Annotated in this window: 57 protein-coding genes, 2 tRNA genes and 1 pseudogene (1 of these 60 only partly in view); 36 read left to right on the top strand and 24 right to left on the bottom strand. The window is 59.3% G+C overall.

Going from position 1 to position 57,090, the window contains the following annotated elements; all coding sequences use genetic code 11:
• On the bottom strand, positions 1-198 hold the start of the coding sequence (gene hemH, locus HX823_RS08980) for a ferrochelatase (RefSeq protein ID WP_177074690.1). The gene continues 825 nt to the left of window position 1, outside the view; 198 of the gene's 1,023 nt are visible here — the first part of the coding sequence; its start codon is at positions 196-198; its stop codon lies beyond the left edge, outside the window.
• Between the two features lie 14 nt (positions 199-212).
• Positions 213-1,112, bottom strand: coding sequence for a TIGR01777 family oxidoreductase (locus HX823_RS08975; protein ID WP_133074802.1), 900 nt, complete (start codon positions 1,110-1,112; stop codon positions 213-215).
• A 197-nt stretch (positions 1,113-1,309) separates the two neighbouring features.
• Between HX823_RS08975 and HX823_RS08970 the strand changes: the two genes are divergently transcribed.
• From HX823_RS08970 to HX823_RS08915, 12 genes are all read left to right on the top strand, one after another.
• Positions 1,310-2,296 carry an NAD(P)/FAD-dependent oxidoreductase gene (locus HX823_RS08970; RefSeq protein WP_177074689.1) on the top strand — a complete coding sequence of 329 codons (987 nt, stop codon included), beginning with the start codon at positions 1,310-1,312 and terminating at the stop codon, positions 2,294-2,296.
• Positions 2,293-2,508 carry a TIGR02450 family Trp-rich protein gene (locus tag HX823_RS08965; protein ID WP_177074688.1) on the top strand — a complete coding sequence of 72 codons (216 nt, stop codon included), beginning with the start codon at positions 2,293-2,295 and terminating at the stop codon, positions 2,506-2,508. Before HX823_RS08970 ends, HX823_RS08965 begins: the two co-directional genes overlap by 4 nt.
• A 112-nt stretch (positions 2,509-2,620) precedes the next feature.
• The gene (locus HX823_RS08960) at positions 2,621-3,580 is read left to right on the top strand and encodes a DUF523 and DUF1722 domain-containing protein (protein WP_038845745.1); all 960 of its coding nucleotides are present in this window, start codon (positions 2,621-2,623) and stop codon (positions 3,578-3,580) included.
• A gap of 3 nt (positions 3,581-3,583) precedes the next feature.
• Positions 3,584-4,513 carry a MerR family transcriptional regulator gene (locus HX823_RS08955; RefSeq protein ID WP_038845747.1) on the top strand — a complete coding sequence of 310 codons (930 nt, stop codon included), beginning with the start codon at positions 3,584-3,586 and terminating at the stop codon, positions 4,511-4,513.
• Entirely contained in the window at positions 4,514-5,959 is a 1,446-nt protein-coding gene (gene phrB, locus HX823_RS08950; protein ID WP_177074687.1) for a deoxyribodipyrimidine photo-lyase, read from the top strand. It begins immediately after the preceding gene.
• Positions 5,952-6,374, top strand: a complete 423-nt coding sequence (locus HX823_RS08945; RefSeq protein WP_038845752.1) for a nuclear transport factor 2 family protein — start codon at positions 5,952-5,954, stop codon at positions 6,372-6,374. The genes phrB and HX823_RS08945 overlap by 8 nt, the downstream gene beginning before the upstream one ends.
• Positions 6,371-7,153 (top strand): SDR family oxidoreductase, encoded by a 783-nt coding sequence (locus HX823_RS08940; protein ID WP_177002325.1) that lies wholly within the window; start codon positions 6,371-6,373, stop codon positions 7,151-7,153. Before HX823_RS08945 ends, HX823_RS08940 begins: the two co-directional genes overlap by 4 nt.
• Positions 7,150-8,397, top strand: coding sequence for an FAD-dependent oxidoreductase (locus HX823_RS08935; RefSeq protein WP_177074686.1), 1,248 nt, complete (start codon positions 7,150-7,152; stop codon positions 8,395-8,397). Before HX823_RS08940 ends, HX823_RS08935 begins: the two co-directional genes overlap by 4 nt.
• Positions 8,394-9,203, top strand: coding sequence for a DUF1365 domain-containing protein (locus HX823_RS08930; RefSeq protein ID WP_177074685.1), 810 nt, complete (start codon positions 8,394-8,396; stop codon positions 9,201-9,203). Before HX823_RS08935 ends, HX823_RS08930 begins: the two co-directional genes overlap by 4 nt.
• Positions 9,190-10,461: a cyclopropane-fatty-acyl-phospholipid synthase family protein gene (locus HX823_RS08925; protein ID WP_038845762.1), complete on the top strand. Its 1,272-nt coding sequence runs from the start codon at positions 9,190-9,192 to the stop codon at positions 10,459-10,461. Before HX823_RS08930 ends, HX823_RS08925 begins: the two co-directional genes overlap by 14 nt.
• A complete protein-coding gene (locus HX823_RS08920; RefSeq protein ID WP_177074684.1) occupies positions 10,454-10,939 on the top strand; it encodes a DUF2878 domain-containing protein in 486 nt (161 codons plus the stop codon). The genes HX823_RS08925 and HX823_RS08920 overlap by 8 nt, the downstream gene beginning before the upstream one ends.
• A gap of 52 nt (positions 10,940-10,991) precedes the next feature.
• Positions 10,992-11,297, top strand: a complete 306-nt coding sequence (locus HX823_RS08915; protein WP_177074683.1) for a YkgJ family cysteine cluster protein — start codon at positions 10,992-10,994, stop codon at positions 11,295-11,297.
• 72 nt (positions 11,298-11,369) lie between these two features.
• Here HX823_RS08915 and HX823_RS08910 read toward each other — a convergent pair whose 3' ends face one another.
• From HX823_RS08910 to hemA, 6 genes are all read right to left on the bottom strand, one after another.
• Positions 11,370-11,888, bottom strand: a complete 519-nt coding sequence (locus HX823_RS08910) for an acyloxyacyl hydrolase (RefSeq protein WP_038842863.1) — start codon at positions 11,886-11,888, stop codon at positions 11,370-11,372.
• A gap of 111 nt (positions 11,889-11,999) precedes the next feature.
• A complete protein-coding gene (gene murI, locus HX823_RS08905; RefSeq protein ID WP_177074682.1) occupies positions 12,000-12,794 on the bottom strand; it encodes a glutamate racemase in 795 nt (264 codons plus the stop codon).
• Positions 12,787-13,542, bottom strand: a complete 756-nt coding sequence (locus HX823_RS08900; protein ID WP_038842856.1) for a molybdopterin-synthase adenylyltransferase MoeB — start codon at positions 13,540-13,542, stop codon at positions 12,787-12,789. The genes murI and HX823_RS08900 overlap by 8 nt, the downstream gene beginning before the upstream one ends.
• On the bottom strand, positions 13,536-14,366 hold the full coding sequence (gene prmC / locus HX823_RS08895; RefSeq protein WP_177074681.1) for a peptide chain release factor N(5)-glutamine methyltransferase: 831 nt from the start codon (positions 14,364-14,366) through the stop codon (positions 13,536-13,538). The genes HX823_RS08900 and prmC overlap by 7 nt, the downstream gene beginning before the upstream one ends.
• Positions 14,367-15,449 (bottom strand): peptide chain release factor 1, encoded by a 1,083-nt coding sequence (gene prfA, locus HX823_RS08890; RefSeq protein ID WP_033896958.1) that lies wholly within the window; start codon positions 15,447-15,449, stop codon positions 14,367-14,369. It abuts the gene before it with no gap.
• Complete coding sequence (gene hemA, locus HX823_RS08885; protein ID WP_033896957.1) at positions 15,446-16,735, bottom strand: glutamyl-tRNA reductase; 1,290 nt, start codon at positions 16,733-16,735, stop codon at positions 15,446-15,448. The genes prfA and hemA overlap by 4 nt, the downstream gene beginning before the upstream one ends.
• Positions 16,736-16,917: 182 nt before the next feature.
• Between hemA and HX823_RS08880 the strand changes: the two genes are divergently transcribed.
• The 16 genes from HX823_RS08880 (at position 16,918) to HX823_RS08805 (ending at position 31,359) form a co-directional block, all read left to right on the top strand.
• Positions 16,918-18,642, top strand: coding sequence for a tetratricopeptide repeat protein (locus HX823_RS08880; RefSeq protein ID WP_177074680.1), 1,725 nt, complete (start codon positions 16,918-16,920; stop codon positions 18,640-18,642).
• A gap of 4 nt (positions 18,643-18,646) precedes the next feature.
• On the top strand, positions 18,647-19,264 hold the full coding sequence (gene lolB / locus HX823_RS08875) for a lipoprotein insertase outer membrane protein LolB (protein WP_177074679.1): 618 nt from the start codon (positions 18,647-18,649) through the stop codon (positions 19,262-19,264).
• A 49-nt stretch (positions 19,265-19,313) separates the two neighbouring features.
• Positions 19,314-20,117, top strand: a complete 804-nt coding sequence (gene ispE, locus HX823_RS08870) for a 4-(cytidine 5'-diphospho)-2-C-methyl-D-erythritol kinase (protein ID WP_218169695.1) — start codon at positions 19,314-19,316, stop codon at positions 20,115-20,117.
• Positions 20,118-20,153: 36 nt separating this feature from the next.
• Positions 20,154-20,228, top strand: a tRNA-Gln gene (locus HX823_RS08865).
• A gap of 45 nt (positions 20,229-20,273) precedes the next feature.
• Complete coding sequence (locus HX823_RS08860; protein WP_003171603.1) at positions 20,274-21,215, top strand: ribose-phosphate pyrophosphokinase; 942 nt, start codon at positions 20,274-20,276, stop codon at positions 21,213-21,215.
• Between the two features lie 137 nt (positions 21,216-21,352).
• Entirely contained in the window at positions 21,353-21,949 is a 597-nt protein-coding gene (locus tag HX823_RS08855) for a 50S ribosomal protein L25/general stress protein Ctc (RefSeq protein ID WP_038842836.1), read from the top strand.
• Positions 21,950-22,117: 168 nt separating this feature from the next.
• Positions 22,118-22,702 (top strand): aminoacyl-tRNA hydrolase, encoded by a 585-nt coding sequence (pth, locus tag HX823_RS08850; RefSeq protein WP_010213318.1) that lies wholly within the window; start codon positions 22,118-22,120, stop codon positions 22,700-22,702.
• Positions 22,703-22,723: 21 nt separating this feature from the next.
• Positions 22,724-23,824: a redox-regulated ATPase YchF gene (gene ychF / locus HX823_RS08845; protein ID WP_033896952.1), complete on the top strand. Its 1,101-nt coding sequence runs from the start codon at positions 22,724-22,726 to the stop codon at positions 23,822-23,824.
• Positions 23,825-24,104: 280 nt separating this feature from the next.
• Positions 24,105-25,028, top strand: a complete 924-nt coding sequence (locus HX823_RS08840; protein WP_177074677.1) for a sigma 54-interacting transcriptional regulator — start codon at positions 24,105-24,107, stop codon at positions 25,026-25,028.
• A gap of 954 nt (positions 25,029-25,982) precedes the next feature.
• Positions 25,983-26,765 (top strand): type III secretion system inner membrane ring lipoprotein SctJ, encoded by a 783-nt coding sequence (gene sctJ, locus HX823_RS08835; protein WP_177074676.1) that lies wholly within the window; start codon positions 25,983-25,985, stop codon positions 26,763-26,765.
• 140 nt (positions 26,766-26,905) lie between these two features.
• The gene (locus tag HX823_RS08830) at positions 26,906-27,346 is read left to right on the top strand and encodes a type III secretion protein (protein ID WP_256350056.1); all 441 of its coding nucleotides are present in this window, start codon (positions 26,906-26,908) and stop codon (positions 27,344-27,346) included.
• A complete protein-coding gene (sctL, locus tag HX823_RS08825) occupies positions 27,346-27,915 on the top strand; it encodes a type III secretion system stator protein SctL (RefSeq protein WP_177074674.1) in 570 nt (189 codons plus the stop codon). The genes HX823_RS08830 and sctL overlap by 1 nt, the downstream gene beginning before the upstream one ends.
• Positions 27,912-28,259 carry a hypothetical protein gene (locus tag HX823_RS08820; protein WP_177074673.1) on the top strand — a complete coding sequence of 116 codons (348 nt, stop codon included), beginning with the start codon at positions 27,912-27,914 and terminating at the stop codon, positions 28,257-28,259. The genes sctL and HX823_RS08820 overlap by 4 nt, the downstream gene beginning before the upstream one ends.
• Before the next feature lie 408 nt (positions 28,260-28,667).
• The gene (sctC, locus tag HX823_RS08815; RefSeq protein WP_177074672.1) at positions 28,668-30,809 is read left to right on the top strand and encodes a type III secretion system outer membrane ring subunit SctC; all 2,142 of its coding nucleotides are present in this window, start codon (positions 28,668-28,670) and stop codon (positions 30,807-30,809) included.
• Positions 30,806-31,009, top strand: coding sequence for an HrpT family type III secretion system protein (hrpT, locus tag HX823_RS08810; protein WP_177074671.1), 204 nt, complete (start codon positions 30,806-30,808; stop codon positions 31,007-31,009). Before sctC ends, hrpT begins: the two co-directional genes overlap by 4 nt.
• Positions 31,006-31,359, top strand: coding sequence for a transcriptional regulator (locus HX823_RS08805; protein ID WP_256350055.1), 354 nt, complete (start codon positions 31,006-31,008; stop codon positions 31,357-31,359). Before hrpT ends, HX823_RS08805 begins: the two co-directional genes overlap by 4 nt.
• Here the strand turns inward: HX823_RS08805 and sctU are convergent, their stop codons facing one another.
• The 11 genes and pseudogenes from sctU to sctW form a co-directional block, all read right to left on the bottom strand.
• Entirely contained in the window at positions 31,360-32,457 is a 1,098-nt protein-coding gene (gene sctU, locus HX823_RS08800) for a type III secretion system export apparatus subunit SctU (RefSeq protein WP_177074670.1), read from the bottom strand.
• Positions 32,454-33,242 (bottom strand): type III secretion system export apparatus subunit SctT, encoded by a 789-nt coding sequence (gene sctT, locus HX823_RS08795; RefSeq protein WP_177074669.1) that lies wholly within the window; start codon positions 33,240-33,242, stop codon positions 32,454-32,456. Before sctT ends, sctU begins: the two co-directional genes overlap by 4 nt.
• 10 nt (positions 33,243-33,252) lie before the next feature.
• Complete coding sequence (sctS, locus tag HX823_RS08790) at positions 33,253-33,516, bottom strand: type III secretion system export apparatus subunit SctS (RefSeq protein ID WP_033896937.1); 264 nt, start codon at positions 33,514-33,516, stop codon at positions 33,253-33,255.
• Positions 33,517-33,523: 7 nt separating this feature from the next.
• Complete coding sequence (sctR, locus tag HX823_RS08785; RefSeq protein WP_038842806.1) at positions 33,524-34,177, bottom strand: type III secretion system export apparatus subunit SctR; 654 nt, start codon at positions 34,175-34,177, stop codon at positions 33,524-33,526.
• Positions 34,174-35,187: pseudogene (locus HX823_RS08780) on the bottom strand (FliM/FliN family flagellar motor switch protein). The gene sctR and the pseudogene HX823_RS08780 overlap by 4 nt, the downstream one beginning before the upstream one ends.
• Positions 35,184-35,642 (bottom strand): type III secretion system HrpP C-terminal domain-containing protein, encoded by a 459-nt coding sequence (locus HX823_RS08775; RefSeq protein WP_177074668.1) that lies wholly within the window; start codon positions 35,640-35,642, stop codon positions 35,184-35,186. The pseudogene HX823_RS08780 and the gene HX823_RS08775 overlap by 4 nt, the downstream one beginning before the upstream one ends.
• Entirely contained in the window at positions 35,639-36,067 is a 429-nt protein-coding gene (locus HX823_RS08770) for a YscO family type III secretion system apparatus protein (RefSeq protein ID WP_038842797.1), read from the bottom strand. Before HX823_RS08770 ends, HX823_RS08775 begins: the two co-directional genes overlap by 4 nt.
• The gene (locus HX823_RS08765; RefSeq protein ID WP_038842794.1) at positions 36,054-37,412 is read right to left on the bottom strand and encodes a FliI/YscN family ATPase; all 1,359 of its coding nucleotides are present in this window, start codon (positions 37,410-37,412) and stop codon (positions 36,054-36,056) included. The genes HX823_RS08770 and HX823_RS08765 overlap by 14 nt, the downstream gene beginning before the upstream one ends.
• A complete protein-coding gene (locus HX823_RS08760; RefSeq protein ID WP_177074667.1) occupies positions 37,409-38,308 on the bottom strand; it encodes an FHA domain-containing protein in 900 nt (299 codons plus the stop codon). The genes HX823_RS08765 and HX823_RS08760 overlap by 4 nt, the downstream gene beginning before the upstream one ends.
• A gap of 34 nt (positions 38,309-38,342) precedes the next feature.
• The gene (sctV, locus tag HX823_RS08755) at positions 38,343-40,436 is read right to left on the bottom strand and encodes a type III secretion system export apparatus subunit SctV (RefSeq protein WP_177074666.1); all 2,094 of its coding nucleotides are present in this window, start codon (positions 40,434-40,436) and stop codon (positions 38,343-38,345) included.
• Positions 40,433-41,497 (bottom strand): type III secretion system gatekeeper subunit SctW, encoded by a 1,065-nt coding sequence (sctW, locus tag HX823_RS08750; protein WP_177074665.1) that lies wholly within the window; start codon positions 41,495-41,497, stop codon positions 40,433-40,435. Before sctW ends, sctV begins: the two co-directional genes overlap by 4 nt.
• Before the next feature lie 262 nt (positions 41,498-41,759).
• Between sctW and HX823_RS08745 the strand changes: the two genes are divergently transcribed.
• The 5 genes from HX823_RS08745 to idi all read left to right on the top strand — a co-directional run bounded on the left by HX823_RS08745 (position 41,760) and on the right by idi (position 46,452).
• Entirely contained in the window at positions 41,760-42,311 is a 552-nt protein-coding gene (locus HX823_RS08745) for an RNA polymerase sigma factor (protein ID WP_038842785.1), read from the top strand.
• A 191-nt stretch (positions 42,312-42,502) separates the two neighbouring features.
• Positions 42,503-42,579 (top strand) — tRNA-Met (locus tag HX823_RS08740).
• A 300-nt stretch (positions 42,580-42,879) separates the two neighbouring features.
• Positions 42,880-45,075 (top strand): cytochrome P450, encoded by a 2,196-nt coding sequence (locus tag HX823_RS08735; protein ID WP_256350054.1) that lies wholly within the window; start codon positions 42,880-42,882, stop codon positions 45,073-45,075.
• Entirely contained in the window at positions 45,072-45,878 is an 807-nt protein-coding gene (locus HX823_RS08730) for a class I SAM-dependent methyltransferase (RefSeq protein ID WP_177074664.1), read from the top strand. Before HX823_RS08735 ends, HX823_RS08730 begins: the two co-directional genes overlap by 4 nt.
• A 31-nt stretch (positions 45,879-45,909) precedes the next feature.
• Positions 45,910-46,452 (top strand): isopentenyl-diphosphate Delta-isomerase, encoded by a 543-nt coding sequence (idi, locus tag HX823_RS08725; protein WP_177074663.1) that lies wholly within the window; start codon positions 45,910-45,912, stop codon positions 46,450-46,452.
• A 2-nt stretch (positions 46,453-46,454) separates the two neighbouring features.
• On the opposite strand, the gene HX823_RS08720 is transcribed toward idi, so the two are convergent.
• Complete coding sequence (locus tag HX823_RS08720; RefSeq protein ID WP_177074662.1) at positions 46,455-50,747, bottom strand: AvrE-family type 3 secretion system effector; 4,293 nt, start codon at positions 50,745-50,747, stop codon at positions 46,455-46,457.
• 179 nt (positions 50,748-50,926) lie between these two features.
• Here HX823_RS08720 and HX823_RS08715 point away from each other — a divergent pair, with 179 nt between their 5' ends.
• From HX823_RS08715 to pgeF, 3 genes are read left to right on the top strand one after another with little or no spacing between them, the layout of a single operon-like run.
• The gene (locus HX823_RS08715) at positions 50,927-51,706 is read left to right on the top strand and encodes a PhzF family phenazine biosynthesis protein (RefSeq protein WP_177074661.1); all 780 of its coding nucleotides are present in this window, start codon (positions 50,927-50,929) and stop codon (positions 51,704-51,706) included.
• 36 nt (positions 51,707-51,742) lie between these two features.
• Positions 51,743-53,572, top strand: a complete 1,830-nt coding sequence (ggt, locus tag HX823_RS08710; RefSeq protein WP_177074660.1) for a gamma-glutamyltransferase — start codon at positions 51,743-51,745, stop codon at positions 53,570-53,572.
• Between the two features lie 26 nt (positions 53,573-53,598).
• Positions 53,599-54,324, top strand: a complete 726-nt coding sequence (gene pgeF / locus HX823_RS08705) for a peptidoglycan editing factor PgeF (protein ID WP_177074659.1) — start codon at positions 53,599-53,601, stop codon at positions 54,322-54,324.
• Here the strand turns inward: pgeF and ddlA are convergent.
• Genes ddlA through HX823_RS08685 form a run of 4 tightly spaced genes read right to left on the bottom strand, consistent with a single transcriptional unit; the run spans position 54,314 to position 56,917 of the window.
• A complete protein-coding gene (gene ddlA / locus HX823_RS08700) occupies positions 54,314-55,408 on the bottom strand; it encodes a D-alanine--D-alanine ligase (RefSeq protein ID WP_177074658.1) in 1,095 nt (364 codons plus the stop codon). The two genes, pgeF and ddlA, sit on opposite strands and share 11 nt — an antisense overlap.
• A gap of 44 nt (positions 55,409-55,452) precedes the next feature.
• Complete coding sequence (locus tag HX823_RS08695) at positions 55,453-56,091, bottom strand: LysE family transporter (protein WP_177074657.1); 639 nt, start codon at positions 56,089-56,091, stop codon at positions 55,453-55,455.
• Between the two features lie 33 nt (positions 56,092-56,124).
• On the bottom strand, positions 56,125-56,346 hold the full coding sequence (locus HX823_RS08690) for a helix-turn-helix transcriptional regulator (RefSeq protein WP_133074846.1): 222 nt from the start codon (positions 56,344-56,346) through the stop codon (positions 56,125-56,127).
• A 7-nt stretch (positions 56,347-56,353) separates the two neighbouring features.
• The gene (locus HX823_RS08685; protein WP_033898428.1) at positions 56,354-56,917 is read right to left on the bottom strand and encodes a DUF2975 domain-containing protein; all 564 of its coding nucleotides are present in this window, start codon (positions 56,915-56,917) and stop codon (positions 56,354-56,356) included.
• Between the last annotated feature and the right edge of the window lie 173 nt (positions 56,918-57,090).

Raw genomic sequence — 57,090 nt, 5'->3', positions numbered from 1 at the left:
CCAGATGGACGCGTAGGCGTGAGCCGACTGCTCAGGGCGCTTGATCAGGATCAGCGACACCAGCAAGCGTCGCACCGGCCACGGCAGGTCGATCACATAAGGGTCCATCAGGAACTGATTGAGGTAACTGCGCACATCGGCCACCGAAGTGGACTTTGGCGAGCCCAGGTTGACCAGTAACAACGTGTGATCCGTCATGCAACATCCTATCTCTAGAGGCGGCTGGACAAGTCATCCAAGGCCGCACGCAACTCAGTGAACTGGAAAGTGAAACCAGCGGCCAGCAAGCGCTCGGGCACCGCCTTCTGCCCACCCAGCAACAGGCCGGACAACTCGCCCAGGCCCACCTTCAATGCAAAGGCCGGCATCGGCATGAACGCCGGACGGTGCAATACCTGGCCCAGGGTTTTCGCAAACTCGCGATTGCGCACCGGGTGTGGCGCGCAGGCATTATAAGGACCACGGGCATCCGGCTTGTGCAGAAGAAAATCAATCAGGGCGATTTGATCTTGGATATGCACCCACGGCATCCACTGCCGACCATTGCCAATCGGCCCGCCCAGCGCCAGTTTGAAGGGCAGTAACAGCCGCGACAAAAAGCCGCCCTCGGCTGCCAGCACCAGGCCGGTCCGCACCAACACCACGCGAATGCCCAAGGCTTCGGCGCGCTGAGCGGTTTCTTCCCAGGCAATGCACAGCTGACTGGGGAAATCGTCCTGCACCGGGCCGCTGGCTTCGGTCAATTCCCGCTCACCGCCGTCGCCGTACCAGCCGACCGCTGAACCGGAAATCAACACCGCTGGTTTTTGCTCCAGACTTTCAAGCCATGCCAGCAAGGTTTCAGTCAGGCTGATGCGACTGCTCCACAACAACGCCTTGCGCTTGTGGGTCCAGGGGCGATCAGCAATGGGCGCGCCGGCCAGGTTAATGACCGCATCCACCGGGCCGATCACCTGTTGCAGGTGTTCGACGCCTGCGACTTGAGCGCCGCATCGCTTGGCGACCTGTTCCGGCTGACGACTCCACACGGTCAGCCGATGCCCCTGCGCAAGCCAGTGTTGGCAGAGTTGGCGGCCGATCAGGCCAGTACCGCCGGTCAGCAAAATGTGCATGGGATCTTCCTCATGTAACGTTCGCCGCCCCTCACTGGTCTATTTTATAAGCAGCGAGCGTAACGTTGGATTAAGCCTCTGCTTTAACAATAGGTCACGCCGTAAGAACAGGTAAGCCAAAACTTATACCAAAAAACAATATTGTACAGCTATTGGTGTCGGCGTAGTCTGTACCCAACGGTAAAACGAGGCCTCCCATGACTGTTCCCATCGCGATCATCGGCACCGGCATCGCCGGTCTCTCCGCCGCCCGTGCGTTACGAGACGCGGGGCACGTTGTACAACTCTTCGATAAGAGCCGCGGCAGTGGTGGCCGCATGTCCAGCAAGCGCAGCGATGCCGGTTCCCTGGACATGGGCGCACAATACTTCACCGCACGCGACCGGCGCTTCGTCAACGAAGTGCAACGCTGGCAAAGCAATGGCTGGGCCGAGCAATGGAAACCCCAGCTGTACAACTTCAAGTCTGGCAAGCTGACGCCCTCCCCCGATGAACAGATCCGCTGGGTCGGCACGCCGCGCATGAGCGCGATCACCCGCGCCCTGCTCGACGACCTGCCGGTGGCGTTCGGTTGCCGCATCACCGAGGTGTTCCAGGGCAAGCAACACTGGAACCTGCTGGATGCCGACGGCGAAAACCACGGCCCATTCAGCCACGTGATCATCGCCACCCCAGCGCCCCAGGCCACCGCCCTGCTGGCCGCCGCGCCCAAGCTGGCCAGTGCTGCCGCCGGCGTGAAAATGGACCCGACCTGGGCCATCGCCCTGGCGTTCGACAAGCCCCTGGATACGCCGATGGAGGGCTGTTTCGTGCAAGACAGTCCCCTTGATTGGCTCGCGCGCAACCGCAGCAAACCGGGACGCGACACCCACCTCGACACCTGGGTATTGCACGCCACCAGCACGTGGAGCAAGGCCCACCTGGACCTGCCCAAGGAGGCGGTGATCGAGCACCTGCACGGCGCCTTCGCCGAATTGCTGCACAGCGCCATGCCCGCGCCGTCGTTCAGCCTGGCGCACCGCTGGCTCTATGCGCGACCGTCCAGCAGCCACGAATTCGGCGTGCTCGCCGATGCCGACCTGGGCTTGTACGTGTGTGGCGACTGGTGCCTATCGGGCCGGGTCGAAGGGGCATGGCTCAGTGGCCAGGAAGCCGCGCGACGCTTGATCGAACACCTGCAATGAACCGCATCAATCCGGCTAAATTGCTGCTGTCGAAATGGACAGCAGCTCGTCCTCGCAACAAAGAAAAACACTTCTTGGTCACCGAATTGTTTCGGGATGAAGAGGGCGTGGTGCTGGAAATCGAGCTGCAAGCCGTCATGACCCGACGCGCCGAACGCTTCACCTGGCAAACCCTGCAAAATGCCGACGCCTGGAAAATCGGCTGGAAATAGCCGACCCGCAAAAACTTGTACAAATAATTTGACTTGTACAGCATCGAATCTATGATGAGATTTAGTTGTACAAGATTTAAGCCTTGTACAGGAATCTTGCAGAGGTTCGTTTATGTCCAGCACCTCCAAACCAAAGATCGCCATCAGCGCCTGCCTCCTGGGCGAGAACGTGCGCTTCAACGGCGGCCATAAACAATCCCTGCTGTGCAGCCAGACCCTAGCCGACTATTTTGACTTTGTGCCGCTGTGCCCCGAGGTCGCTATCGGTCTGGGCATTCCCCGCGAACCGATCCGCCTGGTGGGTGACCCGGCCCACCCGCAAGCCGTCGGCACGGTACACCGCGAACTGAACGTCACCCAGCCACTGGACGATTACGGCCAGCAGATGGCGTCGCAACACACCGACCTGTGTGGCTATATCTTCATGCAGAAGTCGCCGTCGTGCGGCCTGGAACGGGTCAAGGTCTACCGTGACAACGGCACCCCGGTCGACGGCGGCGGGCGTGGTATCTATGCCCAAGCGTTTTGTGCGCGTCACCCCAACCTGCCGGTGGAAGAAGATGGTCGACTGAATGATCCGGTGCTGCGAGAAAACTTCCTCACCCGCGTATTCGTCTACGCCGACTGGCAACAGCTACTGGCTGAAGGCCTGACCCGCCACCGCCTGCTGGCCTTCCATTCACGCTACAAATACCTGTTGATGGCCCACAGCCCGGCGCACTACAAAAGCCTCGGCCACCTGCTGGGCAGCATGACCAAAGAGACCCACCTCGATGAGTTGGCCGCCTGTTACTTCAGCGACCTGATGACCGGCCTAAGCCAATGCGCCACCCGTGGCACCCACACCAATGTGCTGCAACACATCAGCGGTTACCTCAAACAAGTCATCAGTGCCGACGACAAGCAGGAAATGCAGACCGTTATCGGCCAGTACCGCCAAGGCATCGTGCCGCTGGTGGTGCCACTGACCCTGCTCAAGCACCACTTTCGCCAACACCCGGACCGCTACATCGCGCAGCAGGCCTACCTGCAACCGCACCCGGAAAACCTCAGCCTGCGAAATGCGATCTAGCCCATGAAAGCTGCCCTGCAAGACGAACCCGGCGAAGACATCGCCCAAGCCCTCGAAGACGGCTGGTTGCCGATCCGCGAGGTGGCGCGCCAGACCGGCGTCAACGCCGTGACCCTGCGCGCCTGGGAACGCCGTTATGGCCTGATCGTGCCGCAGCGCACGCCCAAGGGTCATCGGCTGTTCAGTGCCGAACATGTACAACGCATCCACACCATCCTCACCTGGCTCAATCGCGGTGTGCCGGTGAGCCAGGTCAAAGGCCTGATCGACTCAGCACTCAGCGTTCCCGACGCCGTGGAAAACGAATGGCACACCTTGCGCCAGACCCTGGTGCAGGCCATCAGCGAATTGGCCGAGCGCCGGGTGGATGACGCCTTCAACCAAGCCATGGCGCTATACCCGCCGCGCACACTGTGCGAGCAACTGCTGCTGCCATTGCTGCAGGAGTTGGAACAACGCTGGCAAGGTCAGTTCGGCGCGCAGATGGAGCGGGTGTTTTTCCTGTCCTGGCTGCGCAGCAAGTTTGGTGCGCGCATCTATCACAACAATCGCCAGTTGCATGGCGCGCCGCTGCTGCTGGTGAATCAATCCGACCTGCCCTTGGAGCCGCACCTGTGGCTCAGCGCCTGGCTCGCCAGCAGCGCCGATTGCCCGGTGGAAGTGTTCGACTGGCCGCTGCCTGCCGGTGAGCTGGCCCTTGCGGTGGAACACCTGCAACCGCGCGCGGTGCTGCTGTACTCGAGCAAGGCGCTCCACCTGTCGACTTTCGCAAAACTTCTGGCGGGTATCAGTTGCCCAAAATTGATGGTCGGACCAACGGTGTGCATCCACCAGGCCGAGTTGACCGTATTAACCCAGGACATCCCTGAATTGTTCGTCGCCGAAGATCCGTTGTCGGCCCACCAACTGCTGATCCAGCGTGGACTCGTTTAAATGCATTTGATCTGGCTGCGCACCGACCTGCGCCTACACGACAACACTGCCCTGGCCGCCGCGAGCCAGCGGGGTCCGATTGCGGCCGTGTACCTGATCACGCCGCAGCAATGGCTGGCCCACGATGACGCGCCGTGCAAAGTGGATTTCTGGCTGCGCAACCTGCAGGACCTGAGCAAGACGCTGGGCGCGCTGAATATTCCCCTGCTGATCCGCACCGCCGCCACGTGGGACGACGTGCCTGAAGCACTGAGCAAACTGTGCCGTGAACTGTCGGTGGAGTCGGTTCACGTCAACGAGGAATACGGCATCCACGAAAGCCGCCGGGACGCTGCCGTGTCCAAGGTCTTGGAAGCCGAGGACGTGACCTTTCACACCTACCTCGATCAACTGTTCTTCCAACCCGGCAGTGTGTTGACCAAGACCGGCACGTATTTCCAGGTGTTCAGCCAGTTCCGCAAGGTTTGCTACACGCGCCTGCACAGCGCTCTGCCGCGCACGGTCGCAGCACCAAAAGCCCAGGCACCGATCAAGCTCAAAAGCGATCCCGTGCCGAACACGGTCGATGGTTTCGAACCACCCAGCGAAGCACTGCGCGCCCTCTGGCCGGCCGGTGAAGACGAAGCCCGACGTCGCCTCGACGCCTTCGCCGACCAGCAAATCAGCTACTACAAGGACGAGCGCGACTTCCCCGCCAAGCCCGGCACCAGCCAGCTCTCCGCCTACCTTGCGGCGGGCGTGGTTTCGCCGCGCCAGTGCCTGCATGCCGCGCTGCAAACCAACGGCGGCGAGTTCGAAAGTGGCGACATGGGCGCCATCACCTGGATCAACGAACTGCTCTGGCGCGAGTTCTACAAGCATATCCTGGTGGGTTACCCACGGGTTTCCCGTCACCGCGCTTTCCGCCCCGAAACCGAAGCCGTGGCCTGGCGCAACGCGCCCAAGGACCTGGCTGCCTGGCAGGAAGCGCGCACCGGTTTGCCGATCATCGACGCCGCCATGCGCCAACTGCTGGAAACCGGCTGGATGCACAACCGCCTTCGCATGGTGGTGGCAATGTTCCTGACCAAGAACCTGCTGATCGACTGGCGCGAAGGCGAGCGCTTCTTCATGCGCCACCTGATCGATGGCGACCTGGCTGCCAATAACGGCGGCTGGCAGTGGAGCTCGTCCACCGGCACTGATTCGGCGCCGTACTTCCGGATTTTCAGCCCGTTGAGCCAGTCGGAGAAATTCGACAGCGAGGGCATTTTTATCAAGCACTGGCTGCCGGAGTTGGCCGCACTGAATAAAAAAGAAGTGCACAACCCCGAGGCCGTAGGCGGCTTGTTCGGGGTGGCCGACTACCCGCGTTCGATTGTCGACCTGAAAAAATCCCGCGAACGCGCCCTGGCCGCCTTCCGCAGCCTGCCTTCGCGCCAAGCCGTCGGGGGCGAACATGAGTGATTTCCTGCGCCGCTTCGCCCAGGCGTTCGCCACGCTGGACAAGCACAACCTGCATTTGCTCGACAACCTGTACAGCCAGGACATCGCCTTTGCCGACCCGCTGCACGAAGTCCATGGCCTGCCAGCCCTGCACCGCTACTTCGCAGAGCTGTACAGCAACGTCAGCCAACTGCGCTTCGACTTCCACGGCTTCGACCAAGTGGCCGAAGGCGAAGGTTACCTGCGCTGGAAAATGAGTTTCTGCCACCCGCGCCTGGCGGGCGGCAAGGTCATCCGCGTGGAAGGCTGCTCGCACCTGATGTGGCGTGACAAGGTGTACCGCCATCGAGATTACTTCGATGCCGGCGCCCTGCTGTACGAACACTTGCCCGTACTGGGCAGCGTCATCAGTTGGCTGAAAAGGAGAATGGGATGAGCAGCACAGTGCCCCGCCGTTATTGGCTGACCGGCGCCAGCAGTGGCATCGGTGCCGCGCTGGCCGTGGAGTTGCTCAACAGCGGCGCCCATGTAGCGCTGAGCTCCCGCACCAAAGGGCCTTTGGAAGCGCTCGCGCAGCGTTATCCCGGCCAAGTGCTGGTAGTCGCGGGCGATCTGACCAACAGCCAGACCGTGCGCGAGATCGGCGAGCATATCGGTGTGGTCTGGGGTTCGCTGGACACCGTGATCCTCAATGCCGGCACCTGTGAGTACGTGGACGCGCGGCAGTTTGATTCATCGATCATCGAGCACGTGGTGCGCACCAACCTGCTGGCGAGCAGTTATTGCATCGAAGCCGCGTTGCCACTGTTGCGCGCAGGGCACACGCCACATCTGGTGGGTGTCGCCAGCGCCGTGACTTACCTGCCGATGCCCCGCGCCGAAGCCTACGGCGCGTCGAAGGCCGGCCTGCGCTACCTGTTCGAATCCTTGCGCATCAGCCTGGCGTCGGAAAATATCGACGTCACCGTGATCAGCCCCGGGTTTGTCGACACGCCGCTGACCGAGCGCAATGACTTCCCCATGCCACTCAGTTGGCCGGCGGACAAGGCTGCGAAACATATCTTCAACAAGCTGGAGAAGCGTCCGCTGGAGATTGCCTTTCCCGCGCTGTTCATCGCCGCCCTGTGGCCGCTGTCGAAACTGCCGAACCGCGCACAATTAGCCATCGGCAAGCGCATGTTGCGCAGCCCACCGCCGAAGAAGGACGACCTGTGAAGATCGCCATCATCGGCAGCGGCATTGCAGGGCTGACCAGCGCCTACCTGCTCAGCCGCCAGCATGAGATCACGCTGTTCGAAGCGGGCGACCGCATCGGCGGACATACCCACACGGTCAACGTGACTGTCGAGGGTAAAAGCTACGCGGTGGACACAGGCTTCATCGTGTTCAACGACTGGACCTACCCCAACTTCATTCGCCTGCTGGGGCAGATCGGGGTGACGTTCAAACCCACCGAGATGAGCTTTTCGGTGTGCGACGAGCACACCCGGTTCGAATACAACGGCAATAACCTCAACAGCTTGTTTGCCCAGCGTCGCAATATTTTGTCGCCGGGGTTCTGGGGCATGTTGCGTGACATCCTGCGCTTCAATCGCCAGGCGCCGCTCGACCTGCAGGAACAGCGCATCAGCGCCGAGATGACCCTAGGCGACTATCTCGACGCCAACGGTTACGGCGAGCGGTTTATCCGCCACTACATCGTGCCGATGGGCGCGGCGATCTGGTCGATGTCCCTGGCCGACATGCTGGGCTTCCCCTTGCAGTTCTTCGTGCGCTTCTTCAAGAACCACGGCTTGCTGTCGGTGAGCAACCGCCCGCAATGGTGCGTGATCGAGGGAGGCTCCAGCCGTTACATCGAACCGTTGACCCACAGCTTTCGTGAACAGATCCGCCTCAATTGCCCTGTGCATAACGTCGAGCGCAGCGACAACGGCGTGGTTATCCACAGCCCGGCCGGCAGTGAGGCATTCGATCGCGTGGTCTTCGCCTGTCACAGCGACCAAGCCCTGGCGTTATTGGCCGACCCGAGCCAGGCCGAACAAGACATCCTCGGTGCCCTGCCCTACGCCGACAACGACGTGGTGCTGCACACCGACACGCGCCTGCTGCCCGACCGCAAACTGGCCTGGGCCAGCTGGAACTACCGGCTGAGCGGCACGGCGCAGAAGCAGGCGGCCGTGACTTATGACATGAACATCCTGCAAGGCATCGACAGCGCCACCACCTTTTGCGTCAGCCTCAACCAGACATCAGTAATCAACCCACTGAAGGTGCTTGCCCGCTACACCTACGCCCACCCGCAATACAGCTTGGCGGCGGTGGCCGCCCAAGGGCGTCGGGAAGAAATTTCGGGCGTACGCAATACCTTTTATTGCGGCGCCTATTGGGCCAGCGGCTTCCACGAAGACGGCGTGGTCAGTGCCCTGCACGTGGCCCAAGCCTTTGGGGAAACCCTGTGAACAGCGCCCTGTACAGCGGCTGGATTGCTCATCGCCGGTTTGCGCCCAAGGCCCATGCCTTTCACTACCGCATCGGCTTGCTGTACCTGGATTTGAGCGAGGAACACGAAGTGCTCGGGCTTTCGCCCCTGGCCGGGCGTAGCCGCCTGGCGCCCTTCGGTTTTCGCCAGCAGGACTACCTGCGTGAATTGACGCGCACCGGCATCAGCTTGAGCGATGCCGTGCGCCAGGAAGTCGGCAAGGCACTGGGGCGAACACCCCAGGGCGTTATCTGCCTACTGACCCAGGCCCGCAGCTGGGGCCTGGCTTTTAATCCCGTGAGTTTCTTCTACTGCTTCGAGGCCGACGGACGTCTAGCCGCGATCCTGTGTGAAGTGACCAACACCCCGTGGCGCGAGCGTTATCACTACGTGCTGCCGGCCCAGGCTTTGGGCGCGGATGAGCACCAGCATTTCGCGGTGGCCAAGGCCTTCCATGTGTCGCCGTTCTTGCCGCGGGACCTGGAATACCGCATGAGCTTCAGCCCGCCCGCCGCCAGACTCGGCGTGCATATGGCCGATTGGCAGGGCGAACTGAAAGTCTTCGATGCGACCTTGAGCCTGCAAAAAGAAACGCTCAACCGTGCCAGCCTGCACCGCTACCTATGGCGTTTTCCCTGGATGACCGCCAAGACCTGCCTCGCGATCTACTGGCAGGCCCTGCGCCTGCTGCTCAAACGCACACCGATTTTTTCCCATCAGGCTGCCGATGGCGCCTCTCGCACCGCAGTCGGGTATACCAAGGATCGCCGCCATGAAATCCCCTAGCTTATCGGTCAAGACCCATCGCCTGAACGTCAACGGCATGACCGCCGCGCTGCTGCGCAAGGCCGTGCTGCGTCAACTCAGCCAATTGCGCCATGGTCAGTTGGTGGTGATCGAGGACGGCGAGCGCCAGGTCTTCGGCGCCCGGGAAGCGCACCTGTTGGGCGAAATCCAGATCCTTGATTCGGCGGTGTGGGGCCTGGTGGCGGCCAACGGTTCCATTGGTGCCGGCGAAGCATTTATCCACGGTTACTGGAGCAGCCCAGACCTGACGGCGGTGGTGCGCGTGATGGTCAGCAACCTCGATGTGCTCGACGCGATGGAAGGTGGCCTGGCACGCCTGGCCCGTCCGTTCACCCAGGGCCTGCACTGGCTCAATCGCAATACACGCAAGGGCTCGCAGAAAAACATCGCCGCCCACTACGACCTGGGCAATGACCTGTTCGAAGAATTCCTCGACCCGACCATGATGTACTCGGCGGCGCAATTCCTGACCGCCGACGACACTTTGGAGCAGGCGCAACTGAACAAGCTGGAGCGCATCTGCCAGAAGCTGGCGCTCAAGCCGAGCGACCACTTGCTGGAGATCGGCACGGGCTGGGGCAGCATGGCGCTGTATGCCGCGCAGCATTATGGCTGCAAGGTCACCACCACGACCTTGTCCAAGGAGCAGTTTGCCTACACCGAAAAACGCATCGCAGCCCTGGGCTTGCAGGACCAGGTCACGCTGCTGTTGCAGGATTACCGCGACCTTACTGGCCAGTACGACAAGCTGGTGTCCATCGAAATGATCGAGGCGGTGGGCCATCGCTTCCTGCCGACCTACTTCAAACAGTGCGCGCACCTGCTCAAGAGCGATGGCCTGATGTTGCTGCAAGCCATCACCATTCGTGACCAACGCTACGAGCAAGCCAAAACCAACGTCGACTTTATCCAACGCTACATCTTTCCGGGCGGCGCCCTGCCCTGTGTGCAAAAGATGTTGCAGATCGTCAGCCGCGACACCGACATGAACCTGCTGCACATGGAAGATTTTGGCCTGCACTACGCGCGAACCTTGCGCCTGTGGCATGAGAACTTTCGCCGCGCACACGGCCGCCTTGCAGAACTGGGCTACGACGAATACTTCCTGCGGCTGTGGGAGTTTTACCTGTGCTACTGCGAAGGTGGCTTTATGGAGCGCACCATCGGCACCGCGCAATTGCTGCTGGCCAAGCCGTCCGCGATCAACCCGCCGCTACTCGGACGCTTCAGTGCTTAAGACGCTGGCCAACGCCGTGCTGTTTCAGTGCGGTTGGTTTGCGTGTGTGCTGGGTGGCGACAGTTTGTGGCTTCTCGTTGGGCTGGCTGCGCTGGCGATTCACCTGCTGTGGATAAGTTCGTGGGCTGAGGACGGCAGGTTGATCCTGGGCGTGACCTTATTGGGCACGTTGATAGATACGTTGTTACGCACCGTGGGGTTTTTCCAGTTCAGCGAGCCTGGGCCGTTGATTCCGCTGTGGTTGATAATGCTCTGGGCGTTATTGGCGACCACGCTGCGTCATTGCCTGGCCTGGAGCACTCAGCCTTGGTGGCGTGCGGCTTTACTGGGCGCCGTTGGCGGTCCGATGTCTTACTACGCCGGCAGTCAACTTGCCGGGGTGAGCTTCGGTTATTCCTTGGGGGCGAGCCTGGTCGCATTGGCGCTACTGTGGGCTTTGCTCTTTATCCTGCTCGCAAACGCTGCTACAAAAAACTGAAGCCGGTCGGCTTTTACTTGCAGCTTGCCGCTCAAAGCTTGAAGCTGCCGCCATGTCCAACATCCCCCACACCCAAATCACAGAACCCGCCGTCACCTGCTCGACGTGCGCGGCCTGCTGCTGCCAGCTGGAAGTCATGCTGATCACCGACACCGGTGTGCCGGAACGCTATATCGATACCGATGACTGGGGCGGCGAAGTGATGTTGCGCCTGGACGACGGCTGGTGCGCGGCGCTGGATCGGGACACGATGATGTGCACGATCTACGAGCGACGGCCGCTGATCTGCCGGGAGTTCGAGATGGGGGCGCCGGAGTGCTTGGAGGAGCGGCAGGGGATTGCGACGGCCTATCGCTGATCCCTTGGCTTTTGTAGTGAGCGGGCTTGCCCCGCGAGAGGCAAGCTCGCTCACCACAGTTCTTTTTGGGGGTTACAGCGGTAGGGTGTAGTGCACCGAGTAACTCTCTACCCCATCGTTGTTGCTGCTGATGCCCGCGTTGGAATAATGCGTGGCACGTATGCCCACTTCATGCCCACCCGCGAAGCGCAGGCCGAAACCCAAACGGTCTTCGAACTGGAAAGCCTGGCCGATGTTGTTGTCTTCCACTTTGGTGCGCGAGAACACCGCCACGCCAATCCCCGCTTCGATGTACGGCTTGACCTTCTCCCCGGCAAACTCATACACAAACACCGGCGAGAACGACAGGCTGCTGACGCTGGCGCGCTTGTCACCGTCCCAATAGGTGTAGGCGCCGCTCCAGTAGCCGGTCAGTCGACCGGTATCGCTCTGCCACCAGCTTTTGTCCCAGTCCGATGTCAGCCCCAGCCGATAGGTCATGGTCGAATCGCTGGTGCTCCCCACACCGAACTCCAGGCCAGCGGCCTGTGCCGAAACAGAGTGCCCCACTACAGCGGCTGCAATCGCGGCCAAACAGAACAAGCGCTTCATAAGAAACATCCTTTCCAAACGAAGTTATAGGATTTTTACAGGCAATCTCGCTATAGAAGCTGGCGTGTAGTCAGAAGTTCCAGCTTATAACGCCGGTATTTCACGAATTTTTCACGAAGCGAAGCTTCGCACAACGCCCGGATATTTCCATAGTGTCGGTAGGATATTTCTTAGGTGATACACATCGCCGCTGGTCCAGAACTGCGCGGGTTCAGGATTGCCGTCGGCCAGCAGGTCGCGCTCGCCCAGCAGACGCTTGAGCTGGCGGGCCACGGCAGCGCCGGTGTCGATGAGGATGATGCTGGGAGGCAGCATCTGCGCCAGGAGTGGCTTGAGGAAAGGATAGTGGGTGCAACCAAGAATGATGGTGTCGCAGCCGGCGCTGAGCAGCGGTTCGATGTAACCCTGCAACATCTGGCGCAGGGCTGGGCTGTTCAGGTCACCGCTTTCAATCAGTTCAACCAGGCCCGGGCAGGGCTGGGTGATGACCTTCACATCGGTGGCGAAACGGTCGAGCAAAGCGGCGAACTTTGCGCTTTGCAGCGTGCCGGTGGTGGCAAGCACCCCGACGACGCCACTGCGAGTAGCGGCGGCTGCGGGCTTGACGGCGGGCTCCATGCCCACCAACGGCCAATCAGGAAAATCCAGGCGCAAGTCGGCAACAGCGGCGACAGTGGCGGTATTACAGGCAATCACGAACGCCTTGGCGCCCTGCTCCCGGAAAAACGCCGCCACCCGCCGCGAACGCTCAAGGATAAATGCCGGGCTTTTCTCACCGTAGGGGATGTGCCCGCAATCGGCCACGTACAGCAGTGATTCGTGGGGCAACAGCTGCTGGATTTCGTCCAGCACCGTCAACCCGCCGATACCGGAATCGAACACACCGATTGGCGCGCCCTTAACCATGTTGCGTCCCGCACACGCTGCAACCGGGGTCACGTTTGACGCGTAACTCGCGAAAACGCGTGGTCAGGGCATCGATCAGCAACAAACGGCCCACCAGGGGCTCACCGAAACCGGCCAGCAGTTTCAAGGCTTCCAACGCTTGCAGGCTACCGACCAGCCCCACCAGCGGGCCGACCACGCCGGCTTCGCTGCAGGTGAGTTCGGTATCGCTGCCGTGCCCATATAAACAGTGGTAGCACGGGCTCTCGGCGCGGCGCGGGTCGAACACCGACAGTTGCCCTTCAAGGCGAATGGCGGCACCGCTGATCAACGGTTTGCCGGCCGCGACGCAAGCCGCGTTGACCGCTTCGCGGGTGGAGAAGTTGTCACTGCAATCAAGCACCACGTCCACCGCTTCGACCGCTGCTGCCAGTGTGTCGGCATCCAGCGCGGTGCGGTGGGCGATCAGTTTGATCTCGGGGTTGATGGCCGTCAGGCGGCGCAGGGCCGAATCGACCTTGGTCTGCCCCACGCTGTCGGTGTCATGGATGATCTGGCGTTGCAGGTTGGTCAGGTCGACGGTGTCGAAGTCCGCCAGATGCAATTCGCCCACGCCCGCCGCCGCCAGGTACAGCGCAACGGGCGCGCCCAGGCCACCGAGGCCGACGATCAAGGCCCGGCCATGTTTCAGGCGCAATTGGCCGTCGATGTCGACATGCTGCAACAGAATCTGTCGGCTATAGCGCAACAGCTCCTGATCGGTCAGCACGGCCGGCGTCCCAGGGTGATGCGTTCATGGCCACCGAGGTCGATACGGCTGTGCACGTCTTCGAAACCTTCACTCAACAGCAGGTCGCGCACAGCCGGGGCCTGATCGTAACCATGCTCCAGCAACAGCCGGCCACCGGCATTCAGGTGCGGCGGGGCTTGTTTGATGATCAGGCGCAAATCGTCCAACCCGTCATGGCCGGCCACCAAAGCACTGGCCGGTTCGAAGCGCACATCACCCGCTACCAGGTGCGGATCGTTGGCGGCGATGTACGGCGGGTTGCTGATGATCAGGTCATAGGCATGACCTTGCAGCGCACTGAACCAATGGCTGTTCAACACAGTGGCGTTATTGAGGTGCAACCGCTGACGGTTGCGCTCGGCCAGGGCCACGGCTTCCAACACACGGTCGACGGCGGTGACTTGCCAGGCCGGGCGTTCGCTGGCCAAGGCCAAGGCGATGGCGCCACTGCCGGTGCCCAGGTCGAGGACCTTGGCGGGCGTGGCCGGTAACAATTCCAGGGCGGCTTCCACCAGCAATTCAGTGTCCGGGCGCGGGATCAGCGTGTGGGGCGCGACCTCCAGGTCCAGCTTCCAGAAACCTTGCTGGCCGAGGATGTACGCCACTGGCTCACCGCCGCGACGGCGTTGCAGGTAACCGGCAAACGCCAGCGCGTGCTCGCTGCTGACGATTTTCTCGGGCCAGGTGTGCAGGTAGCTGCGGGACTTACCCAGGGCCGCCGCCAGCAACAATTCGGCATCCAGGCGCGCGGTAGGCGAGTCGGGAAGGTCGGCGGCGCGCAGCAGGCTGGCGATGATGGTCATTTATTCACCTATCGCTGCGAGTTGATCCGCCTGGTATTCGGCGAGCAACGGCTCGATCACGGCGTCTACGCCACCGGCGAGAATCTCGTCCAGGGAGTAAAGCGTCAGGTTGACCCGGTGGTCGGTGACCCGGCCCTGGGCAAAGTTGTAGGTACGGATGCGCTCGGAGCGGTCGCCCGAGCCCACCAACAGCTTGCGTTCGCTGGCAATCGCGTTGGCGGCGGCGCTGGTCTGCTGGTCGTTGAGTTTGGCCGACAGCCAGGACATCGCCCGCGCACGGTTCTTGTGCTGGGAGCGTTCTTCCTGGCATTCCACCACGATGCCCGACGGCAAGTGAGTGATGCGGATGGCGGAGTCGGTCTTGTTGACGTGCTGACCGCCAGCGCCCGACGAGCGGTAGGTGTCGACGCGCAAGTCGGCCGGGTTGATCTCGATGGCTTCCTGCTCATCCGGCTCGGGCAGCACGGCCACGGTGCAGGCGGATGTGTGGATTCGGCCCTGGGACTCGGTCGCCGGTACGCGCTGTACGCGGTGCGCACCCGACTCGAACTTGAGCTTGCCGTAGACGTTGTCACCCTCAACCCGCGCGATGACCTCTTTATAGCCGCCGTGCTCGCCTTCGTTCTCGGAGAGGATTTCTACCCGCCAACCGCGACGCTCGGCATACCGCGAATACATGCGGAACAGGTCACCAGAGAAAATCGCCGCCTCGTCACCGCCGGTGCCGGCCCGGATTTCAAGGAATACGTTGCGCCCGTCATTCGGGTCTTTAGGCAACAGCATGCGTTGCAGGTCGCCCTCCAACGCGATCAGCTTGTCCTTGGCTTCGCGGACTTCTTCCACGGCCATTTCGCGCATGTCCGGGTCGCTATCCTTGAGCAGTGCCTGGGCGCCTTCGAGGTCGGCCTGGGTTTTAAGCCACTGCCCATAGGTGGTCACAATCGGCTCAACTTCCGCGTATTCCTTGGAATACGTACGGAACTTGGCCTGATCAGAGATGACTTCGCCATCACCAAGCAAGGCGGTCAGTTCTTCGAAACGGTCCTGGAGCACGTCCAGTTTATTGAGCAGTGACGCTTTCATTGCGGTTTTTTATCCGAAGAGCTGTCTGACGCGCCCTCACCGAGGGCAAAGAGTTCCTGGGCCATGGCCAGCGCATCGAGGCGGCCTTCGGCGGTAAGCTTTTTTAATTGTACGCTGGGTGCGTGGAGCAATTTGTTGGTGAGACCGCGCGCCAGTTGCATCAACACTTCTTCGGCGCTGCTGCCGTTGGCCAGCAAACGCTGGGCCTTGATCAGTTCCTCGTCGCGCAGGCGTTCACCCTGCTGACGATACGCCTTGAGCACATCCACCGCCGCCAATTCACGCAGGCGCACCATGAAGTCTTCGGCGCCGGTGCTGACCATCTCTTCGGCGGCCTGGGCGGCGCCCTGGCGGCTCTTGAGGTTTTCGGCGACCACTTCGTGCAGATCGTCGACGCTATAGAGGTAAACGTCGTCCAACTCGCCGACTTCGGGTTCGATATCCCGAGGAACGGCGATATCCACCATAAAGATGGGTTTGTGTTTGCGCAGCTTCAATGCGCTCTCGACCGCCCCCTTGCCAAGAATCGGCAACTGGCTGGCGGTGGAGCTGATGACGATATCGCTGCGCACCAGTTCGGCCGGGATATCCGCCAGCAACACGGCATGCGCGCCGAACTGCTCGGCAAGGATGCTCGCACGCTCCAGGGTGCGGTTGGCGACAACAATGCGCTTTACGCCCAGGTCATGCAGGTGACGGGCGACCAGGGTGATGGTCTCCCCGGCGCCGATCAGCAGGGCCTGGCTGCGCTGCAAGTCACTGAAAATCTGTTTGGCCAGGCTGACGGCAGCAAACGCCACGGACACCGGGTTTTCACCAATGGCCGTATCGGTGCGCACTTGCTTGGCGGAATTGAACGTCGCCTGGAACAGCCGGCCCAGCAGCGGTCCGACGGTGCCAGCCTCACGCGCCACGGCGTAGGCGGACTTCATCTGGCCAAGAATCTGCGGTTCACCCAACACCAGCGAATCGAGACCGGACGCCACACGCATCATGTGACGAACTGCCGCATCCTCTTCGTGCACGTAAGCGCTCGCGCGCAGGTCGTCGAGGTCCAAATGATGGTAATCGGCGAGCCAGCGCAGTACGACATCCGCTGAAAGATGTTCCTGCTCTATATAAAGCTCGCTGCGATTGCAGGTCGAAAGGATCGCAGCTTCGCGACTGTCGGTGAGCCGGCAGAGCTGCTGCAGGGCCTCAACCAACTGCTCTGGCGTAAACGCCACGCGCTCGCGCACGTCTACGGAGGCAGTCTTGTGGTTAATACCGAGTGCGAGGAAGGCCATTCAATATCGCTGATGATGTCGGGAAGCCGACAATTGTCCTACTTCGAAAGATTCAGAACAACCACCGTAAGCTATTGTCCTAATGCCTTGTGTCTATAAAGGCGCCCATTGAGACTCGGTTATGTTTGGCCGAATGCTTGTGTCATGATGATCCGACCGCAGGTTAGTCGTCCTCTTCCTATATGAATAGATCTTCCGCGTTGCTCCTTGCTTTTGTCTTCCTCAGCGGCTGCCAGGCCATGGCACCCGTGTCGCCGGACGGTACGCCGCCGGTGGAAGACAGCACCCCCGCCCCTGAAAAGCCCAAGGTTTATTCCTCGTTCACTGAAGAAACGGTGTACAGCCTGCTGACCGCGGAACTCGCCGGCCAGCGCAATCGTTTCGACATTGCCCTGGATAACTACGTGACCCAGGCCATCAACACCCAGGATCCGGGAATTTCCGAGCGCGCGTTCCGCATCGCCGAGTACCTGGGTGCCGACCAGGCCGCGCTGGACTCCTCGCTGATCTGGGCCAAAAACGCACCGGACGATCTGGAAGCACAACGCGCGGCGGCCGTTCAACTGGCACGCGCCGGGCGTTATGACGACTCCATGGTCTATATGGAGAAGGTCCTGCAGGGCAAGGGCGACACGCATTTCGACTTTCTCGCGCTGTCGGCGGCCGACACTGACCAGGACACGCGCAACGGTTTGATGAAGAGCTTCGACCGCCTACTGCAAAAACACCCGAAGAACAGCCAGCTGATTTTCGGCAAGGCCTTGCTGCTGCAACAGGATGACGAAGCCGACGCCGCGCTGAAGCTGCTGGAGCAGAATCCGCCGGAAGAAGGCGAAATCGCGCCGATCCTGCTGCGTGCGCGCCTGCTACAGAACCTCAATCGCGGCAAGGAAGCGATTCCACTGCTGGAAAAAAGCATCAAGAAGTATCCGGAAGACAAGCGCCTGCGCCTGACCTACGCGCGCATGCTGGTGGAGCAGGACCGCATGGAGGACGCCAAAGTGCAGTTCGCCAGCCTGGTCCAGCAATACCCGGACGATGACGAATTGCGCTATTCCCTGGCACTGGTGTGCCTGGAAGCCAAGGCCTGGGACGAGGCCAAGGGTTACCTGGAAGAGCTGATCCAGCGCGAAAGCCATGTGGATTCGGCGCACTTGAACCTTGGTCGTATCGCGGAAGAGCGCAACGACCCACAGGCCGCCCTGCTCGAATACGCCCAGGTTGGCCCCGGCAATGACTACCTGCCGGCCCAATTACGCCAGGCCGATATCCTGATGAGCAACGGTCGCACCGACGAGGCGGAAAAACGCCTGGCTGCGGCCCGCGATGCCGAGCCGGACTATGCGATCCAGCTGTACCTGATCCAGGCCGAGACCTTGTCGGCCAACAATCAGGGCGAGCGCGCCTGGAAACTGCTGCAACAAGCCTTGTTGCAATTCCCCGACGATTTGAACCTGCTGTATACCCGCGCCATGCAGGCGGAAAAACGCAATGACCTGGCGCAAATGGAAAAAGACCTGCGCCTGATCATCAAGCGCGACCCGGACAACGCCATGGCCCTCAACGCCTTGGGTTACACGCTGTCCGACCGCACCACGCGTTACGCCGAAGCCAAGGTGTTGATCGAACAAGCCCACAAGCTCAACCCGGAAGACCCGGCCGTACTCGACAGCCTGGGCTGGGTGAATTACCGCCTGGGCAACCTCGACGAAGCGGAACGCTTGCTGCGCCAGGCGCTGGAGCGCTTCCCCGACCAGGAAGTCGCTGCTCACCTGGGCGAAGTGCTGTGGGCCAATGGCAAACAGCGCGAAGCACGCCAGATCTGGGAAAAATTCCTCAAGGAACAACCCGAAAGCCCCATCCTGCGCGGCACCATCAAGCGCCTGACCGGATCCGAGACCCTTTAAGCTTATGTTCTTGCGCCACGTTGTTATTTTCAGCCTCATCGCCCTGCTCGCCGGTTGCGCGGGTTTCGGCGCCCGCGAATCCGTTGAAGGCCAGGGCAACCCGGCGCAATGGAAGCAGCATAAAGACCAGCTCAGCAGCATCGACGGCTGGCAGATCGAAGGCAAAGTCGGGGTTCGCGCGCCAAAGGATTCCGGCAGCGGCACCTTGTTCTGGCTGCAACGCCAGGACTACTACGATATCCGCCTGTCGGGCCCACTAGGCCGTGGCGCGGCACGCCTGACCGGTCGACCGGGGCAAGTCAGCCTCGAAGTGGCCAATCAGGGGCGCTATGAAGCGACCTCGCCGGAAGCGCTGCTGGAAGAACAGATTGGCTGGAAGCTGCCAGTGTCTCATCTGGTCTGGTGGGTACGCGGCCTTCCCGCACCCGACAGCAAGAGCCGCCTGAGCCTCAATGGTGACAGCCGCCTGGCCACGCTGGAACAGGATGGCTGGCAGGTCGAGTATTTGAGTTACGTAGAGCAAAGCGGTTATTCGCTACCAGAACGCATCAAGCTGCACGGCCCCGACCTTGACGTCACGCTGGTGATCAAGGACTGGCAACCGCGCAAGCTGGGGCAATAACGTGACTGTAGAACGCCTGACCCTGCCCTCCCCCGCGAAACTCAATTTGATGCTGCATATTCTCGGTCGCCGTGAAGACGGTTATCACGAGTTGCAGACGCTGTTTCAATTTCTCGACTACGGCGATGAACTGACCTTCGCCGTGCGCGACGATGGCGTGATCAAGCTGCATACCGAATTCGAAGGCGTGCCTCACGACAGCAACCTGATCGTGAAGGCGGCGAAAAAACTTCAGGAACAATCCGGATGCGGGCTAGGTATCGATATCTGGATCGATAAAATCTTGCCCATGGGCGGTGGAATCGGCGGCGGCAGCTCGAATGCCGCCACCACATTGCTGGGCCTGAATCACTTGTGGCAACTGGGTTGGGACGATGATCGCCTGGCCGCGCTGGGCCTGACACTGGGCGCCGACGTCCCGGTTTTCGTACGTGGGCACGCGGCTTTCGCCGAGGGCGTGGGGGAGAAACTCAGCCCGGAATACCCCGAAGAGCCTTGGTATGTCGTGCTTGTGCCGCAAGTATCTGTAAGTACAGCAGAAATTTTTTCAGATCCGTTGTTGACACGTAACTCTTCTCCCATTAAAGTGCGCCCCGTTCCCAAGGGAAACAGTCGAAATGACTGCTTACCGGTTGTAGCAAGGCGTTATCCAGAGGTACGTAACGCTTTGAATTTGTTAGGTAAATTTACCGAAGCAAAATTAACCGGAACTGGAAGTTGTGTGTTTGGGGGCTTCCCAAGCAAAGCTGAAGCTGATAAAGTCTCGGCCCTTCTTACAGAGACCCTTACAGGGTTTGTAGCAAAGGGAAGCAACGTTTCGATGTTGCATCGCAAGCTGCAAAGTCTGCTCTAAAGGAACCGAGTGTTAGGCACTCGTTGCAACAGATACAGGGGCGTCGCCAAGCGGTAAGGCAGCAGGTTTTGATCCTGCCATGCGTTGGTTCGAATCCAGCCGCCCCTGCCATTTTCTATACTCATCCAGGTTACCCTCAGCCTCTAGGTACTGCGCGTGTCCAAGATGATGGTCTTTACGGGGAATGCTAACCCCGATCTGGCTCGGCGTGTCGTACGTCAGCTGCATATCCCTCTCGGTGACATCTCTGTCGGTAAGTTTTCCGACGGCGAAATTACAGCCGAGATCAATGAAAACGTTCGCGGTAAAGACGTCTTCATTATTCAGCCGACTTGCGCTCCGACCAACGATAACCTGATGGAACTCGTCGTGATGGCTGATGCCTTCCGCCGCTCCTCAGCGACTCGAATCACAGCTGTAATCCCTTACTTTGGTTATGCCCGTCAGGATCGCCGTCCGCGTTCCGCACGTGTGGCTATCAGCGCGAAAGTCGTCGCTGACATGCTGACCGTGGTAGGTATCGACCGTGTTCTCACGGTTGACCTGCACGCTGACCAAATCCAGGGGTTCTTCGATATTCCGGTAGATAACATCTACGGCTCCCCCGTATTGGTGGATGACATCGAAGACCAGCGCTTTGAAAACCTGATGATCGTGTCCCCGGACATTGGTGGCGTCGTGCGTGCACGGGCTGTTGCCAAATCCCTGGGCGTGGACCTCGGGATCATCGACAAACGCCGTGAGAAAGCCAATCACTCTGAAGTGATGCATATCATCGGTGATGTCGAAGGGCGTACCTGTATTCTGGTTGATGACATGGTCGACACCGCCGGCACCCTGTGCCACGCGGCGAAAGCCTTGAAAGAGCACGGTGCGGCTAAAGTCTTCGCCTACTGCACACACCCTGTGCTGTCGGGCCGAGCGATCGAGAACATCGAGAACTCCGTGCTGGACGAACTGGTGGTGACTAACACCATCCCGTTGTCCGCCGCTGCTCAAGCCTGTGCGCGTATCCGTCAACTGGATATCGCACCGGTCGTTGCCGAGGCGGTCCGCCGCATCAGCAATGAAGAATCGATCAGCGCGATGTTCCGCTAAGGGTCACACCTTCGGCACATCCCACTGACGAAAAGCGCCCCGCCCCGACATTCTGTTGGGGCGGGGCTTTTTTGCCCATGTCGAGTACGGCGCTGGTCGCAAACGCCCCTCGATGATGGCTATTTTGGAGATACAAAATGACTGACTTTACTCTGAACGCTCAAGCGCGTACTGACCTGGGGAAAGGTGCGAGCCGCCGCCTGCGTCACGCCGCCAACATCCCAGCCGTTGTATACGGTGGTGACAAAGCTGCTGAATCCGTGACCATCCTGGCCAAGGAAATCGCCAAGCTGTTCGAAAACGAAGCTGCCTACAGCCACGTTATCGAACTGAACGTTGACGGCAAAAAGCAAAACGTCATCGTTAAAGCGATGCAGCGTCACCCGTCCAAGCAGTTCATCATGCACGCTGACTTCGTTCGCGTTGTAGCTGGCCAGAAACTGACCGCCATCGTGCCTGTGCACTTTGTTGGTGAAGACGCTCCGGTCAAGAAAGGCGGCGAGATCTCGCATGTCCTGAACGAAATCGAAGTGACCTGCCTGCCGAAAGACCTGCCTGAGTTCATCGAAGTCGACCTGTCGGCTCTGGAAATCGGCGCTATCGTTCACCTGTCCGACCTCAAAGCCCCTAAAGGCGTTGAGTTCGTTGCACTGGCTCACAACGATGACAAAGCTGTTGCCAACGTTCACGCTCCACGCGTTGCTCCAGAAGCTGAAGAAGGCGCTGCAGAGTAATTCACTCTGTATTGCCGGAGCTTGAGGAAACATCGCGGACCGGAACGTAGCGAGAAAGCGGGCGATAACGCGGCGTTTACTCTTGAGTAAATAGCTTCTGTCGTCCACTTTCGCCGCACACTTGGTTGCGGCGATGTTATCCACAACTCCAAAGGAAGGGCCCCTGTCGTGACTGCCATTAAACTGATCGTTGGCCTGGGAAATCCAGGCGCCGAATACGAACAGACCCGGCATAACGCGGGGGCCCTTTTTGTTGAGCGCATCGCCCACGCGCAAGGTGTGAACCTTGTGGCCGATCGCAAGTATTTTGGCCTGACCGGGCGCTTTTCGCACCAGGGTCAGGATGTTCGTCTGCTGATTCCCACCACCTACATGAACCGCAGCGGCCAGGCTGTCGCGGCGCTTGCGGGCTTCTTCCGGATCAAACCCGAAGAGATCCTGGTGGCCCATGACGAACTGGACCTGCCACCCGGTGTTGCCAAGCTCAAGCTGGGCGGCGGGCATGGCGGGCACAATGGCCTGCGCGACATCATCGCGCAGCTGGGCAATCAGAATAATTTCTACCGTCTGCGGCTCGGCATTGGCCACCCAGGCGTTGCCAGTATGGTTTCAAATTTCGTCCTGGGTCGTGCGCCACGCGCCGAACAGGAAAAACTCGATGCCAGCATCGACTTTGCCCTCGGCGTGCTGCCGGATATCTTCGCCGGTGAATGGAACCGCGCGATGAAAAACCTGCACAGCCAGAAGGCCTGACTCTTACCGAGGGGAAACACCATGGGATTCAATTGCGGCATCGTCGGCCTGCCCAACGTCGGCAAATCCACCCTGTTCAATGCTCTGACCAAGTCCGGTATTGCAGCGGAGAATTTCCCCTTCTGCACCATCGAGCCCAACAGCGGTATCGTGGCCATGCCAGACCCGCGCCTGGCGGCATTGGCGGCCATCGTCAATCCGAAGCGCATCTTGCCGACCACCATGGAATTCGTCGACATCGCTGGCCTAGTCGCCGGCGCTTCGAAAGGTGAAGGCCTAGGCAACAAGTTCCTGGCCAACATCCGTGAAACCGATGCCATCGCCCACGTGGTCCGCTGCTTTGAAGACGAGAACGTGATTCACGTCTCCAACAGCGTCGACCCGAAACGCGACATAGAGATCATCGACCTGGAACTGATCTTCGCCGACCTCGACAGCTGCGAGAAGCAACTGCAGAAAGTCGCACGCAACGCCAAGGGTGGTGACAAGGACGCCGTCGTCCAGAAAGGCCTGCTGGAGCAGTTGATCGCTCACTTCACCGAAGGCAAGCCTGCGCGCAGCTTGATGAAGAACATGAGCACCGACGAAAAAGCGGTGATCAAGGGCTTCCACCTGCTGACCACCAAGCCAGTGATGTACATCGCCAACGTCGCTGAAGACGGTTTTGAGAACAACCCGCTGCTGGACGTGGTCAAGGCCATCGCCGACGAAGAAGGCGCGATCGTGGTACCGGTGTGCAACAAGATCGAAGCAGAAATTGCCGAGCTGGATGACGGCGAAGAAAAAGACATGTTCCTCGAGGCCCTGGGCCTGGAAGAGCCTGGCCTGAACCGTGTGATCCGCGCTGGCTATGAAATGCTGCACCTGCAGACCTACTTTACCGCCGGTGTCGAAGAAGTCCGCGCCTGGACCGTCAAGGTCGGTGCTACCGCACCACAGGCCGCTGGCGTGATCCACACCGACTTCGAAAAAGGCTTTATCCGCGCCGAAGTGATCGCCTACAACGACTTCATCCAGTTCAAGGGTGAAGCCGGTGCCAAGGAAGCGGGCAAGTGGCGTTTGGAAGGTAAGGAATACATTGTTAAAGATGGCGATGTGATGCACTTCCGTTTTAACGTCTAACCGATAACGAAACACATTAAAGCCGATGCCCAGCATCGGCTTTTTTTATGGGCTATTATTTTTATACGCGTACCTCACTAAAATTTAAGTTTTATCCTACACACAAAAGCAACTTAGCCAAACCCTCGCGCCGCGAGCACTTAACACCTATCAAAACCAACTTTTCCCACAGCATACCGCCCTGTTTTTCGCTGCGCATACAATGACAGATTCGAAAAATTGCGTTCTACTGCATAGCACTTGATGCAGTTCCATGAGACGAAACTGGGTATCAGCAACTATGTCGGACTCCTTTCATCAGGAACATGAAGCAGATATACCGTTCATTGAAGAACCTGATATTGAAGCCACACTCAATGCTACAGCTACGAGAAATATTGATGTCCTGCTACTCGGGGAAACCGGAACGGGTAAAGACACTTTGGCCCTTCGGATTCATCATTTATCCGGACGACGTGGAAACTTTGTCGCCGTGAACTGTGCGGCCATTCCTGAAAGCCTTGCCGAAAGCCAGCTATTCGGCGTCAATATGGGGGCCTACACCGGGGCAGCGCAGTCACGGGCTGGGTTTATCGAATCCGCTCATCTAGGCACGCTCTATCTGGATGAAATTGACAGCATGCCACTCTCGTTACAAGCCAAGCTGCTACGCGTGCTGGAGTGCAGGGGTGTTGAACGCTTAGGATCTACACGTTTCATCCCTGTGGATATGCGCGTCATCGCTTCCGCTCAGCAATCACTGAATGAGATGGTCGAGCACGGTGCATTCAGGCGAGATTTGTATTTTCGCCTCAACGTTGTTCACATCAATATCCCTCCCCTACGTCATCGACGCGAACGCATCGTCCCCTTGTTCCTGAACATGATTCGGCAAGAGGCTGAGAGCTTCGACTGCCCTGCTCCATGTCCATCCGGCGAGCTAATCCAGCAACTGCTATGCCACTCTTGGCAGGGCAACGTGCGCGAACTACGATCTACCGCTAAGCGTTTTGTGTTGGGCCTAACTCCTCTACCCGCGGCCGTAGAGGATTTTCCGTACACCCAGTCCAACCTTAAGGAGCGCATGCAACAAATTGAAAAAGTCATGATCGAGGAATCTCTACGTCGCAACGCTCATAGTGTTGATAGTGTTGCAACGGAACTAGGTGTTGCCAAACGCACACTGTACTACCGGATGAAGTATCTGGATATTTTACTGAGATAAATCCATGAGCAAATGCACCATGCCTCGCCATGAGTGACATCCTACAAAAACACGTCCGCACTAGAGCAATACAATCCCTTACCGCCCCCGCAAAGTCGAAGAAAAGGGGTGGCTGGCTCCAAAAATAGATAGGTAGCGTCATATCTCGAAATATTTAACTATAAATATCTGGAACCAATCAATTTGGTAACACCACCTAATTAACGACCAGACAAGAAAGTAGCCTGGTGCATAAGGCACTTGAATGCTGGCCAGAATATTTGAAACAAATACATTTTAAATTGGAGATAAGCCCATGATCCCAGGTTCAGGTAGCTCGCCATACAGTGGATATAACGCCTACCAAGGCGCGTCCGGTAGTATGGAAGGAGAGAAGCAGCGTGCAGAAATGGATCAGCTCAAAGCTGCAAAAGATATGAATGACGCTAAGAAAGACACGTACGACAAAGCTACCATCCAAGCTCGAAACTAAAAAGCTATCTCCCCGGCTTATCAGTCGGGGAGATAACAACAAACACAATACCAAATATCTGTTCCTGCCCATCTTTTCGTCGTTTGGGCCCTTAACCCTCATACGTTAGGTTCTATATGATAACTACAGAAGCTCTTCGAGCTAAGCGTAATGATATCACCGCCAACGAATTAAGTTCCCGGTCTCTGGGCTCACATTCGGATGTATTTTTTTTCAGATCGGAGCTTTTGAACTCTCCCCTATCACCCCACATACCCATCCTAACCCCAAATTTACTAGTAGCCGCATCCTCAGAACTGACCGTTGCAACGGATAAACTCAAAAGAACGTTAAGGGCAATCAGCAAAAAAGGAAGCGATGAACAGCTCGGAAAGTTTCCAAATCAGCTGTCCAACGCATTATTTCAATCACAAATTCTGGTGAAGAGCCTTGGCAAAACAACCCAGTGTATCGACAAGATTTGTAATTTGCAGTAGACCAACATGACTCGTTCTTTGCCTATTGTGCTACTCGCACTCCTGACGATTATTTTAAGCGGTTGCGGCGATCGCGTAGAACTTCATAGTAAGCTGACCGAACAGGAGGCAAACGAGGTTATTGCAGAACTTGCGGACAAAAATATTCGAGCCCAAAAAGTCGTCGCTAAGGATGGTGTCGTGGTTGCCGTCAGCGAGCACGACATGGGACGTGCTGTACGTACGCTCGAAGCGGCGGGCTTACCCAGGTTAACGAGAACCACACTAGGTGATACGTTCCGCAAAGAGGGTGTCATTTCAACGCCTCTTGAAGAACGTGCTCGTTATATCTATGCCCTGTCACAAGAACTTGAGTCTACCTTGTCTAACGTTGACGGGGTCATAGTCGCACGCGTGCATGTGGTGCTACCCGAACGCATTGCTCCAGGAGAACCGGTTCAGCCCGCATCGGCGTCAGTATTTATAAAACATGACGCGCGCCTTGATCCGGATAACATTCGTGCTCGTATTCGAAGACTGGTCGCAAGCAGCCTCCCAGGCATGACTTCAGCCGTGGACAACCCGCAAAAACTCACTGTGATATTTGTACCCGCGACAGCTTATCAGGAACACCAACGCATGGCATATTTCGGCCCGTTTCTGGTTCCCGAAAATGACATAGGGTTCTGGCGGGCCGGTGTAACAGTTTCGCTAGTTTGCTTGGTGCTGACGGCGATTGGCTTTCTTTTCTTGCGCCATCGGCGGCAAGCCTCTTCAACGATACACTCTCTTGTGCAATCCGGCTCATGATGGCCGACGACGATCTATCAATAAAAGAGAAGTTATCTTGGGCAATATGGTGGGCATCCCCGTGGAAATCCGCCCATGAAGACTGGAAATCCGTGGATAAATACGCGGCTCTCGATTCACTCTACCGTAATGGAGTAAGGTTGAACATCAACACTGCGGACATTGCTCCCTGCTTACCGCTTGCACCTACCCCCACCTTAATTCGACTGGCTCTTGCGCCGCACCAACAACTCGATCTAGCACTCTCGCTGATTCACGGTACCTTCAACCCAGCGCAAGGCACTTCATTGAACGAAGATCACCGACTTTGGTGCATGCGCCTTTCCAGGGCAATTCCCACGGACATGCTGGTAACCAGCCACGACCCGTTGCATATGCTACGTAACTGGGTTGATTCCGCCATATGGCATCGCCTGCGATTACGCTTCCCCTATGAGCGCGTGGTTGAGGCAGAAAAAAAGATCTTACTTGAAAAAAGATGCAGCCGATTTGACACACTCTGGCAGGCGTTCATTTGGCGCGCTACGAGCCTAGAGAACGACACCACGGATTATGACTCGAACGTCCAGGGAGGCTACTGATGATCTGTCGGCGAAAAATTGAAGTGTGCAAGGATAATCCCGGACCACCACAAACACTTGTCTCGCGACATACGCTCACAGACTACTTTCAAGTTAACCAATTGCTAGATCGCGCGAGGGCTCAAGCCGACAACTTGTTGGCCAACGCCAATGAAGAACGCAACGCAATGTTGGAGAGGGAGGCGTTCAAAATATGGCAACGCGTTGAAGCCCAGTTCAAGCGCTGGGAGAGTGACCGCCAGAAAATGTGCGATAACCTAGAGCAGTACGCCACCTCGGTCGTCAACCAAGCCATTCACAAGCTGCTGGACGACACGATAGAACCGAAGCGTCTCGCCGCACTAGTTAAGCATCTTGTGGCGTTTCAGGTTCCAGAGGTCAATGCTGTACTGCACTGCCACCCACATGAAATAGAGACAGTGAGACGGTATCTGAATCAACAAGCCCCCTCACCATGGAAACTTCAGCCTGACGACACGGTAGCGTATCAAATGCTTGTGCTCAAAACGGACGAGGGGGACCTCCGTATCAGTTGGAGTTCAATGCTCGACTCTCTTGTACCCCCTTGAAAGGTGCAAGCGCAAACGCGGCCTCATGTCAGATTTATCGCAAACACATTAAAAATAGGAACGAATTATCTAAAAAGCGCCACAACCAACAGCAGAAAAACACAGCAGGTAACCTTATGGACTTTTTTAAGCTGGCCCCTCAACTCTCAAACAACCGAAGCGTTATCAGAAAACAATTCGAACGCGCCATGGATGAAGCAGCCGAAAACCCTGAAGATTTGCAAGAGCTTTCAACGCTATTTGGAAAGTTATCGCGAGATACTTTTTACACTCAGCTCGCACAGCATGAACATGGGCGTGCTACCCACATGATGTATAAAACGACGTTTGATAGTTTTCAGTAAATTGAAGAAATTCCTTATTGACTGGTTAAACACCCGCGCAGAACAGATTAGGCTGCTCGAAAGCGAATACGAAATAATCGGGCAACGTTTCCCTGGCTTTCTGCAATTGAGCGTCCAACTGACACAGTTCCCTCCTGATAAATCACAACTGCAAGCATGGATGCAGTTGGGAGGCGCGAGCCTAAATCACTTCCGAGGTGCACTCGCTCAGGCCCCATCCAGTGGCGAGCTCTGGCTGATCCAATGCCTGCATGCAGATCAAGACGAAGATACCTTGCTCGATGCTCTTGAAGCCCTGCTCAACCAACGCGACTCATGGCGGGCCTTATACGTACGCCTCTCCCGCCCCCGCGGGAGAGTCACACCTACATCGCTACGACCAATGACGCACTAACCAGAGAACTCTAAATGCATACGCCCCCTCTCAAGCAGAAGTACTTGCAAAAATATTTTCCTGGTAACGCGTCAAAACGAGCCCGCTGGATTTGTTTAATTGCAATACCTTTGTTGCTGAGTCCTTTCGAGAGTGCGCTGGCCGCCATCCCCGCCGAGTGGAAAAACACCGCCTACGCCTACGAGGCCGAGCACAAACCGCTACGGGACGTACTCGACGATTTTGCCCAAACCTTTGGCACACAACTGCAAATCGAAGGCCTGCTGGAGGGGGACGTCAACGGCAAGATCCGCGCGAATACCCCACAGTCCATGCTGGATAGACTCGGGGTTGAACACCGTTTTCAGTGGTATCTCTACAACAACACCCTATTCATCAGCACGCTGGACCAGCAGGAATCCGCGCGCCTGGAAGTCTCCTCGGAAACTATTTCCGACCTCAAGCAAGCGCTGACCGATATCGGCCTGCTTGATAGCCGTTTCGGCTGGGGCGAATTGCCCGAAGACGGTGTCGTATTGGTTTCCGGCCCCAAAACCTACATCGAACAGATCAAGCAGTTCAGCAGCAAACGCCGCTCGGCGGACGAAAAGCAGAGCGTGCTCAGCTACCCGCTTAAATTTGCCAACGCGGCAGACCGCACCGTGGATTACCGAGGTGAAAAACTCGTCGTTCCCGGCGTCGCGAGCATTTTGCGGGGACTCTTGGAACCCCGTTCGGCCTCAACGCTTTCGGGGATGAGCCAACCCGCCTCATCCCAGCCATCCCCTCTAACCCCCAACGTGCCTCGGCTGGGCAACCCGTTGCTGGGCCAAATGCTCGGTGCAAATGGCAACACAGGGCAGTTGAACGCCGGACCCACAATGACCACGCGGGCACCGACATCCAACAGCCGCATCCGCGTCGAAGCCGACGTGCGCAATAACGCCGTGCTGATCTATGACCTGCCGGAACGCCAGGCCATGTACCGCGAGTTGATCACCCAACTTGACGTCGCCCGCAAACTGATCGAAATCGATGCGATCATTCTTGATATCGAACGTACGCAATTGCGTGAATTCGGCGTGAACTGGGGTTTCCAGAACAGCCGCTTCCGCGGCGGCGTCAACATGGCGCCTGGCACCTCGTCGCAGGTATCGATTGAAAACCGTGATCGTTTCTACGCCGATATCCGCGCGCTGGAGGCCAAGGGGCTGGCAACCATGGTCTCCAACCCTTCGGTGCTCACCCTGGAAAACCAACCGGCGGTGATCGACTTCAACCGCACCCAATACATCACCCCCGGTAGAGATTACGCAACCGTTTTACCCGTCACGGTGGGCACCAGCCTCCAAGTGGTTCCCCGGGTAACGACGGGCCGAGGGGTTCACCAGATCCATTTGGCCATCGATATCGAAGACGGTAATTTCGACGAAACCAATCCCGAGCGAGACCCCAATCACCCCGATGTTCGACGGGGCAAGGTCAGCACGCAGGCTGTGATGCAGGAGAAGCGTTCGCTGGTAGTGGGTGGCTTCCATGTCACCGACAGTTCCGACCAGCAAAAGAAGATCCCGTTGCTGGGGGATATTCCATTGCTGGGCAAGGCGCTGTTTTCCTCGACAGAACGCCACAACAATCGACGTGAACGCTTGTTTATCCTTACCCCCCGCGTCATCGGGGACCAGGACGACCCATCGCGCTACTTGCCACAAGACGACCAGGCCGAGTTGCAAGCGGCCCTCACACCGCTGGCCAGGCGTTATTCACCGCATCAGCCGGTGATCAAACGCAGTGACATCATCACCACGCTGGCGCGCTTGGTCAGCGGGGAAGTCCCCAAGGCTTTCAGTGCGGCACCAATGCCTCTGGCGCTGAACACCTTGTGCAGCACCCGTGATTTGCTGGCGCTCAATACCGAACGCAGCCAGTGGTATGCCGGCCCGGAATACAACGTGGCGGTTGTGGTGTTGCGCAACCAGTTCAAACGTAATGTGCGTATCGATGAAAAGGAATGCAGCAACTCGCAGACCCTGGCGGTCACCGTGTGGCCGCGTGCCTGGCTCAAGCCCGGTGAAGAAGCCGAGGTTTTTATCGCCATGCGCCCGGTGGTGAAGGATGAACACCTCAGTGTGCCCCGCCCCTCCATGATCACTCCTGCTCAGAAGGCCACACCATGATGAACCGACTGTTGTGCGTCACCTTGATGGGCGCGGCGATGCTCTTCACCGGCTGTACGCCGACGTGCAAAGGTGATTCATGCTCACGCCCGCAATCGAGCAAAGACAAAATGGTGATCTGGTGGCCGCCGCAGATGCGCGTCGAGCCCGCCCCCTCCGGTGAGCGGGCAGATTACCAAACGGTATCACTGGAACGATGAGCCCCCCGAAAATGCCCGACGACCCACGGCAGGTATTTTTCGACAACCTGGTGAGTGGCGCAGCCGCTCACCTGCCCCTGGCGCCCGGTATCAAGGTCTGCGCACAGCGCGCCGGCCAGCGACCAGGGTTGGCCTTGTGCATCGCGCGTGAGGCTTTGCAGGCCGGGCAATTGCAACGGGTGCTGGAGCGACGCTTTGAGCAGGCGGTGGCGTTCGATGGCTGCTTTATCTACCTCGACCCTCAGCATGCCCTGGTGATCTGGCATGCACTGCCGGCAAGCACCAGCACGCTCGACAGGATCCTCAGCCGGATGCTGTCGCTGGCCACCCTGCAAGCCTTGGACACGTGATCAGCGTCGCTCAAGCTCGGGAAGTTCCAGGGTTTCGCGCTTGGCCTCATCATCGAGCTCACGCAGGGTTCGGTAAATCAGCGCCACGGCCTGCAAGGTTTCGCGAGGGATACCAGCGCCCAGTTTTTTTGTGTAGAGCGTGCGCGCCAGCCAGACACACTGGATCACCGGCACGTCGGCCGCCTTGGCGCGGCGAATCAATGTGCGGGCTTCATCATCCGTCCCTTTGCTTACCAACATCGGCAGTGGTGTCTTACCCGGACGGTAATACAGCGCGACGGCAAAGTGCGTCGGGTTGACCACCAGCATGTCGGACTCCTCCAGCTTGGGCAGCTTGACCTTCGGTTCTTCCTGAGCCAACTGGTACGCCAACGAACGGCGTTGCCCTTTCACATGGGGGTCGCCCTCCATGTCCTTGTACTCTTTGACGACCTCCACTTGGGTCATGCGCATGCGCTTGGCAAAAAAGTGCTTGGACAGGATCATGTCGACAAGCGCCAGCACCAGCAGCATGCCCAGGCACACGTGCAGCAGATGACGGAACAGTGCGATCAACGCCACGATGTAGCTTTGCAGGTCACTGGTGGCCAGGTTGATCAGCGTGCCCACTGCGGGCCAGATCACCACATACAGAATCAAACTGATAAGGAAGGCTTTCGCCACGCTCATCAGCAGGTTCATCAACTGCTGGGCAGAGAACATCTGCTTGACCTGACTGACGGGGTTGAGGCGATTGAAATCCATCTTCAGGGCCTCCGGCGCGAACAGCAGTCCGAACTGCATCCAACTGCTGATCAGCTTTGTGGCAATCGCAACGCCGGCCATCAACAGGGCGAAGGAGAAGAACACCCCCAGCCCGTCGAACAACACCTCTTCCAGCGCACGCGCGAAGGGCTGGTTCAGCCGTGACATCGGCAACAGCATCAATTGCTGGAAGCGTTGCAGGCTGGTCTCAGCGGTGGCCAAGGCAATTTCACTGATCGCCGTCAGCGCCAGCAGTTTTGCGACATCCTGGCTCTGGGCGACCTGGCCTTTCTTGCGTTGGTCACGCAGTTTCTTGGCGGACGCCGGGTGCTTTTTTTCGCCTGAGTCACTCATGGCACTGCGACCTTGAGCAAAACGCCCAATGAATGTTTAAGGTCGCCCAGCAGGCTTATACGCCCGACGATCAGATCCTGCAGCAACGCAAAGTACAACAACAGGATGCCAATGCCCGCCAGGCTCTTGACCGGTGGCGCCAGGGTACTCACCTGTAACTGCTGGCTGTAGACCCCCAACAGTGCGATGCCGAACTCCAGCAACAGCAACACCGCAATAAAGGGGGCGGCATAGAGCATCATGTGGCTGAACGTATCCCCCAGCAGGCCGATAAACACATCAAAGCCATTCACCGCAGGCAGCGGAAACCATAGGGTGGGCGGCCAGATCAGGTAACTGTCCCAGATCACCTGGGTCAGCGTGCCCAAGCCGAGACTGGTCATCAGCAGGAAAATCGCCAGTTGCTTGAACATATGTCCGATCGGCGTTGCATCCGGCCCCAGCGAAGGGTTGAGTTGCCCACCCGCCAAGGCACCCCGCTGGTTATCCAGCAGCGCCCCCACTGACTCGAACATCCAGAACGGCATCGCCAGAAGCACCCCCAGTAAAACCCCCAGGGCCACCTCCTTGAGTACCAACGCAGCCAGCATGATTGCGGAGTAATCCTGGCCGGCCAATGCAGCATGAATACCCGGTGCGGGCATCAACGCCATGACCATCACCAGGGTGTGCCGCGGCATGCCTCGGATGTGTTGAAAACAGAACGCCGCCACCAGGATGCCGCACGGATAGATACGCGCCATGCCGATCACCAGGCTGGGCAGGTATTCGAGATAGAGCAGCATGGGCTGGGCCTCAGTTCAGGGCCGAACGGCCGATCATTTCGAACGTCAGGTTGATCAACTGGATCAACTCCACGCCAATCCAGCGGCCAGTCATGATCAGCGTGATCCCCACGGCCACCAACTTGATACCGAAGGGCAATGTCTGGTCCTGTACCTGCATCAATGCCTGCACGAGAGACGTCAACACCCCCACCACCACCGCCACGATCAACGGCGGCGCCGACAGCACCACCACCAGCAACATGCCCTGCTTGAACAGCACGATAGGTTCCATACGGCACTCAGAGGTAGGAGAGGAACAGACTGTCGAGCAACCGGGACCAGCCGGACACCATCACGAACAACAGCAATTTCAGCGGCAGGGAAATAGTCATCGGCGAGACCATTTGCATGCCCAGCGACAGGAGCAGGTTGGAGACAATCAGGTCGATCACGATGAAGGGGATATAGATCAGAAAGCCGATCTCGAACCCCGCCTGCAGCTGCGACAATACGAAGGCCGGGATCACCAGGATCAAGTCTTCGCGCTGCACCTGCTCGGCCATCTGCGCAGGCCACAAGCGCTTGGAATTCTCCAACAGGTGCGTCAGCACATCCGGGTCGATGTTGCGCAGCATGAAGGCACGTAGCGGTTTGATCGCCTCACTGCCTGTCTGCAGAAGCATTTGCACGTTGCTCAAGTCCACAGGCGAGGCTTTGACGTGCTCGGCGATTTCATACCCCACCGGGGCCATGATGAATAGCGTGGCCGCCAGTGCGATGCCATTGATGGCCATGCTGGGCGGCACCTGCTGCACACCGATGGCGTTGCGGGTGATCATCAGCACAATCACAATTTTCAGGAACGCGGTGCAGACGATCAACAGCATGGGCATCAATGAAAATGCCGCCAGGAAGACCGCGAGAACTAAGGGATCCAGCCCTTGAAGGATCATCCGCCGAACATCACGCGGGACAACTGCAGGCCAAGGCGCCCGTCGATTTCCACCAACTGCCCCAAGCCGATCGGCCGGTCGCCGTAATAGAGACCCGCCATGCCGGGCGCATAACCGGCGACACCCAGTACGGCACCAGGGGCGAGGCTGCGCAACTCGCCCAAGGTGAGGTTCAGTGTTCCGCAGCGTATGTTCAACGCCATGCTCAACTCGTCGAAGGGCTCATGGCCGAATACGTCCACAACGGGTTCATCTTCGTCATACCCCGAGTAGTGGGGAGCGATAAATTCTTCATCCATGGAGGTGCCCTCAATCGAAGTCAGTGTCAGACACAACGCGCCTGCGTCATCGTCAATACGCCCATGCAGTCGCTGCTTGCCAACCTGTACGTGGCCAGCGCCCTGGGCCTAGAAGAAATTCTGTTCCGGTATCAGCACATCCCCAGCCCGCAGGCCACGTACCTGTGCAATCGGTAATTGCAGGCGTCCAAGCGTCACGGCAATTGCCAGTTGAAACGATGCGGGCAACGGCGCGGCATTGCTGCGCCACGCCCCGGCATCACACAACGCGAGGAAGGTCTCGGCCGTCAGCCACAGGTAGCCCAATGCACGGGAGGCCCCCAGCGTCACGCTGAGTCGACAACCAAACCCCTTTGGGCGCTCGACCTCCAGCAGTCGCACATGGCCCAGCAGTGCTTGCACCTGCGGGCTCAGATGATGCTGGAACAACGCCCAGAACCAGGAATCCGGATCGTTGCCCGTCTTGGCCAAGGTCACCGGGCATTCGCCCAGCAGACTGAGCAAGGGGCCAGCCTCGGCCAGCGCCAGCACCCCGCGTGCCGTTTCGAAGCACAATGACTGGCCCGCAGTGGGCGCACGACCCGGTTCGAGCCATAACTCACCACGCTGCCCCGCGACGTCGAAGGGCAAGCGCAAGCCGCGCCCGAGACGACGGCGTGCGGCAACCACGTCACCACTGACCCGAGGCAGCGGCACTGCCGGAATCATCATGCAGCCCCGACAGAGGGAAGCGACAGGCTGACCGTTTGCCCCAACGATTGTGTAAAGCGGTCCTCAACCTGTTGTCGCACGCCGTTCAGCCAGCGCGCCGTCGCATCATCTTGTGCATCCAGGTCGATACTCCAGGCGCTCTGTTCACGGCGCACACTGGCGTTGATTCGCCCCAGACGGGGCAAGTACAACACCGCCTGCAGCGGCCACTGCGACGCGGCCTGCAGGCGAGGTACCAGTTGCTCGGCCAGCGCCTCGATCATGGCCGCAGCGCCCGACGTCTTGATTCCCGACAGCTGAGTCCCGGCACCAGAACCGTCCCCCTCACCCGCCCACAACCGGGAAAACAATCGTGTCAGCTCCGCAGGCAGGACGCCCGCTATAGCGGGCTCTCGTTCTTCTCGCGTTTCACGTGGGCGTGGACGCTCAGAGGGTTTATCTGAAACCTGGGTCATGTCGGCTCCTGCGCCAGTAAAAGAGATAACTCCTGAAGTTTTTCCACCTGCCGCAGGCAGGCGGTGACCTGCTTTTGGGCTCTGCCGACGCAGGTCTGTCGTTCTTCCTGCTGGCCCTGCAAGGCTTCCAATTGCCCCATGCCCCGACGGGTATTGGCCGATAAGGAACGTTCCTGCGCGCCCCAGGACTTCAGCGCCTGCAGGTTCAATACCTGACCCTGGTGCTCACTGAGCAACTGGGCGCTTCGTTCAGCCTCATCACGCCGGATCTGCTCAAGTGCATCCTCGGCCTGGCGGATATTGGCAAGCAGGGCCTGCTGGGCCCGCTTCGCCTCACGCAAGGCACGCTCAGCCCGGTCTGCCCGGTGCCGGCGCAGACGGCGCAGCGTCTCGACTTCGCCGAGCAGCCCATCAGAATGGGACATAGGCCGTCAGCTCCTTGAGTTGCTCAAGCGTCGTTGCCATCGGCGCAGGCTCGCGCAAGTCCTGACGCAGGAAATTGTCCACCGCCTGGCGACTGTCCACCGCCAGGTCGGTCAAGGCATCGCTGCCGGGCTGGTATTCCCCCAGCTTGAGCATCAGTTCGATCTGCTGATAGGCCGACAACAAGCGTCGCAACGCCGTGCCCGCCTGGATATCCACAGGCTCGGCGACGTTGCTCAGGATCCGCGAGAGGCTCGCCAGCACATCCACGGCGGGATAGTGCCCACGTTCCGCCAACTTGCGAGACAACACGATGTGGCCGTCGAGCAACGAGCGCACTTCATCGGCCACCGGATCGTTCATGGAGTCCTGCTCGATCAACACGGTGTAGATCGCCGTGATCACCCCCTCACGGGTCAACCCGGCGCGCTCTACAAGGCGCGGCAGCAGGCTGTACACAGAAGGAGGCAGGCCGCCGCGCCCGAGGGGTTCGCCGGCAGCCAGGCCGATCTCGCGTTGGGCCCTGGCGAATCGGGTGAGGGAGTCGATCAGCAGCAGCACTCGCTTGCCCTCACGCCGAAAACCTTCAGCCAATGCCGTAGCCGTAAAGGCTGCACGCGCTCGCTCCATGCTGGAACGGTCGGACGTGGCGCAAACCAGTACGGCCTTGGAACGCAGTTGCTCATCGAGTTCATGATCGAGGAATTCACGCAGTTCCCGACCCCGCTCGCCGATCAGGCCGAACACAATGACGTCGCACTCCACGTTACGAGCGATCTCGGCCAACAGGGTGGTCTTGCCGCAACCGGCCCCGGCGAACAGGCCCACGCGCTGGCCTTCGCCTAGCGTCAACAAGCCATCGATCGAACGCACGCCGGTGGCCAAGGCGCGGTTGATACGCGGTCGATCAGTCGGCAACGGCGCCTCACACAACACGGCGCTGGAGTCCGGCGAGTCAGCCTCGACAAACGCACTCGGGCCTTCTCCCGTAATCGGTCGCCCGAAGCCGTCCAGCACCTGGCCCAGCAAAGCCTCGCTGACCTGCACGCGATGCGAGACCCCAAGACGCTCCACGCCGGCGCCCACCTGCACGCCTTCCAGATTACCCAGGGCGCTGAGCACCGCGTCCTGCTGATCGAAACCGATGATCTCGGCCAGCATGTAGTCACCCTGCTTTTTCTCGACCCGACACAGATCACCGATACGCGCTTGAGGCAGCCGACACTGCAACAACATGCCATTGACGCGCTGGATGCGCCCCCGCATGGTCACCGGTGCGAAGGTGGCCAGCGATTGGATCTGGCGTTGCTGCCAGGCTTCCAGGCGTGCTTGCAGTTGCGCACTCACCAGCGCACCTCGTAGCGCTGTACGCCGTCGAACACCACCTTGCTGTTGTCGATCAGCACCAGGCGCAGGCCGTCGACCTCATCCCCGACAAACAGGCGGCTACCCTCCTCCAGAACCACGTGACCATTGGGCCCGCCCACGATCTGCACAATCTTGAACGGCAACGTCCCATCGCGTGCGCGCACACGGCTGATCACCGGCACGGCGCTGTCGAACTGCTCGCCAAAACGGCTGAGCATGCGCGCCACCAGATCCACGTCGTCCTGTGAAACATCCCCACTGAGCGCAACCTGCCCATTGATCACTTGCAAGCTGACTCGCTGGTTTAGTTCACGCTCGCTGAGCATCTTCAACAACTGCTGGCGTACCTCAAACGGTGATGCCAGCTCGTGTTTTCGCTCCACAGGCGGCATCAGGGAGGCCTGGGCCTCAGGTTTCCCGGTGGACGCCATGCCGACCACGATGAAGATCACCGTCACCACCAGCACCAGCGTAATCAGACGCTTCTGCTGAGCGTGCGAAATGGCCGATAACTTAAGCACCGGCACCGGCTCACTGACCCGTGGCGACACCTCCGGTGCAGAGGCTGCAGCCTGGGGCCAGGGCTCATCGGCCAACGTGACGCACAACCGTACGTTGCCCACTAGAAACGTGGCGTTCAGCGCCAGATGCGCAATCTGCGCCAGCACCTGACCCTCTGCATCCTGCAACAACCCGGCCTCAGCCTGCACCGACCAGTTCGAGTCGATGAGTCGCAGCCGGGCATGCTGCTCGGCGATGCCTGGATCGCTCAGCACCAGGTCAGCATCGGCGTGGGCACCGATGCTCCACTGCTCTCCGAACAAGGGCAGCGCAGCCCCCTGATGCCGCCCATCAAGCACTCGCAATTCGAACATCAGCGAGCCCCCCAGGCCTGACATAGCCAAGTCTTCATGCCACCGCACCGCGCATCAACTCGTCCTGGCCCAGGTCGAAACGCCCCAGCACCTTGACCTTGGAGGCGTTGCCCAGCTCAGCGAAAGACAGCACCGGCACGTGGTTGAACTCCTCCAGCAACAACGTACGCAGCGGGCTGCGCAAGTCCTGAGCAACCAGCATCACACTCCTGAGTTTGGGACGAACGGGAAAGGCTTGATTGAGCAGGCTGACCAACGTCGCGCTGTGTTCGTCATCGAGGGCGAAGAACACCCCGGTCTGGGTCTGGCGCAGCGCCTCACGCAGGATGTTTTCAGTGTGCGGCGACAGCAACCAGGCATGCAGGCCGTCGGCTTCGCTGTACTGGTGGTAGATCTGTGCCTTGAGCGCAATACGCGCGTAGTCGGCCAGCGCGTCCGGCTCGCGTTCATGCTGGCCGTACTCGATCAGCGACTCGACGATCAGCCGTACGGCGCGCAACGGCAAACCCTCGCTGGCCAGGCGTTGCAGTACTGCCGAAAACCGCGACAGCGGCATGATCCGCTGCAGTTCCTGGACCAGTTCGGGTTGGTTGTGCTCCAGCCAACTGAGGATCGACTTGCTCTCCTGGATCCCCAGGAACTGCGGCCCGCTGAGCATCATCGCCTGCTTCATGCGCTCAACGATCAGGCTCGCCGAGGTGAAGCGCTCCAACTGCGGGTCATCGAGCAGCGGATCATCCGGCGCCAACCAGAGCCAATCCTGTTCATCGCGCTCCACCAACCCTGGAATGGCATGTGCCGGCTCAACCGTCAGCGCTTTGCGCTCCACCGCCACATGGCTGACCACCGATGCCTTGACCATGGGCACTTCGTGGACACAGAAGCGCATTTCGTCGTCGTCCAGTGAGTCGTCGAGTTCCACCTCGAACGGTGGCAGCGTCAAGCCGATATTGGCGACCAGCGCATTTCGGGCCTGGCGGATCGAGTGAACAAGATCCGTCACCTCAGGCGTCCCGCGTAGCACCGGGGAGAATTGCAGCAGGTAGGGCCGCGACGGATCAAACCCACGTAAGTCCTCTCGGCCGTTCTCTTCAGGACGCACCGTTTCGGCGGCTTCAGTAGCAGGTTGCTCCTGCCGTTGACGCTGGCGCATCAGGTAGTACCCCAGGCTGCCGGTGACCAGCGCGATCAGGATAAACACTCCAGTGGGCATGCCGGGTACCGCGGCAAAAGCGAGCATTCCCACCGAGGCGATCATCCAGCTCTTGGGTTCGCTGGTCATTTGCCGGGCAATTTCGGCGCCCATGTTGCTGGCGCCCTTGCGTCCGTCCGGCGCCACACGGGTGATGATCATGCCGGCGGTGAGGGAGATCAGCAGCGCCGGGATCTGTGCGATCAGGCCGTCGCCGATGGTCAATACCGAGTACAGCGTAATGGACTCGGAAGCGCTCAAGCCGTGCTGAAACATGCCGGTGGAAAAACCACCCAGCAAGTTCACCACAACGATGATCAGGCCCGCGATGGCGTCGCCTTTGACGAATTTCATGGCCCCGTCCATGGCCCCGAACAGTTGGCTCTCACGGGACAACTGCTCCCGTTTGTCCCGCGCTTGCATGCCGTCAATCAAGCCGGCCCGCAAGTCGCTGTCGATGGACATCTGCTTGCCGGGCATCGCGTCCAGGCTGAAACGCGCCGCCACTTCGGCCACCCGTTCCGAGCCCTTGGTGATCACCAGGAAGTTGACCAGGGTCAGGATCAGGAAGATCACCATCCCCACGGCGAGGTTGCCGCCCACTACAAAGTTGCCGAAGGCCTCGACGATGTCTCCGGCGTCCTGCTCCAGCAGGATCAGGCGTGTCGTGGCAATCGACAGAGACAGGCGAAACATGGTGGTCAACAGCAGGATCGACGGGAACGAAGAGAACGCCAGGGGGCCTGGCAGGTACAACGCCAACACGATCAACAGGCATGAGATGCAGATGTTGAGCGCGATCAGGATGTCCACCAGCCAGGTCGGCAGCGGCACGATAAAGATGAACACGATGGCCATCACCACCACGGCGCCCAGCACTTCTGCGCGTTGCGCGACCTTGAGCAGAAAACCGTTGATGGCCGAAAGCGCTCTCACGCCATGACTCCCAGCTCACCCGGAAAACGCGCGGGGCCACGCGTCACCCGGTCCAGCTCACCGATCACCGCCAGAAAGCCACGCAAGGTTTCTTCGCGTACCCGCCCGTCGAGCCATATCGCCAAAGGCAATTGCTGGACCACGGGATAAAGCGCATTGAGGGCCAGCAATTGCTGGGCATTCGAACTGCCTGACAGGTCGCGTCCAAGCCGCAGGATTTCGGCAGCCGCGATACCCGCGCCCGCGTAACCCAGCAGACGTTGCAGCAGGCTCACAGCATCATGATCGATACCCAGCCGTTGCATCAGGGCATTGCAACCGGCCAACACGCCGCTCAACTGTCCACAACTTTGCAGCCCCAGTAACAGGGTACGCAACAGCGGCGTTGGCAGTGACGACACCTTGGCCGCGATGTCGTCCGCCAAAGCCTTGCGCATCATCTTGAGCCCGTCGGCAAGCCGTTCTTCGCCATAAACCCCCAGCAACGCCTGCATCATCGTCGCCAACGATTGACGCGCGACCACACTGGCGTAGTAGAGCGTACGCAGCGCCTGGCGTTCCTGTGGATCGGTACTCGCCGCTTGCAGCGCCACGGCAATGTTCAGGCCAGCCTGGATCTCCCCTTTGAAGCGGACCTCCAGCTTGGCAATTGCATCACGCGCCAACGCTGCTTCCGACGGGCGCACTTCAACGTCGGCCTGGGTTGCCACATATTTGAGTACCACGAACGCACGTGCGGGGTCTCCACCCGCCAGTTCCAGCAATTTGTCGACATGGGGATGCTGCAGCAACTGCCAGCGGATGCGGCGCGAAAGGCTCGCGAGGGTCGCCTGGGCAGGGTGACCCAACTGATCATAAATTTGCGCGAGCTGCTCGGCCGGCGGCACGCGCACGCTCATCTTGCGCTGGCTCAACGGTTGAGTGTTGTTTTGCACTTCCAGGCTGAACAGGTGGGCGAGCTCATCCATGCCAGAAGCCGGCGCCGGTGTGGAGGTCGGGCTGACGGCAGGTTGATCCAGCGGCTGGACCTTTTGCACATCCGGGGAGGATTCGACTTTCATGGACAGACCTGAACAGGAAGAGTGTTTCCCTGTGTGGCAAGGCCAGCGCAAATGGTTCCAAAAAGTCAGATCACACGAAAAGTTTGAAAAGACTTGCACAGACCTTCAAGGCTCTATGCAAAAGGCTGCACAAAAAAACACTTTATAAAAAAATTTATCGATGTAAATCAGCATGTTATAAAAATTATTTTCTTGGCATAGCCAGTGCAAAAGGGGTTCCCGTCGACACCTTTTCGACTGCGTCTACACCAAGGAAACAATCATGAATATCCCTATTGAAGCTTTAGCGCACCTCGTTGGCAGCTCGCCTCAATTCATGCTTCACCTGACAGACGACCAGCAAAAAAAACTGCGGCGCTTCATTCACAAGCGCGTACTCAACCCTGAAGATGCGGATGATCTTCTGCAATTGACGTACCTGGAAGCCTGGCGCAACCGCGAGCGTTTCAGCGGCAATGCCACACTCAGCACTTGGATGTGTGGCATTGCGCAAAACCTCATCCGCAACCACTTCCGGCGCTTGTACGCCAAACCCGTGCATTGCGAGTTTGATGAGTCGCTCTGGCATGGTCAGGAAGACAACCACAATCTGGATTGGGAGTTTGAGGTCAACCGTCGCCTGGAAAAAACCCTGAGCGCTATCGATCATCTGCCGACGGAAATGCGCAAGACGCTGTACGCCTCACTGGAAACCGACGGCAGCTATCAGGACACAGCCGACGCACTGGACATTCCTATCGGCACCGTGCGCTCACGCCTGTCACGGGCCCGCGAACAGCTCAAGCGCGCCACGCACAACCCGAAACACCCTTAACGTCATCGCACGCGTTGAGCGGCAGGGATATCTGCTCAACGCGATCACGTTTTGCGGGGCCTTGGCACGGTGAATACTGATCCACTCGTCGCCAGATCCGCTGATTTCGCTTAAACAGTTGAAAGCGTAGATAAAAATTCAAAATAAATACTTGACGCATTCCCGTTCTACGCGAATAATGCGCGCCACTTGGCTACATAGCTCAGTTGGTTAGAGCATAGCATTCATAATGCTGGGGTCCGGGGTTCAAGTCCCTGTGTAGCCACCAAGTACCGATCCATAGATGTCTACAGCAGTCTATGAATCACCTCAAGAAGCCCGCCTAGTGCGGGCTTTCTTGTTTCTGGCGTTTCAAAACACCACTGCCTCACAGCGCCTTATCCTGAACGCCCTCCTTCCTGAAACCCCATTTCGCCTTCAGTTTTGCGGGGGTTCCCGCGCCTCAGTCGGAAACACCTGACATCCAAAGCCATTTACTTCCAAGCATGCTCCACAGGGTTTGAATACAGCCACGTTGCCCTGAACCTCCATCACTGGAGGTTGCTTGGACATGTAACAAGGATGTCATATGACAAATAATTCAGAGGGGCGCTTCATGCCGATAGCACCGCTGATCATTCCCGAAATACTGCTTCCGTTTCCCTGCCCGCCGCCACGTTCTGACAGCCATCGGTTGCGGGAACATGCCCTGGCCTGGGCGCAACGATACGGCTTGATCGGCCGTCGGGGTGCGCACCGGCTAAGCACCACTACGCTGCTCGACCTGGGCATAGCGCTGTGCGGACAAGCCCCGACGCACCAGGCCGAAACCCTGGTGTGCTGGTATCTTTGGGCACTCACACTCGATGACCGGATCGATGACGGCCCCTGGGCAGAAAACGGCGTGCTGGAACGTTTCGTCGCAGCCGTGCAGGCCATAACCGAGAGCGACGGTGTCGACTCACCCGATGAAATCGGCCGGCTTGATGACCCAATGCTCAGTGTCCTGATCGATGATCTGTGGCCACGGACACGGAGCTGGGGTGACGAGCGTTGGCGGCATCGGCTTGTACGCAATTTACTCGGGCATTTGCGTGCGCAGGCGACCCTGGTGAGAATGCGCGAAACCGGCACGGCGCTCACGTTGGCCGAATATCTTCCGTTGCGACGGGATTCGTTTGGTGCGCTGTTCTTCTTTGATCTCATCGACGCAGCCGAAACGCTCGACCCCTACGAGCATTCAGAGAACATCCAATGGTGGAACACACTCCGCGAGCACGCTGCCGATATCATCACCTGGACGAACGATATCCACTCGATTGCCAAAGATGTGGTGTGTGGTGAGCGCTTCAACCTGGTATCCGTTCTGGCGGACACCCATGGCACCGACTGGCCAGTGTCGATCGAAGCGGCCCTGCACATGCTGAATACAGCCGTCGAGGCATTCACCCAGGCCTCAGCTCGGCCCCACCGAGCGTCCGCCGCTACCGACCCGGGGCGGCTGCGCCAGGTTGCCCGAGCGGCGGGCGATTGGCACAAGAGCGTTTCCCGGTATCACCTGCAGACCACCGACGCCAAGGGTCAGGCCAACCGGCAGGTGGACCTGGCGTGCATCCCCCCTACCCTGAAATCCCGGCAATTCGAAATCGACCCCTACCCCCTTTATGAGCGTTTGCGTGCCACGCTGCCCATTGTCTACGACGAGCCTACGGACGTGTGGCTGGTCAGCCGTTATGCGGATGTCAAGGCAGCGTTGACCCACCCCGGAACGAGCAGCAACAACTACAGCTGGCAAATCGGACCGTTGCTGGGGCACACCATTGTCGCCATGGACGGTTGTGAACACGCCCAGCATCGAGCGTTGCTAAGCCCGTCGTTCCGCAGCAAGGCCCTCACAGTCCTTGAAGCATCGGTCACCTCGGTGAGCATGGACCTGTTGGCGCAGATGCGTGGCCGCCGTCAGGTGGACCTTGTTGCCGATTTCACCTCCGTGCTGCCCGTGCGCGTGATGGCTCGCGCGCTAGGGCTCCCGGCTGAAACCCCGGAGGAAGTCGCTCGGCTGAAGAACTGGTGTGCTATCGGCTTCGCCTACATGGGCAACTACCGACAGGATCCGACCCTCTTGACCGGCGGTTTATCCAACCGTGACAGTTTCTACGACTTCATCCAGCCCCACATCGACGCCCGTCGCGCGGCACCCACCGACGATTTGATCTCACATCTTGTGGCCGCGCGGATTGACGGCCAGCCCTTGTCCGAGGCGTTCGTGCGGGCCTACTGCGCGATCTTGATGACGGCCGGCAGTGAGACCAGCCACGGTGCCTTGGCAAACCTCATCGTCAATCTGCTGAAAGAGCCCGGCGTGAAAGAGGCGGTGATGGCTGATCCGGACTTGATGGACAATGCGCTCGCTGAAACCTTGCGACGCAACCCTCCTTTGCAACTCATTCTCCGGGAGGCCCGTGAATCGCTGGAGCTGCCGTCCGGAACCATTCCTTGCGGCGCGACCCTGGCCTGCCTGATCGGCTCGGCCAACCGTGATCCGGACCAGTTCACCGATCCGGACATCTTCAGTATGTCGCGCCCCCATCAGGAGACGAATCATTTTGCGTTCGGCGCAGGGCGTCATTTCTGCCTGGGAACCATGCTTGCACGCATGGAAATCACCCTCGGCGCTCGCCTGTTGCTACAGACCTTTCCAGACGTGCGCTGGGCTCCAGGGTTCCAGCCCGCCGAACACGGTTTCCTCAACCGCTGCCCTCCTCGACTGGAGGTTGCACTGTGAGCATCACTGGCCCAGCCGAGGAGCCCGGCTACACCAACAGCTATCTCGGTGATCAGCATGCCGGCCAGTTGGCGCGGATGCGCACCCTGGAGCGTGCCTTTGACCCGCTGAGCCACACAGTGTTTAGCCAACTGTCCCTTCCGGACAAGCCGACCCTGCTTGACCTCGGCGCTGGCGCCGGATCATTCGCTGGCTGGCTGAGCAAGCGCTATCCCGACGCGACGGTCATTGCCACCGACATTGACACCCGGTTTCTCAACGACATACCTGGCATTCAGGTGGTCACGCATAATGCCGTGACCGATGATTTCCCCGCCGCCTCTTTTGACGTGGTGCACGTCAGGGCCTTGTTGTGCCACCTTCCCGAGCGCGAAGACATATTGACCAGAGCAGCCACCTGGGTCCGTCCGGGCGGCTGGCTGGTGACCGAAGATGTGAGCTTGCGACCCAGCTTGAGCACGGCCAACCCACTGTTCCGGAAAATCGCCCAGGCCGGTTTCACGCTCCTGGAGCAGTCCATTGGCTCCGACATGCTCTGGGCCGACACGCTCCACGACCGGCTAGGTGAACGGGGACTTTGCAATATCGGGTATCGCACCCTGGAAGGCCGCATCGGCGACAACAGCCCGGCCGACGCATTCTGGGCGGCAACCACAGCACAAGCCGGACCGACGTTACTGAAGCTCGGGCTGCTCACTCAGGATGACCTTGATGCCATGGCCAGGCTGCGCGCCTCTGCGACCCTCACCGAGGCAGCGTTGACGTTCATCAGCGCCTGGGGGCAAGTGCCCGAGCGTGGGTAGACAGCCGTAACTGCACAAAAGAGGACACCGAATGACAGACTCCGTGATTTTGGTCGACGCACACGATCGTCAGATTGGTGTGTGTGATAAACGCGACGCACACCTGGGGGAGGGCCAGCTTCATCGCGCATTTTCGGTTCACCTGATCGACAGTGTCGGGCGTCACCTGATTCAACGTCGTGCCGCAGGCAAAATGCTTTGGCCTGGGTTCTGGTCGAATGCCTGCTGCAGCCATCCGGCGCCTGGCGAGACTGTTCTGGACGCAGCGTGTCGTCGCCTGCGCGAAGAGCTGGGGGTCCGCGCCTCCTGCCGCTTCCTGTACAGTTTTGAATACCATGCGCGCTTTGGGGGGATCGGTGCGGAACATGAGTTATGCCATGTATTGGTTGCTCAATCTGACACGGTGGTCTCCCCGGCCGTCGAAGAAGTCAGCGAGATCCAGTGGCTGAGCCGCGCTCAAGTCTCAACCCAACTCGCAGATCCGGCAGCACACTTCACGCCCTGGTTTCGAATGCAGTGGCGCCGCCTTTTAGCGCAGCACCACTTATTCGATACGCCAACCTCTCAGGCATAAGTTCAGCTCGCTGATAGACCTTGCGTCCTCACGCGCAGGTCGCCCAGGTCAATCGTCAGATCAGGGCTCGGCAGACTGCCCAACGTGTCGTTCAGGTTCATTCGCAATGGCTTGTCGGGGTCCTGCCCGTATTCAAGGTCTGCATTGACGAGCTTCTGGGAATGACTCAGGCCGGCACTGCTGGAAAAACTGAGATTCGTCATAGCGGGTATCGACATGCCATGGGACTGGGTGGCGGTGTAGCCCAGGCTCATGTGCTTGACCCGCAGATTGTTGCGATCACTCAGTGCGCGCTTGATCAGCGGCTCGGTACTTTCTCCGGCAAGGTGACTGCGCTCTATCGCTCGCAGGACCTCTGGCTTGATCTCCATGCCAAGCGTGATTGAAGTGCCTTCGCCACGCTGCAACTGGTCGAGCACCTGGGCAAACTGCGGATCATCCTTCATCCATTGTTCAATCGCCGCTTTGTTGGCCGGCGCCACATCATCCAGCCAGGCATGGCGCCCATCGTCCCGCAAGCCGACACGGGTGACCGACGACTCAACCGACGCCAGTTGGCGCAACCCATTCCTTGCCAGGTTTTGCTGGTTCATCAGCTTGTCGAGTGATTGGCTGATCGCGTGATAGGCGTCCGGTTTTGTTGCAAGGGACGGATGAGTCGCGAGGAACTGCTGCAGAGTGGCCAACTGCTGATCCACTGTGCCCTCCGACAACTCGGTCGATGCCAGCTCCCGCCTGAATGTCGGCGAGTAGAGCGACACGCTGTGTTTGAGCTCATCAACCTGCGACTGACTCACCGGTTGCGGGTGCTTGAAGGCAAAATTGAAGGCCTGGGATACCCCGCGATCAAACTTCACCATGACCGACAAGTCTGGCAACGCAAACCCAATCATGCTGGGCCCGCCGCTTTCAGCTCTGACCAACGCCAGCGTATTGAAGGGGGCAATATTGGCCCCGACGCCGCCCTGCCGGAGAAACTGCGTATGCGTTGCCGTGCTGTGGCTAGTGCCGGTTTCAGTACGCGCGGCGGACTGGTTCGTATCTTTATGAAAAAGATTGAGGCTGGCCACCCCTCCCACGCCAGCACGGATCACCGAGTCCAGCTCAGCGATGTCTTCCTGCGGGTTATACATCAAGCGCAATTGCGCAAGTGCGTCCACATTGACGTCGCTACTCACCTTAGAACTCTTGCCTGCCGTGTGCGCCTCCCCTAACGCCAGCAGGTCATAGACGCTACCTGTCTCGCCGGTAAGGATCGACATCATCTTGCCAAAGTCCGCTTCTTTCACATCGAAGGCGATGCTTGCCCCCTTGTTTTTTGCAACCGCCGCCGTCAGTTCCGCTGCGACCCTCAAGCCCGGCCCCACCGCCTCCGATCCTCGACCTAACGTCAAGCCTGAACCCACCGAGCCCGCCAGTCGACGCATATCGTCAGAACTGATTTCAACCCGAGCACCTTTGTCGGTGCGGCTGATACTCACCCCATGGGTGTGAGACTTAGAGACCCCCAGATAAAACTCCACGGGTGCAATGGGTTTTATCTCCGTCATCAGCAACCCCAGGCTTTTGCCTTGGGTGCGGCTCGGGGAAAGGGTCTGACCACTGCCCAGTTGCTGTATCTGCTGCGTCATCGCCTCCTTGATGGAAGCATCGGTGGGCAACCCCAAGAGCCCCGAAAGATGCCAATGAAGCGCAGAGCCCGGCGTTCCAAGATCCTTGGCCAACAGTTTAAAGTTGCCATACAAGGATTCCGCCTGCTCGTAACTGGCAATGCCTTGGCTGACCAACGTGTGCACAGGGCTATTCTTGAACGTTTGCATGACATCGCGCAGAGACGCTTCTATACGCGTCAAGGCACTTGGGCTATAGCCGGACGTAGCGTCGAGCGCCTGTACCAGGTCCGCCAACTGCTTGAGCGTACTCGCATGATGGATCAGGTCGCCTTCGATCAATGCCGAGGGGTGATCAAGGTCGCGCTTATTCCCGGGCTTGGACGCGGGAAGCGTCAAACCCTGCCCCTCAAAGTTGGCCAGCAATGCGGCGGTCGGCTTTTGCGACGAGGACGAGACTCTTTTGAACGCTTCATATAGCTGATGCAGCGTCGAGTCAGGGTTAACTTTCGCCCTGCTCAATGTGGGCTTGGGGTCAAACGCCAAACCGTGAGCATCGCCCATGCGGCGTGCGCTTGACTGGCTGCTCTGCTCCACCTGCGTCAACGCCTGGCGGATTTGTTCGGCCAGTGCCTGTCGCGGCCCAGGTTCGCTCAGGGCAGCGAGCCGATGATTGAGATCAGCAGAAACCGGTCGGCTCTGTGCGAGTGCATTGAGTTGCTGGTGCAATCGCTGATCGTCAGCGTAGACGCTCTCCAATCCCTTGCGGCCATTGAAGTGTTGCGCAACGCCTTTAGCCTTTTGGCCGAGGGCTTCCAGGGGGTGAAAGTGTGCGCCGATGCCTTGGAAAAATGAACGCTTGAGCGGTATCCCTTCACGGGTTTGTCCCATGACATTACTGCTGACCGTCAGTGCCCCTCCGGAAAACTGCCCGCGCATTTGCGTGCTCGCCAACGTGTCGGCCAGCGACGGCGCCTGGGTCGTCAATGGCAACGGGCCCCACTCCATCGCGCTGGTGGAGGCATTGTCCAGTTGGAAAAACTGCTTATCCCACCCTCCAATCAGGTGATGGTCAGCCCCCATGCGCAAGGACTCCAACGGTTGGCGACCCGGTAATTCAACCCTGCTCCAACGTTGCGCGCTCGCGGTATTGCCCTGCCAAGCCTGACGATCCAACCTGAACAGCTCACCGCCCCGTGTGTGCGCATAAAGATTACCCACGTGATCCAGGGCCAGTGTTTTTATATCAATCGAAGGTGACGCGTGAAGCGGCCTGGCATCCCCGTCGTGGTGAACCTGAAGCTGGTGATCCTGATCGACGGTGACAAAATTGCGCCCGTCGACGACCGCGAATCCGGTAATGCGTCGCTGATCATTGCCTACGAGCACTTCGTCAACAGACACGTGCGGGCGCGGAATGGGAAGCGCGGCCAAATCATGGCTGGCCCCCTCAATCAGCGGATCGCGCACTTTACCGATGGTCACCGCCTTCAGTTGCCCGTCTTGCAGCACATAGGCACGGCCATCCAACCCGCGCTCCAGATGTTCGACGCCAGGTTGAGCAGTGTCTTGCCAACGTTGCGCCGCCGCGTCCCAGGTCAGCAGGCTGCCTGCGTCCAACGCAACCCTGCCCCGCTGTCCAAGGTCGACCGCCGCCGCCAGTGCTTGTTGACTGGGCAGAGGCAGGCCTTTCTCAATGCCCTTGACCAGCACGTCGCTGAGGTTCCATTGCGGACGAAGATCGCTTGCTTCACGCAAGGGCACACTGTGCAATTGCTGCCGTGCGTCGCGCACCTTGGCATTGAGTTGTCCTTGATCATCGTGAAAGAAGCCTTCGACACGGACGGCCCCCTTCAGCGCTCGCTCCAGCGAGTCGACCGGCTGCCCGACCATCGGCAGCTGCTGACCTCGTGCCATACGCAGGTCTGCTTGGACCAGCTCGCCATCCGTTGTCGCACCATACAGCGTGTTTCCAGACAACCCGATACGTGCGAGCTGCACAGGCACTCCTGCCTCATCCACCGGCTGCAACGCCTGTACACTCCCGCCCTGGACCTGCACAAAAGAAGCATCCAGGGTCTGGCTCAACTGCACCGTCGTACGGCCATGCGCACTGCTGTCTGCAAAGCCTTTGGGGGTCTTCAGCAACTGCCCTTCGTTCGTCAAGCCAATGCGGCTGAGTGCACGGCTATCCGCATCGGGCACCCAGGAAAGTGTGAGCGGTTCAAAGCGAAACAGGCGCTGGCCCTCCAGGCGAAACTGCTGGCCATCCACCGTCGTCTGAACAGCGCTGACACTCCCCACATGCGCGCGCCCCGGACTCTCGCCAACGCCGCCGGTTGTATCCGCAAGACTGCTTTTGAATACCGCAGCAACAGCCGGCGTGGATTGGATGTGAAACACGTACTGGCGCTCATCCTTCATGCGCAACGTACCTGCTGCAGAAGGACCATCAGCCACATAGTGCTTATCGGGCTGGTTGAGGTGGCGGGCGATATCACGCCCGGTGAGTGTCGTATCAGCCTGCACCCTGCCATCGCGCAGGGACACATCGAACTGCATCGAAGTCGGTTGCAACGGTTGATAGTGCAACAACACGGGCGGAGGCGGTTCCTGGGCCGGCCTCTTCAAGCGTTCCACCAGGTCATGCTGCAGCTTAAAGAGAGCTTTCAATTCTGTGCGCATGGCAATACTCCCAAACAAAATTCATCACAGCTGTCTAGTGGGTATCCGCCCTGTTTGGTTCCAGGCAGGCTTTTCCATAACGGCGACTGCATGCGCAGGAAAAAACCGCTCATCTGTATTTTGACGCTTGCCTGACCCACTGTTAGTGTCCGGCTCCACCCTTACACGGAGTGCTCTCGATGAAACTGGATATCTTTCAGGTCGACGCTTTCAGTCAATCCGTCTTCGGCGGCAACCCGGCCGCTGTCTGCCCACTGACCGAGTGGCTCAGCGATGAGCAGCTGCAAAACATCGCGGCAGAAAACAACCTCTCTGAAACCGCCTACTTCGTGCCCCGTGACGGGTTCTACGAGTTGCGCTGGTTTACGCCGGAGGTCGAAGTGGACCTGTGCGGCCACGCCACACTTGCGGCGGCGTGGGTGCTGATTCACCAACTGGCGGATGCACCTGAAGTGTTGCGCTTTGCGACACGCAGCGGCGAACTGCGGGTGACCCGCAACGGCGACGAACTGGCGATGGACTTCCCGGCAAAGCAACCCCAACCCTGCGAACCACCCGACGGAATGTTGAGCGCGCTGGGCATTGAACAGGCCGACGTGTTCAGCACCGATGACTACATCGTGTTGCTGGAAGACGAAGCGCAAGTCGCCGCACTGAAGCCGGATTTCGCCCGCCTCAAAGGCTTGCCGAAACGCGGAATTGCAGTGACCGCCAAAAGCGCGCGATTTGATTTTGTTTCGCGCTGGTTCGGTCCCAACGTGGGTGTGAATGAAGACCCTGTCACCGGCTCAGCCCACACTTCACTGGCGCCATTCTGGGCGGAACGCTTGGGCAAGTCGCAACTCACAGCGGAACAAGGCGGAACACGTCGTGGCCAACTGCGCTGCGAACTCAAGGGTGACCGCGTGATCATTTCCGGCCATGCCGTGCTCTACCTTCAAGGCACGATTTATCTGTAAGAAGCAGTACCCCAAGGACAACAGATCATTCTCAAAATGAACGGAGTTCAGCGCGTGTTTTCGATTTCCCGCCTTCAACTGTCGGTGATTGCCGCAGCCCTTGCCCTGGCTGCATGCAACACTTCTGTCAACGAACAGCCCCCGGCCCCCGAACTGGGTTCAGGTTATCGCACCGACCTCACCACCCAACACGCCGAGCGCCATATGGCCGCCGCTGCCAACCCCCTGGCGGCCGAGGCTGGACGCGAAATGCTGCGCAAAGGCGGTTCGGCGATTGATGCAGCGATTGCGATGCAGGCGGTGTTGACCCTGGTGGAGCCGCAGTCATCCGGCATCGGCGGTGGTGCGTTCATCATGCTGTGGGACGGTAAAAACGTGCACGCCTATGACGGCCGCGAAACCGCGCCGGCCGGGGCGACGGAACAGTTGTTCCTGAAGGCCGATGGCAAGCCGATGGCATTCCCAGAGGCGCAGATTGGTGGGCGTTCGGTCGGCACGCCTGGCGTATTGCGCGCACTGCAGATGGCACACAAGAAGACCGGGCACCTGCAATGGGCCGAGCTGTTCGAGCCGGCGATCCGCTTGGCGGAACAGGGCTTCGCGATTTCTCCACGCCTGCACAGCCTGATTGCGGCCGACCGCTATATCGCACAGTCGCCGGACATGGCGGCGTATTTCCTGAAAGCCGATGGCACGCCGAAAGCCACCGGTACCCTGTTGAAAAACCCGGCACTGGCCAACGTATTCAAACGCATCGCCAAGGAAGGCCCGGATGCGCTGTATCAAGGGCCGATTGCCGATGAGATCGCACGCAAGGTGCAAGGCCATCGCAACGCGGGCAGCCTGTCCCAGGCGGATCTCAGGAGCTATACCGCCAAGGAGCGTACGCCGCTGTGCACCGACTACAAACAGTGGAAAGTCTGCGGTATGCCGCCGCCGTCATCGGGCGGAGTTGCCATTGCGCAAATCCTCGGCACCTTGCAGGCGCTGGAGGCCCGCGATCCCGCCCTGGCCATCGCCCCCATGCTCCCAGTGAAAAGCCCGTCGTCAGCCGGCCTTGAGCCCACACCGGAAGCCGTGCACCTGCTGGCCGAAGCCGGGCGCCTGGCGTTTGCCGATCGCGCGCTCTATGTCGCCGACGCGGACTTCGTCCCCGTGCCCGTGGCGGGCCTTGTCGCACCGGATTACCTGGCCAAGCGTGCGGCCTTGATCGGCGAGCGCAGCATGGGCATCGCCATGCCGGGCGTACCTGCGGGCATCCAGGTGGCTTACGCGCCGGACCGCTCGCCGCTGCGCATTTCCACCTCGCAAGTCGTCGCAGTGGATGACCTGGGTGGCGCCGTGTCGATGACCACCACGGTGGAAGCGGCATTCGGCTCCCATGTGATGGTGCAGGGCTTCTTGCTCAATAACCAGATGACCGACTTCTCGTTTATCCCTGAAGAAAATGGCCAGCCCGTCGCCAACCGCGTCGAGCCCGGCAAACGCCCGCGTTCGGCCATGGCGCCAACCCTGGTGTTCGATCGCAACAGCGGCGAGTTGCTGGCCACGGTCGGCTCGCCCGGCGGCTCGCAAATCATCGAGTACGTGAGCAAGTCCCTGGTGGCAATGCTCGACTGGAAACTCGACCCGCAGACCGCCATCAACCTGCCTAACTTCGGCAGCCGCAATGGCGCGACCGAACTGGAAACCGGCCTGTTCAGCCCCGCGCTGAAACAGGCCCTCAAGGACAAAGGCCATGCGCTGAGCGAAATCGATATGACCAGCGGCATCCAGGCCATCGTCCGCACGCGGGATGCCCAGGGCAAGCTGTCGCTGAGCGGCGGCGCCGACCCTCGGCGCGAAGGCGCAGCGGTTGGCGACTGACGATTCAATCAACGGAGAATGCGCTCTTGCAACAGGCAGATAATCTCGGCGCCATTCCTGGCGTCGACCACGGTTTTTGTTCGATCAATGATCCGCTGCGCCCGGCAGAGGTGTTTATCTGCAAGCAGGTACACAGCGCGTCAGTGATTGAATGGCAAGCGGATCAGGTGCCCAATACGGTGGAAGCTGATGGGGTGTGCACCGGCGAACATCAGCCCATCGCGGTGATCACCGCCGATTGCCTGCCCATTCTTATTGCCTCGAAGAATGGCGAGAAAGTCGCGGCAGTGCATGGCGGATGGAAGGGATTGCACGCTGGGATTATTGCTAACGCCGTGCAACGCTTCGCGGATGAAGGCATTGCCGCCGACCAGTTGCGGGTGGCGATAGGGCCGTCGATCAAGCCGTGCTGCTATGAGGTGAGCGAGGCGTTTATCACGCAGTTCCAGGCGGATCAGGGGCACTTGTGGTTAAGCGGGCGAGCGCCGTGGAGCGTTGTGCAACCCACGCCGGTGCTAGCGCCTGAAATCGCACCACCCCATGCCCGGCAAGCCGCAAGTGCGTGGTTTGATTTGAGTGGTTATGGCGTGATGTTGCTGCAAGCGGCCGGCCTGCGGCGGGAGCAGATCGAGGTGAGTGAGGTGTGCACTTACTGCACGTCACCCACCTTTGCCAGCTACCGCCGAAGGACGCATCACCCGGAGGAGGTGAAGACGCTGATTTACTCGTGGATTGCTCGCATCACCGACTGATCTTCAACCCCTTGCGCCCCGCATGCCGCTCCAACGCCAGCTCGATCAGCCGGCTCACCAGCTCGCTGTAGCTCATCCCCGCCGCCTGCCACAGCTTGGGGTACATGCTGATGCGGGTGAAGCCAGGCAGTGAGTTGATTTCGTTGATCAGCACTTCACCCTCGTCGGTGAGGAACACGTCGACCCGTGCCAGACCGGAGCAGCCCAGCACCTCGAACGCCTCGATGGCCAACCCGCGAATGCCCTCACTGGCTTGCAGGCTGATGTTGGCCGGCACCACCACCTGGGCCGCCTGGTCGTCGATGTATTTACTGTCGTAGGAATAGAAACCGCTGCTCACCACGATCTCGCCGCAACCGCTGGCGATGGGGTTTTCGTTGCCGAGCACGGCGCATTCGATTTCACGACCTTTTACGGCGGATTCGACCAACACTTTTTCATCAAAACCCAGGGCCAGTTCGACGGCGGCGAAGTACTCGGCTTCGTCGCCTACTTTACTCACACCTACCGAAGAGCCCTGGTTCGCGGGTTTGACGAACATCGGCAGGCCGAGCTTGTTCACCGCAGCCTCGAACGAAGTACGCGCCGCGTTGCTGCGGGTCAAGGTGATGAAGGGGGTGACGGCAATGCCGGCATCACGCAGCAGGCGCTTGCTGATGTCCTTGTCCATGCACACCGCCGAGCCGAGTACGTCGGAACCGACGAAAGGCAGGTCCGCCATGCGCAACAGGCCTTGCAGGCAACCGTCTTCGCCGAGGGTGCCGTGGACGATAGGGAAGATCACATCCACATGTTCCAGCAGGCCCGTGCCCGAGGTCTCCACCAGTTGCTGGCTGGCCTTGCCGGGCACCACCGCCAGCTCGCGGTTGGACTGGTTGAGGGCGATCAGGGCCGGGTTTTCCTGGTTGAGCAGGAAGTTCGACGTATCGTTGAGGTGCCAATGGCCGGCCTTGTCGATACCGATCAACACCGGCTCGAAACGGGAGCGGTCCAGCGCGTCAACAATGTTGCGCGCCGATTGCAACGAGACTTCGTGCTCGGCCGACCGGCCACCAAAAATAATACCTACCCGCACCTTGCTCATGACCCGGCCTCACTGTTGAAAGTAAGGCTTCTTACCACGGGCGGTCAGCGATTCGCTACCAGATGTGCACCGAATAGCAGGTAGCAGCCACCGGCAAAGCGGTCGAGCCACTTGCGCGAGCGGCTGTAAAGGTCGGCCATGCGCTCACTGGAAAACACCAGGGCCACGCAGGAATACCAGCTGAACGACAAGGAGGCCATGGTCATGACCGCCAGGGTCAGCAGCATCGGCGAGGGAGACGGTGGCATGGTGGACGCGAAGATGGTCGCCACAAACAGAGCCGCCTTGGGGTTGGACAAGTTGCCCAGCAACCCCAGGCGCCAAGCGGAGAACAGCGAACGACGCGCCTCGTCCGGCAGCACACTCTGGCTCATGGTGGGTGCCGAGCGTTTGAACAGTTTCAGGCCGAGATAAATCAGGTAGCAACCGCCGATGATCTTGAACGCCATGTACAGCATGGGCGCGGCGGTAAACAGCGACTTGATGCCCAAGCCGCCCGCGAGCCCCCACATGACAGTCCCGGTGGCCACTCCGGCCGATGCCACCACGCCATGGCGACGTGAGCAACTGGCCGCCAGTTGGGCGGTGTTGAAAAAGTTGGGGCCCGGTGTCACCACCGCGACCGTCCAGAGCAGGGCCAACGACAACAACGGCGCAGCGTAGGGCAGGTTGGAAAGCAGCATCGAATGATCCTTCTTCGCAGTGTTGATAAGGCTCTACTGGTCGGCAACCGGCTCTGGCATATGAACCAGCAAATCGCCGGGCTGACAATCCAGGTAAGTACAGATGGCATCCAGCGTCCCGAGCCTGATGCCTTTGACCTTGCCCTGCTTGAGCAAGGAAAGGTTCTGTTCAGTAATCCCGATGGCCGCCGCCAGGTCCTTGGACTTGACCTTGCGCCGGGCAAGCATGACATCCAGCTCAATCACAATGGGCATGTCGATCTCAAACAAAAGTACGGTTTTCAGAATCCACTTCACTGGCCTGTAACAGGATACGCGCGATTACCGCAATACAGGCAGCCAGAAACAGGGCAACAAAGCTGGGCGCCGTCACGCTCAGGCTGATCATCCGCTGGCCGACCGGCTCGTTCATGGTCACCCAGACGCTCAATAGTGGCTCACATAAGAAATCCAGCAACACCCAGATCGCCACTGCTTTGCCAACCTTACCCAGATGCAACGCTGCCGCACTGGAGAAATACTCGCCTCGCGCATAATTCTTGAACAACTTGCGCAGGTGATTCAGACCGGACGCCAGCGCCATCAAGGGAACACTGGACAACACGATCCCCCCCAGGATCTGCCAGAAGGGAAACAACGCCACCTGCTCGGCACGCCCTTGAATCTGGCGATCGCTCAGCGCGAAGCCAAACCCAAGCCCGTCGGCCGAAGAACTCAATACCGGAAACAGCCAGACAGCCGCGTTGAGCACCAACATGCTGATGATCAGCAGCAGGGTGATCATCGACATACGCTGGCTGAGTTGAGCAAGACGTTGGGTATTCATGAAAGGCCTCTCTGAAGGAATGTCGAGGCAAGATAACCACAAAATTATCGTAAAACAATAATAATTCATTATAAAACAATACAAAAATAACCCTTTGACGCTCATAAACAGAAACCCGCACGATCATTCAAGACTCGGCAGACAACCCGCGCCAGACTGGATTAACGTACTTC

The organism is Pseudomonas sp. P7759 (assembly GCF_013386445.1).
GTDB lineage: Bacteria > Pseudomonadota > Gammaproteobacteria > Pseudomonadales > Pseudomonadaceae > Aquipseudomonas > Aquipseudomonas azotoformans_A.
This window is presented reverse-complemented; position numbering and strand designations above follow the sequence as displayed.

Bases quoted from the DNA above. Each gene is read 5' to 3' on its own strand.
- HX823_RS08840 (WP_177074677.1), top strand. From the start codon at position 24,105: ATGTCGGACTCCTTTCATCAGGAACATGAAGCAGATATACCGTTCATT.
- sctJ (WP_177074676.1), top strand. From the start codon at position 25,983: ATGACTCGTTCTTTGCCTATTGTGCTACTCGCACTCCTGACGATTATT.
- ggt (WP_177074660.1), top strand. From the start codon at position 51,743: ATGAACGGAGTTCAGCGCGTGTTTTCGATTTCCCGCCTTCAACTGTCG.
- prmC (WP_177074681.1), bottom strand. From the start codon at position 14,366: ATGACCATCATCGCCAGCCTGCTGCGCGCCGCCGACCTTCCCGACTCG.
- HX823_RS08805 (WP_256350055.1), top strand. From the start codon at position 31,006: ATGAGCCCCCCGAAAATGCCCGACGACCCACGGCAGGTATTTTTCGAC.
- HX823_RS08855 (WP_038842836.1), top strand. From the start codon at position 21,353: ATGACTGACTTTACTCTGAACGCTCAAGCGCGTACTGACCTGGGGAAA.
- murI (WP_177074682.1), bottom strand. From the start codon at position 12,794: ATGGTTAAGGGCGCGCCAATCGGTGTGTTCGATTCCGGTATCGGCGGG.
- sctC (WP_177074672.1), top strand. From the start codon at position 28,668: ATGCATACGCCCCCTCTCAAGCAGAAGTACTTGCAAAAATATTTTCCT.
- idi (WP_177074663.1), top strand. From the start codon at position 45,910: ATGACAGACTCCGTGATTTTGGTCGACGCACACGATCGTCAGATTGGT.
- HX823_RS08910 (WP_038842863.1), bottom strand. From the start codon at position 11,888: ATGAAGCGCTTGTTCTGTTTGGCCGCGATTGCAGCCGCTGTAGTGGGG.
- HX823_RS08715 (WP_177074661.1), top strand. From the start codon at position 50,927: ATGAAACTGGATATCTTTCAGGTCGACGCTTTCAGTCAATCCGTCTTC.
- HX823_RS08735 (WP_256350054.1), top strand. From the start codon at position 42,880: ATGACAAATAATTCAGAGGGGCGCTTCATGCCGATAGCACCGCTGATC.
- ddlA (WP_177074658.1), bottom strand. From the start codon at position 55,408: ATGAGCAAGGTGCGGGTAGGTATTATTTTTGGTGGCCGGTCGGCCGAG.
- HX823_RS08770 (WP_038842797.1), bottom strand. From the start codon at position 36,067: ATGTCCCATTCTGATGGGCTGCTCGGCGAAGTCGAGACGCTGCGCCGT.
- HX823_RS08685 (WP_033898428.1), bottom strand. From the start codon at position 56,917: ATGAATACCCAACGTCTTGCTCAACTCAGCCAGCGTATGTCGATGATC.
- HX823_RS08745 (WP_038842785.1), top strand. From the start codon at position 41,760: ATGAATATCCCTATTGAAGCTTTAGCGCACCTCGTTGGCAGCTCGCCT.
- hrpT (WP_177074671.1), top strand. From the start codon at position 30,806: ATGATGAACCGACTGTTGTGCGTCACCTTGATGGGCGCGGCGATGCTC.
- sctR (WP_038842806.1), bottom strand. From the start codon at position 34,177: ATGATCCTTCAAGGGCTGGATCCCTTAGTTCTCGCGGTCTTCCTGGCG.
- sctW (WP_177074665.1), bottom strand. From the start codon at position 41,497: ATGAAAGTCGAATCCTCCCCGGATGTGCAAAAGGTCCAGCCGCTGGAT.
- HX823_RS08940 (WP_177002325.1), top strand. From the start codon at position 6,371: ATGAGCAGCACAGTGCCCCGCCGTTATTGGCTGACCGGCGCCAGCAGT.
- sctS (WP_033896937.1), bottom strand. From the start codon at position 33,516: ATGGAACCTATCGTGCTGTTCAAGCAGGGCATGTTGCTGGTGGTGGTG.
- HX823_RS08880 (WP_177074680.1), top strand. From the start codon at position 16,918: ATGAATAGATCTTCCGCGTTGCTCCTTGCTTTTGTCTTCCTCAGCGGC.
- phrB (WP_177074687.1), top strand. From the start codon at position 4,514: ATGCATTTGATCTGGCTGCGCACCGACCTGCGCCTACACGACAACACT.
- HX823_RS08760 (WP_177074667.1), bottom strand. From the start codon at position 38,308: ATGTTCGAATTGCGAGTGCTTGATGGGCGGCATCAGGGGGCTGCGCTG.
- HX823_RS08690 (WP_133074846.1), bottom strand. From the start codon at position 56,346: ATGCCCATTGTGATTGAGCTGGATGTCATGCTTGCCCGGCGCAAGGTC.
- HX823_RS08975 (WP_133074802.1), bottom strand. From the start codon at position 1,112: ATGCACATTTTGCTGACCGGCGGTACTGGCCTGATCGGCCGCCAACTC.
- HX823_RS08695 (WP_177074657.1), bottom strand. From the start codon at position 56,091: ATGCTGCTTTCCAACCTGCCCTACGCTGCGCCGTTGTTGTCGTTGGCC.
- lolB (WP_177074679.1), top strand. From the start codon at position 18,647: ATGTTCTTGCGCCACGTTGTTATTTTCAGCCTCATCGCCCTGCTCGCC.
- HX823_RS08915 (WP_177074683.1), top strand. From the start codon at position 10,992: ATGTCCAACATCCCCCACACCCAAATCACAGAACCCGCCGTCACCTGC.
- HX823_RS08775 (WP_177074668.1), bottom strand. From the start codon at position 35,642: ATGACCCAGGTTTCAGATAAACCCTCTGAGCGTCCACGCCCACGTGAA.
- sctT (WP_177074669.1), bottom strand. From the start codon at position 33,242: ATGCTGCTCTATCTCGAATACCTGCCCAGCCTGGTGATCGGCATGGCG.
- hemA (WP_033896957.1), bottom strand. From the start codon at position 16,735: ATGGCCTTCCTCGCACTCGGTATTAACCACAAGACTGCCTCCGTAGAC.
- HX823_RS08960 (WP_038845745.1), top strand. From the start codon at position 2,621: ATGTCCAGCACCTCCAAACCAAAGATCGCCATCAGCGCCTGCCTCCTG.
- HX823_RS08945 (WP_038845752.1), top strand. From the start codon at position 5,952: ATGAGTGATTTCCTGCGCCGCTTCGCCCAGGCGTTCGCCACGCTGGAC.
- ispE (WP_218169695.1), top strand. From the start codon at position 19,314: ATGCTGCATATTCTCGGTCGCCGTGAAGACGGTTATCACGAGTTGCAG.
- HX823_RS08955 (WP_038845747.1), top strand. From the start codon at position 3,584: ATGAAAGCTGCCCTGCAAGACGAACCCGGCGAAGACATCGCCCAAGCC.
- sctU (WP_177074670.1), bottom strand. From the start codon at position 32,457: ATGAGTGACTCAGGCGAAAAAAAGCACCCGGCGTCCGCCAAGAAACTG.
- ychF (WP_033896952.1), top strand. From the start codon at position 22,724: ATGGGATTCAATTGCGGCATCGTCGGCCTGCCCAACGTCGGCAAATCC.
- HX823_RS08970 (WP_177074689.1), top strand. From the start codon at position 1,310: ATGACTGTTCCCATCGCGATCATCGGCACCGGCATCGCCGGTCTCTCC.
- HX823_RS08965 (WP_177074688.1), top strand. From the start codon at position 2,293: ATGAACCGCATCAATCCGGCTAAATTGCTGCTGTCGAAATGGACAGCA.
- HX823_RS08925 (WP_038845762.1), top strand. From the start codon at position 9,190: ATGAAATCCCCTAGCTTATCGGTCAAGACCCATCGCCTGAACGTCAAC.
- sctL (WP_177074674.1), top strand. From the start codon at position 27,346: ATGATCTGTCGGCGAAAAATTGAAGTGTGCAAGGATAATCCCGGACCA.
- prfA (WP_033896958.1), bottom strand. From the start codon at position 15,449: ATGAAAGCGTCACTGCTCAATAAACTGGACGTGCTCCAGGACCGTTTC.
- HX823_RS08720 (WP_177074662.1), bottom strand. From the start codon at position 50,747: ATGCGCACAGAATTGAAAGCTCTCTTTAAGCTGCAGCATGACCTGGTG.